Here is a 57671-nt window from a genome sequence, read left to right as displayed (position 1 = left end):
GCGAACCCCGCTCCACCTCGAGCCCGTAGTGCAGACCCGAACCGGGCTCGCCCGGCTCGAGCCGCAGCCCTACCGTGGCGAGGTGCGGCGTCTGCTGCCAAGGCCCCATCTCGTGCAGCGCCTCGACCGTGCGGAGCGGCCGCTCGACGTGGATCGCGCGCGTCTCCTCGAACTCGACGGCGATGCCGAACTCCTCATCGAGGAGCGAGGCCACGACCTCCTTCTGCACCTCGCCGTAGAGCCGCACCGCCATCTCCTCGGACAGCTCGTCCAAATGCGGGTCGACGAGCGGATCGCGCTCGGCCAGGCTCAGCAGCGCCCGGTTCAACGGGATCCGGTCGCCCGGCTCGGCCGGGCGCACCACCGTCTCCAGCGTCGGCGGCGTGAAGAACCCGCCGCTCGCCAGCGCCTCCTCCGAACCGATCGCGTCGCCGATGCGGACCTCGGTGAGGCCCTTGACCTTCGCGATGCTGCCCGGCTCGGCCACGGCCATCACCGTCTCGGTCCCGGTCGCGAACACCTCGACGCCGGTCACCTTGCCCTCGAACGACACCACGGCCCCGTCGACCCGCCGGTACGTCGTGAGCTGCTCACGCGGCGCGATCCGGCCGCTGTGCAACCGGACGTACGCGACCTTCTGGCCCGCCGCGCCGTGCTCGACCTTGAACACCGTCCCGACCGGTTCCCCCTCCGGATCCCGTTGCGGCACCGGCAGATACCGGCGGATCCCCTCGGTCAGCGCCGCCACCCCCGCGCCGGTCACGGCCGACCCGAAGAACACCGGATGCGCCTTGCCCGACCGCACCTGAGCCGCCAGCTCCGCTTCGCAGTCGAGCGCTTCGGGATCGTCGAGGTACGCGGCCAGGAACTCGTCAGAGCCCGCCGTGAGCATCTCGACCGCCAGCTCCGCGAACTCGGCATCGCCGAACGCGAACGGCACCACCGAGGCCCCGCCCGAGCCGATCTCGCGGACCGTCCCCATCGGCAGCAGCCTGGGGCTCAGCATCTCGGCCAGGTCCCGCAGCAGGTCCGCTTCGCGCGCACCCCGGCGGTCGACCTTGTTGACGAACAGGAGCGTCGGTACCCCGAGCCGTTCGAGGGTGCGGAACAGGACACGCGTCTGCGCCTGCACGCCCTCCACGGCCGAGACCACCAGCACCGCGCCGTCGAGCACGCGAAGGGCCCGCTCCACCTCGGCGATGAAGTCGGTGTGACCGGGGGTGTCGATGAGATTGACGGTGAGGCCGTCCAACTGGAACGCCACGACCGCCGACTGGATGGTGATCCCGCGCCGCCGCTCCAGGTCCATGGAGTCGGTCTGCGTACTGCCGGAGTCGACGCTGCCGACGCGGTCGATGATGCCCGCGTTGAACAGCAGCCGCTCGGTCAGGCTGGTCTTACCGGCGTCGACATGGGCGAGAATCCCCAGATTGAGATACGACAATGCAAGTCCTCGAGAGTGAGATCGACTGGAAGCTGATGAAGCACTCCGAGTTTTGGCGCATTGCGATCTCCTTCTGGCGGGGACGGACACGTCGAACCGACGATTGCCCGAGGGTAGAACCGCAGCAAGGCCCGTGCAAGCGAATTAGCGCGGGGGCCGCTAGCATTCCGGGGCATGGAGCAGACCACCCTTCAAGACGCGCTCAACGCCGAAGAGATCCGCGCCGCCAACGAACTGACCCGCCGCTGGCTCACCGGCCGCGCCGAGGTCCCGGCGGTCGCTTCCGGGCTCGGCATCTGGCCGCTGCTGGCCGTCCTCGCGACCGGCGCGGTCGAGGCCACCCTCGAAGAGCTGCTTGACGCGGCCGGCATCGACATCGGCCAGGCCGCCGACATCCCGACCGCCCTCCTGGACGCCGTCCGATCCGCCCCCGCCCTCAACCTCGCGCTGGCGGCCTGGGCCGGACCACGGGTCACCTTCGACCCCGAATGGGTCGAAGGCCTGCCGGTCGACGCCATCGGCACCCTGACCGGCGACCCGGACGTCGACCGGCCCGTCCTCGACGAATGGGCCTCCCGGAACACCGGCGGCCTCATCGAGCGGATGCCCATCGACGTCGACGAGTCGATCGAACTGCTCCTCGCCAGCGCCCTCTCGGTCCGCACCAAATGGCGCACGGCGTTCGACGAACGCGCGCCCTTCCACAGCGGCCCTTGGCAAGGCCGAGGCAAGATCCTCGCCGCCGCCTATTCCGAGGAGGTCCTGCGAGTCGGCAGCGACGCCGCCGTGCTCACCGTGCAAGGCGACGACGACATCGACGTCCTGCTCGCACTCGGACGCGAGGAGACGCCCGCGCAGGACGTCATGTCCACCCTCATCGACGCCGCCGCAGACTCAGGCTGGGGCCGCCCCGTCAGCGAACTCACCTCGGACATGCCGTCGATCGGCGTCACCTTCTTCGAATACGAAGGCCCCACCCCGCAGACCACGCCCGAGACGAGCGCGGTCGTGCCCGCCTTCAATCTCGCCAACGACCTCGACCTCCTCGAAGACGCCGCCTCCCTCGGCCTCGAACTGGCCTCCGACGACGAGTTCGCCCAGTTCGACCGCCTTGCGGCCCAACGCCTCTACGTCAGCCAGGCGAAGCAGTCCTGCATGGCGGTCTTCAGCGCCACCGGCTTCGAGGCCGCAGCCGTGACCGCGTTCGGCATCGACTGGATGGGCTCCGCCCCGCAGCCGCTCCACAAGCACCGCCGCGCGACGGTCACCTTCGACCGCCCCTTCGCCTACCTCGCCCGACACCGCCCCTCCGGCCTCATCCTCATCGCCGGATGGGTCAACGAACCGGGGGAGTAGCGCGCGGCCGAGCCGCCGATCCGATGAAGGGTGCGGCCCCGGCCCGCTAGCATGCGGGAGATGGGCACCGAGACGACACTGCAATCAGCGCTGACACCGGCCGAGGTCGCGGCGGCGAACGAACTCACCCGGCGGTGGTTCGCCTCGCGGCCTTCGCTTCCGGCCGTCGCCTCAGGGCTCGGCATCTGGCCGCTCCTGGCCGCGCTGGCGACCGGAGCCGTCGGCGAGACCCGCGACGAACTGCTCACCGCCGCAGGCATCGACGACGACCAGGCAGCCGTGATCCCGGCCGGACTGCTGCAAGCGGCCCGCTCGACTTCGGCGATCAGACTCGCCCTCGCCGTCTGGGCCGGCTCCCGAGTCACCCTCGACCCCGAATGGGCGGCGAACCTGCCCACCGACGCAGTCGGATCACTCACCGGCGACGCCGCCGCAGACAAAGCGGCCCTTGACGAGTGGGCCAGCCGGAACACCGACGGCCTCATCGACCACATGCCGCTCGACTTCGGCCAGCCGATCGACCTCGTCCTCGCCAGCGCACTCTCAGTACGCACCACCTGGGCCACCCCCTTCCAAGACTCCGGCCGCGTGTTCAAACAGGGCCCCTGGTCCAGCCTCGGCCGCTGCCGGGCCCTCACCGCGACCCTCCGGGACGATCTCCTCCGAATCAGCGACGACGCCTCGGTGCTCACCGTCCCGGGCGACGGCGACATCGACGTGCTCCTGGCCCTGGGCCGCGAAGACCTTGGGCCGCAAGCGGTCATGGACAGCCTGATCGGCGCCTCGACCGACCCTTCCTGGGGCCGCTCTTCCACCGAACTCGCAGTGGGGGAGCGGGCCGTCGGCGTCGAAGTCACCGAGACCAGATCCACGCAACCGCAGACCGGCCCCGAAATCGACGTCCAAACGGTCCGGTTCAACCTCGACAGCGACATCGACCTGAGCGAGGACGCACCCGCCCTCGGCCTTGTCATCGCCTCCGACGAGGATCGTGCCCAGTTCGATCGCCTTGCCGCCGAACCGGTCTACGTGAGCCAGGCAAAGCAGACCGCCACAGCGACCTTCAGTGCCACCGGCTTCGAAGCCGCCGCAGTAACCGCCATCGCCATGACCCGCGCCGCCGGCTTCGTGAAACCGCAGCACCGCCACGTACGAACCTCGGTCCGCTTCGACCGCCCCTTCGCCTACCTCGCCCGCCACCGCCCCTCCGGCCTGATCCTGATCGCCGGATGGGTCGACCGCCCCGAACTCGCATAGCCAACGGCAGCGAAGCGCTGGATCAACTGATGGAGTGAAGTCGGAGACCCGGCGGGGGCCGACCCGTGGTTCGACGGCCGTAGCCGTGCCCGTATCGCGGCCCGCTTCGCCCTGTCCGCGACGGGATCGGTGGGATCCGGCCAAGGTTGGACCGCCGTGTCCGGGTCCGCGTCAGGGCCGACTTCAACCGCTCAGCGACGGAGCGGCCGGGAGTCGACTTGTGGTCCGACGGCCGAGGCCGGGTCCGTATTGCGGTCAGCTTCAACCGCTCGGCGACGGAGTGGCGGGCGATGATCCCGGGCTTGCCGCCGAGGCCGGCCGGTCGTAAGTGCCAGGCGGGCCCTGGATCCGGCGCTGATCGCCGGGCGGGCTTTCGCGGTCCGTTCCACCAACGGGTCGGACTCCCAGGCGCAGTTACGATTTGAGCTGTAACTCCCAAACGCCGCGAGTACGGCTCGTCCAGGCCATCGTCAAGCCTCGTCATCTCCTGCCGCCTCCATCCTGAGTTTCGCGCTCTCGCTCCAGCGTCTGATGCCTGACTCGGGGAGGTCCTTCGACTTCCCTGTCCTACTCGCACCAGCCCCGGCACACTGTCGTTCCGTGCCTGCATCCGTGTCTGCCCTCGCAGGCATCCGATTCGCTCCCTGGGGCTTTCGCTCCTTTCGCTTCCTGCATGGGCATACTCCCGTCCTGCAGTTGCGGTTGCCCGTCTTGAAGGCCAGACCCTTTGGCTGCCTCCTGAACGCATAGCCGCGCCTGGACAGTGGTGGTGCCTCCCTTGCGCACCAAGCAGGTGCGCGTGCGGGAGATGTTCTTGCCGTGCGGGCGGCTGTGCCGAGTCGGGTCCTCTAATGCCCGATCTGGCATTGCCATTCGCAACAGCGGGTCTTACTCATGTGTGCCTCGTTCTGGACACTGCCGCGGTCGAGGTGATCCCGACCAACGATCTCCCACCCAGCACGCCCCCTTTGAAAGGGCCGTGGTCCGCTGTGGAACCCGATAGCACGAAGAGATTGAGCTGACGAGGCTCGGAATCGGTCTGGTTTGCGTTTCGGCCAGAGGCTTGGCGTAGTCTGCTTGCACCTACTCGACACCTGTACGTTTTCCGTATCCCTGTGCGTACATCAATCATCCCTCGAACAGCACCCGGCTGTCATCACCCACAGGGGTACAAGACCCTCACGTTCCGCCCCAGTCCACCTGCGCCCCAAGGGAAAAGCCGACGCCCGGCCCCCGCGGTCGGGTGTGTCGCCCGCCGCCCACACCAAACCCGCCACCCGGAATGGAACCCCCAACCCACCCCACCGTCGCTGATCGCTTGAAGCAGAACCGATCGACCACCCGCCGCCGCTGCTACTCAATCGGCGCGGCGTGCCAAGTCCAATCCGGTCCCCGCCTCCCGAACCCCTCGAGCTCACCGCGTCCCGTGGCCCAAAGCAGCGTCGGCCAAGGGTCAGTGTCCGCGGGCGCCTCGGGAAACAGCCGCGCCAGCGCCGGAGCCACCAGATCCGCCGGGGCCTCGAACTCGATCCGCAGCCCCTGCGTGAGGTCGAAGGCATGTGCCAAGGTCTCAACCACACCCATCGCCGCGAAGCCCTCCGGGTCGGCGGTGCCCCAGATGTGCCAGGATCGCGCCGTCGCCGGCTTACTGTCGACCACCGCCGCCACCAGGCCTCCGACCATGAGCAGCACCTCGATCGCCGCCTCCGGCCCGGCCTCCCGGTCCGTCACGAGCGGTCGCGCCAGCGCGCCCGGCCGGTCCCACAAGATCGTCGGCCGCCCCTCCAGGTACGGCACGGGCGGCGCGAGCCGCAGCGCGTACGAGAAGACGCCGTTGTTCAAGTGCTCCAAGGCGTCCCAGCACGAGCACTCCATCGGCCCGGCCTGCGCCTCCCAGGACTCAGCCGGTGCAGGACGCAACGCCTCGGCGGTGATCGCTACGGCGCGTTGGACATCGGCGCCGGTGACAAGGGTTCTCGACATCCTCGGACCCTAACGCCCGACATCGCCGCCGGGCAACCCGAATCAGTCGCCCTGCCAGGCGTGCCAGAGGCCCGCGTACACCCCGCCCGCCGCGAGGAGCGCGTCATGCGGGCCCTGCTCGACGATGCGACCGTCCTCGACCACCGCGATCCGGCGCCGAGGCCGCCGCCTGCAACTGGTGCGCGATGGCGATGACAGTGCGGCCCGCGAGGGCGGCCGCCAGCGCGACCTCCACATTGCCCGCGCTCGCCGGGTCGATCCCGGCCGTGGCCTCGTCGAGGATGACGATCGGCGGGTCGGCGATGACGACGCGCGCGAGCGCGATCTGCTGGGCCTCTGCCGTGGTGAGCTGGCGGTGCTCGGGTCCGAGCATGGCGTCGAGCCCGGCCGCGACGGCCCAGCCCGCGTCGACGCGCCGCAGCGCGTCGACCAGCCGCGCGTCGTCGGCGTCCGGGGCGGCGAGGATCAGGTTCTCTCGCAGCGTGGCGGTGAAGACGTAGTGCTCCTGGGTCACGAGCACGACCCGGCGCCGCAGGTTCTCGACGGCGATGTCGCACACCGGGACGCCGCCGAGTGTGGCCGTCCCGGTCCGCGGCCGGTCGATCCCGGCGAGCAGCCGCGCGATGGTCGACTTCCCGGCGCCCGAGGGCCCGACCACGACCAGTCGTTCGCTTTCGCGCGGGTGCAGACTCAGCCCGTGGAGCACGTCAGGTCCGTCGCCGTACCCGAAGGTGACGGCGTCGAGTCGCAGGTCGTTGCCGTCCGGGACGGCTTCGCGGGAGGGCGATTCGACGAGCCGCACGCCCGCGATGCGCGCCAGCGCGGCCGCTCCCTGCTGGAAGTCGCTGAGGTGGATCATGACCCCGTTGGTGGGGTTGGCGATGCGCACGACGACGGTGATCGCGGCGACGGCCGTGCCGATGCTCAGGGCGCCTTGGAAGTACCAGAACGCGGCGGCGACCACGGTGAGTAGCAACTGGATCCGGTTGAACCAGAGCAGGAAGAAGAAGAACTCGACCTGCAGCCGAATGAGCCGCTTGAAGCGTCCGAACAGGGTCTCGGCGCGCGCGTAGCCGAGTCCGCGCCGCTCCTCCTGCATGGCGAGCGCGGCGACGGTGCGTGCCCCGCTCCCGGAGGCGGCGAGCGTCTCGGCGGCTTCGCTCATGGCCGCGCGCTGCTGGGTGAACACCCGGTTCGCCTGCCGGAGGTACCGGCGCGCCGCGAGCAGCAGCGGCGGCAGGGTCAGGAGCGCGACGAGGCCCAGCAGCGGGTCGACCACGAACAGCGCGATGTACAGCACCAGCACCTCGATGAGGGAGGTGACGATCGTGGGTCCGTTGTCGCGCAGGAGGTCCGCGACGATGTTGACGTCGGCGGCCGTGCGGGTGCCGAGGTCGCCGCGGCCGGCCTGTTCGACGCGGTCGAGCGGCAGCCCGAGCACGCGGGCCACGACGTCCTCGCGCAGGCGTGCCGCGGCGCGTTCGCCGAAGCGGTATCCGGCGAGCCGGCCGAGGCGGCTGAGCACGAACTGGAGGGCCACGCACCCGAGGATGACGCCGCACACGAGGTTGACGTCGGCCGCGCCCCAGCCCGCGCCGATCCCGTCGACCACGCGTCCGAGCAGGACGGGGATGGCGACGCTGAATCCGGCCGCGAGCGTGTACATGACGAGGACCTGCGCGGCCGGTCCCTTGTCGGCGGCGAGCAGGTCGAGGAAGGCCCGCCGGACCTGCGCGGGGTTCGCGATCGGCAGGCGCGCGCGGGTGTCGGTGGCGCTCATGCGGACTCCTCGTGGGACGCGAGCTTGCGGTATGCGGGTTCGGCCAGGAGTTCGGCGTGCGTGCCGGTGGCGTGCACTTTGCCCTCGACCATCCACACGACGCGGTCGGCGTGGACGAGCCACAGCGGCGACGCGGTCACCACCAGCGTCGACTGCGACGCGCGGGCGGAGGCCACGCGGGTGGCGATGAGCGATTCGGTGTGGGAGTCCACGGCCGAGGTCGGTTCGACCGCGAGGAGGGTCTGCGGTTCGGCGGCGAGGGCGCGGGCGAGGCGGAGTCGCTGGCGCTGTCCGCCCGAGAGGTTGCGTCCGCCTTCGGCGATGCGCCCGTCGAAGGAGGCGCCGAGGCCCGTGTACACGTCTGCGGCGCAGGCGGTCTCGATCGCGGCCGAGGCCGCATCGGGCCCGACCCGCAGCGTCTCTCCGAGTGAGGCTTCGAAGAGGTAGTCCTCGTCGGTGAGGAGCATGATCCGTTCGCGGACCTCCGCGAGGGCGTACGCCTCCAGTGGTTTCGCGCCCCAGATCGCCTCGGAGTCCCGGTACCGGGCGAGGCGCTCGCAGGCTTCGGCCGCGGGGGCGGTCTCGGCGGTGACGAGGACGGTGAGCCCGGTGTCGGGCACCGTGAGGCCGGAGTCGGGGTCGGTGAGCTCGCCGCCGCCGCTTCGCAGCGTCCCCTGGTCGTCCACATCGGTCGAGACGGCGAGGAAGCGGGTGAGGCGTCCGGCCGCGACCCAGCTCGCCACCAGGTAGTTCGCGGAGATGATGAAGTTGCCGGAGATCGCGATGAAGATGGTCGCGAAGCTGAACGCGGAGGCGAGGCCGCCGATGCTGAGCGAGCCGTCCACGGCGAGGAGCGCGCCGGCCCAGGTGATGACGGCGACGAAGACGATGGGGATCGAGTTGCGCAGCGCGTGGATCCACGAGCTGGAGTTCGCCACCGCGTACCCGCGTTCGCGCAGTGCGGTCGACTGCTCCCGGTACCGCGCGGTGAACAGCAGGTCCCCGCCGATGCCGCGCAGGACCCGCAGCCCGCCGACGATGTCGGCCGCCTGCGCGGTGAGCCCGCCGACCATGTCCCGGTAGTCCGACTGGCGCCGTTGGAGGCTCTTGAGAAGCGGCCCGGCGACGAGGCCGGTGACGACGCTCCCGGCGATCACGATGCCGCCCAGGAGCGGATGGATCGTCCACACCAGGATCGCGCCGATGAGGAACATGGCGAGGTTGTTGACGAGGAACCCGAGCTCGGTGACCGTGTGCGCCGCCTTGCGCATGTCCTCGCTGGGCAGGTTCACCAGCTCGCCGGCGGAGACGCGGCCGCGCACGCCGGTCCCGGCCTCGTTGAGGTGGTCGGCGAGGCGCCGCACGATGATCCGCTGGCTCGAGGCGTCCGCGGTGTTGAACTGCCGGAAGCCGAGCACCCAGAACGAGGCCTGCGCCGTGACCGCGAGGGCCATGAGCCCCAACCAGAGTGCGAGGGCGCGGCCGTCGCGGGCGATGAGTCCGTCGTCGATGATCCGGCTGAGCATCCACAGTCCGCCCATCGAGGCGCTGCCCGCGATGAGGTAGAACAGCGATCCCAGCGCGATGCGGCCGGCGTGGCGGCGGGCGAGATCGGCGAGGAAGCGCAGCGGGGTGTGCGGCCGTGCCGTCTCCGGCGGCCTTGGTCTGGAGGGCATGGGTCCCAAGCTTACCGGCCGACCGGTTTTCCAGAAACCGCTTAAACTGTCGCATTCCCGGCTGTGCCAGTTCCGGACGGTCCCGTTTGCGCCGCTTGCGAGCGGGGAACCCGGGTGTCCAAGAACGACGGACAACTGAGTGAACGGAGCCGACATGGCACACGTCGTCACGCGCTACAACCCTCTCATCGTGCACGTCATCACCGCGGTGTTCGGCGCGATCGCGCTGATCATCCTGCTGCACTTGGGATTCGTCCTCCTCGAGGCCAACCCGCACAACCCGCTGGTGAACTTCATGGCCGATCTCGCCAACTGGTTCTCCTGGCTGTTCCGCGACATGTTCACCGGCATCGAGGACCCGAAGGTCCGCGCCGTCGTGAACTACGGCATCGCGGCCCTGGTCTACCTGGCGATCGGCGGGCTCTTCTCGGGCTTCGGCCGCCGCTGGCACGACTGACCCCGCATAACCCGGTTGACTTGAAATTTCAAGTTCCTGTGCGGAGGGACACGTTCCCCAGTAGTGCGCGCTAGCCATTAGGTATGCCTTACCTAATCTGCTCCCGTGCCCGACGCCCTCCCGACCACCGCCGCGACCCGCCGCCGCACCCCGGCGCGAGCCACGGCGGTGCTCGCCGTCGGCCTTGCGGCCCTTGCCGTCTGCGTCGCCCTCAGCCTCGCCCTCGGCACCCGCCCCGTGCCCCTCCCCACCGTCGTCGACGCCCTCCTCGGCCACGACACGAGCCGCGACGCCCTCGCCGTCACCGGCATCCGCCTGCCCCGCACCGTGATCGGCCTCGTCGTGGGCGCCGCCCTCGGCCTCGCAGGCGCCGTCTGCCAAGGCGTCACCCGCAACCCCCTCGCCTCGCCCACCACCCTCGGCGTCAACGCCGGCGCGGCACTGGCCGTCGTCACCGCCATCCACCTTCTCGGCCTCACCCGCCCCGCCGAGTTCCTGCCCTTCGCCCTCGCCGGAGCCGCGCTCGCGGCCGTCGCGGTCTTCGCCCTAGCCCGCGGCGCGGGGGACCTCGACCCGGTCCGCTTGGCGCTCAGCGGCACCGTCCTCGCCTCGGTCCTCGCCGCCTGGACCTCCGCGGTCCTCCTCACCTCTGAGCAGACCCTCGACGAGGCCCGCTTCTGGCTCGTCGGCTCGCTCGCGAGCCGCGGCCTCGACATGCTCGCCCCGGTCGCCGCCCCGCTCCTCGCCGGTGCGCTCCTCGCGTTCTTCGTCGCCCCCGCACTGAACGCCCTCAGCCTCGGGGACGAGACCGCCGCCGCCCTCGGCGTCCCCGTCGCCCGCACCCGGCTCCTCGGCGGCGTCGCCGTGGTCCTCCTCGCCGCCTCCGCCGTCGCCGTCGCCGGACCCATCGCCTTCATCGGCCTCGCCGCGCCCCACCTCGTGCGCGCCGTCATCGGCCCCGACCACCGCCTCCTCCTGCCCGGCTGCCTCATCGGCGGCCCGGTCCTCCTGCTCGCCGCCGACGTCCTCGGCCGGATGCTCCTGCGCCCCACCGAGATCGAAGTCGGCATCATCACCGCCTTCCTCGGCGCGCCCCTCCTCGCCGTCCTCGCCAGGAAGGCCGCCCGATGAGCGAGACCCGGCCCGAATCCGACGTCGAACCCGCTGACGCCGCCGCGGAGCGAACGAAGCCGCACCGACGGCCCTCGCCGATCGGATCGCGCCCGCTCGCCCGCCCTCGGACTTCGCCCGCCGCACTCGCGCCGAACACGGCAAGGTCCGGCCACGCAACCGCTCCCGTGCACCGCGTCAGCGCCATCGCCCGCCAGCGCCGCCGCGTCGCGCTCCTCGCCCTCGCCGGGCTCGCGCTCCTCGCCGCCGCGATGCTCGCCGGGATCTGCCTGGGCGAGAACGACCTCAGCCCCGCTCGCGCCCTCAACGCGCTGTTCTTCGGCACCGGCGATCGCGGCGACGTGCTCCTCGTGGGCCGCTTCCGCACCCCGCGCGTCCTCAGCGCGGTGATCGCCGGAGCCGGGCTCGCCGTCGCCGGCGCGGTCCTGCAGCGCGTGGCCCGCAACCCGCTCGCCAGCCCCGACGTCGTCGGCATCACCGGCGGCGCGTCCCTCGGCGCGACCGCCGCCGTGGCCCTCGGCCTCGCCGCGCCGCTCACCCCGGTCGCCGCTCTCGGCGGAGGCCTCTGCGCCGCAACCGTTCTCGGGCTCCTCGCAGTGCAAATTGACGGCTCGCAAGCAGCGCCGAGACTGAAAGGCGGCATCAGCCCGACCCGCCTCGTCCTCGTCGGCCTCGCCGTCCAGGCCGGCCTCACCGCCGCTGTGAACCTCTTCATCGTCCGCTTCCCCGCCGAGCTCGCCTCCTCCGCGCTGCACTGGACCACCGGCTCCCTCTACGGCCGCAACTGGAACGAGACGATCATCGGCGCGGTCACCATGACCGCCGCCCTCACAGCAGCGTTCGCGCTCCACCGCCGCGCCGCCGTCCTCGACCTCGGCGACGACGCCGCCGGCGCCCTCGGCGTCCGGCCCGGCCCCGCCCGCCTCCAACTCCTCGCGGTCGCCGTCGTCCTCGCCTCGCTCGCGGTCGCGCTCACCGGCCCCGTCGGCTTCGTCGCGCTCGCCGTCCCGCACCTCGTCCACCGCCTCGCCGGACCCCCGACCCCCGGCACCCTCGCCCTGAACGCCCTCGCCGGAGCACTCCTGCTCCTCACCGCCGACCTCGTCGCCCAGCACGCCCTGCCGCTCGACGGCCTGCCCGTCGGCGTCGTCACCGCCACTCTCGGCGCGCCGTTCCTGCTCGCGCTCATGGCCCGCCAGAACCGACCCGACCCGAGGACCGCCCGATGACGAACGCCCCCAACGCCATCACCGCCGAGAACCTCCGCATCGGCTACGGCCGCCACACCATCGTCGCGGACCTCGACCTCACCCTCCCCGGCGGCCGCGTCACCGCCATCGTCGGACCCAACGCCTGCGGCAAGTCCACCCTCCTGCGCGGCCTCGCCCGCCTCATCGCCCCCGCAGCCGGCACGGTGGCCATCGACGGCGACGACGTCCACCGCATGAGCGCCCGCGCCCTCGCCCGCCGCCTCGGCCTCCTCCCGCAGCAGCCCGTCGCGCCCGAAGGCATCAGCGTCGAAGCGCTCGTCCGCCTCGGCCGCTACCCCCACCAGCGCGCCCTGCGCCCCTGGTCCGCAGCCGACAGCGCCGCCGTCGAGACCGCCTTGGTGCGCACCGGCACCGCCGCACTCCGCGACCTCCCCGTCGACCACCTTTCCGGCGGCCAGCGCCAGCGCGCCTGGATCGCGCTCGCCCTCGCCCAGGACACGCCGCTGCTCCTGCTCGACGAACCGACGACCTTCCTCGACCTGCGCCACCAGCTCGACGTGCTCGACCTCGTCTCCGAACTCAACGCCACTGCGGACCGCACCGTCGTGATGGTCCTCCACGACCTCGGCCAGGCCGCCCGCTACGCCGACCACCTCGTGGTCATGCGCGACGGCGCCCCCGCCGCGGTCGGACCGCCCGCCGACGTGCTCACCGCCGAGCTCGTCGAAGACGTCTTCGGCGTCCCCTGCCGCGTCGTCCCCGATCCCGAGACCGGCACCCCGCTGGTGGTTCCGCGCGCGAGCGCCCGGCACCGCCGCCCCTGATCCTCGCAAGCCTGACACCCCCTGCACCCGAAAGGAACCCATTGATGAAGTCCACGAGGAGCGCCGTGCGCGCCGCCGCGGCCCTGCTGGCGACCGCCGCGCTGGCCGCTACGGCCGCCTGCGGCGCGGCGGGCACCACCGGTGACGCCGCCGAAGAGGCGACCGACGCGACCGGTGCGTTTCCGCGCACGATCACGCACGCCATGGGCGAGACCGAGATCCCGGCCCAGCCCGAGCGGGTCGTGGTCCTCGACTCCGGCGAGCTCGACGACGTGACGCTCCTCGGCATCGAGCCGGTGGGCGCGGTCGCGCCGCACTTCAAGAGCGGCGGCGGGTTCCCCGAGTACCTCGCGTCGATGACGGAGGACACGGTGGACGTCGGCCCGATGGAGGAGCCCGACCTCGAGAAGATCGCCGAGCTCGCGCCGGACCTGATCCTCTCCTCGAAGATCCGCCACGAGGCGATCTACGAGGACCTCGCCGCGATCGCCCCGACGGTGTTCACCGAGACCACCGGTGTCGCCTGGAAGGAGAACCTCGCGGTCCACGCCGAGGCGCTCGGCCTCGAGGACGAAGCGGCCGAGGCCCTCTCGTCCTACGAGGCGCAGGCCGCCGAGCTCGGCGCCGCGATCGAGACCGCCTACGGCGAGATGCCCACGGTCTCGATCGTCCGCTTCGTCGCCGGCCCGACCCGCCTCTACCAGAAGGCCACCTTCTCCGGCGTGATCCTCGAGGATGTCGGCGTCGCCCGCCCCGAGTCGCAGGACGTGGACGACTTCGCCCTCGAGGTCGGCCCCGAGCAGATCGACCTCGCCGACGCCGACCTCCTCTTCGTCACGGTCGCGGACGACCCGGAGAAGACCGAGCAGGAAGCGGCCATGGACAACCCGCTCTGGGCGCAGATGGAGGCCGTGAAGAACGGCAAGGTCTTCAACGTCGCCGACGAGATCTGGATGAGCGGCATCGGCATCCAGGCCGCCCGCCTCGTCCTCGCCGACCTCGCCGACGCCGCCGGCGTCGAGCTCCCCGCCGCCTAGCATGAGCCCCGGCCGCTCCCCACTCGAACGGGGGAGCGGCCGGCCCCTTCGCGAAACGGCGTTGCGGCGCCGGGAGCGGGACTGTCATGCTGCAGCGCATGGCCGACCCGATCGAATCGCTCCGAATCCGCTTCCGGACCCATACCTGGACCCCCGTCGGGCTCGGACACTCCGACGCCCACGTGTGGCGACTCGACGGCCCGACTTCGCTGTTCGTCAAGGCGGGCACCGATGTCGCCCGCGAGGCGAAGGCCCTCGCCTGGCTCGCGGGATACGACCTCGGCACCCCTGAAGTGGTCGACGCGGGTACGACCGCCGACGGCCGCGACTACCTCGTCACCACGGCCGTCCCCGGCCGCTCCGGCGCCGAGCCCTGGCCCGAGGCCGACCGGAAGCCCGTCGTGCAGGCGATCGGCCGCTATCTGGCCCGCTTCCACACCCTCCCGGTCGACCAGTGCCCCTTCGCAACCGAGGCCGACCCGGGGCCGGATCCCGTGGTGTGCCACGGCGACTTCATGCTCCCGAACGTGATCCTTGATCCGAAGACGCTCGAGGTCAACGGCGTGGTCGACGTCGGCACTCTCGGCGTCGCCGACCGGAGCCGCGACCTACATGACATGGTCTGGAGCCTTACCGCCGGCCTCAACCCGCAGTACGGCGCGGCCTACGCCGACGTGTTCAGAGCGGCCGCGCGTTCAGTCGCCGCGTGAGTCGTACTCCTCGCGGTTGGCGAGCACTTCGTCCATGTGCGACTCCGCCCAGTCCTTGATGCCGTGCATCAGATGATGGAGAGAGCGACCGAGGTCGGTCATCTCGTAGGTGACGGTGGTCGGCACGGTCGGGGTCACGGTGCGGGTGACCAGGCCGTCGCGTTCGAGTGAGCGCAGGGTCTGGGTGAGCATCTTCTGGCTGACCCCGGCGAGCCGCCGCGACAGCTCGGAGTACCGCAGCGCGTGCGGCTGCCCGCCGGTCCCGCCGTCCGGGCCGTCGCCGCCCAGCGCGGCCAGGACCAGCGCGACCCACTTGTCGGAGATCCGGGCCAGCAGGCGGCGGCTGGGGCAGGCGGCCAGGTACGCGTTGTACTTCGCCTGCGCCGCTTCACGCTGCTGCGCTGCGGTCATCGTGGGCATGCGTCGAACCTTCCTACTTCCGGGTGGCCTACGCACTTCGAAGTGCGTACTTCCCAATAGAGAGTTACCCATGCAAAGTAGAGCTGTCAAGTCCGAACCGCAACAGCAGGAGCACCACCATGAGCACCGCCACCTACCGCGCCGCCGTCGTCCGCACCCCGAACGGCCCTGACTCGATCGAGATCGTCGACGTCCCGCTCGCCGAGCCCAGGCCCGGCCAGGTCCGGGTCGCGGTCGCCGCCGCCCCGGTGAACCCCACCGACCTCGGGGTCGTGGGCGGTTTCTTCCATGCCATGGGCATGATCGACCAGCCCGAGCACACGGGCCTGGGCTGGGACTTCGCCGGCACGGTGGACGCGGTCGGCCCCGGTGTCAACCTGGCCGAGGGCACCCGGGTCGCCGGTGTCGTCACCGGCTTCGACCGTGACTTCGGCACCTTCGCCGAGCGGCTCATCGTGGACGCCGCCGACCTCGCCGCGGTGCCCGACGGCCTCGGACTGGACGCCGCTTCGACCGTGCCGCTCAGCGGCTTGAGCGCGGCGCAGATCGTCGACCTGCTCGGCGACGCGCCCGCCGAGGGCGCCCGGCTGCTCGTGACCGGCGCGGCTGGTGCGATCGGTGCGAACGTGGTCTCGCTTGCGCGCGACCGGAACTGGCGGGTGACGGGTCTGGCCCGAACCGGCGACGAGGCGTTCGTGCGGGGTCTGGGCGCCGAGTTCACCACTGTGGCGGAGCCGGGCTGGGACGCGGTCGTCGACACCTCGTCGCAGCAGGAGTGGGGCCTCGCCCCGGTCCGGGACGGCGGCGTCTTCGTCGGAGTCCGCCCCAACATCGTCCCCGAGGCCGAACGGGGGATCACCGTGAAGACGCTGATGGTGCAGTCCGACGGAGCACGCTTGGGCGAGCTGCTCGCGCGTGCCGCGGCCGGCCGCCTCGCGACCCGGGTGCACGCGGTCATGCCGCTGAGCCGGGCCGCGGAGGCCTACAAGGCCACGGCCGAAGGCGGCCTGCGCGGCCGCTACGTCCTCCAGCCCTGACCGCGGCGAGCGTCAGCTCTCGGTGCGCCAGCGCAGATCGGCCGCAGCGACGACCTCGCCGAAGCGCGGGAAGTTCAGGTTCACCGCCGCCTCGTGCTCGGCGAGGGTCAAGGCACTCATGGCGTCTTCGGCGAAGACCAGGTCGTAGCCCTGATCCGAGGCGGCCCTCGCCGTCGACTCGACGCCGAGATTGGTCATGATGCCGGCCATGACCAGCGTCTCGGCGCCGTGCGACCGGAGCGTCGCGTCGAGATCGGTGCCGTAGAAGCCGCCGATGCTGCGCTTGACCACCACCGCGTCGGCCAGGTCCGCGATCGGTTGCGACAGTTCGCTTCCCGGCGGCTGCTCGGCGACGTTCGGGCGTTCGACCCGGATCGCCACCACCGGGGCGCCCGCAATGCGGGCGCCCTCGGCGAGGGCGATCGAGGCTTCGAGCACCGCTTTACCCGTGCGGGGCTGCATGTCCAGCTCGAGGAGTCGCGGCATCAGGTCGACCAGGACCACGGCGGTCCGTTGGGGGTCAAGCACAGTCATGCGCCAACAGTAATTCAGCCGGCGTCGCGCATCCGGAGGAGCTTTCGCGCTTCGACGGTGGTGATCGCCGGCCGCTGCGCCAGCGCTGCCGCCTCCGCAGCACGCTCGACCAGCTGGTGGTTGCCTCTGACCGGCTGCCGCCGCGCGAACGAGACCGTGTCCTCCATGCCGACCCGCAGGTGCCCGCCGTGGGCCAGCGAGGCGAGCATGACAGGGAGGGTCGTGCGGCCGATGCCCGTGGCGGAGAACGTGGTCCCCTCCGGCAGGTACCGGCGCACGCCCTCCGCGAAGGCGGTCACCGTGGAGGCGTCGCCCGCCGCGCCGCCGGGCACCCCGAGCACGAAGTCGACGTGCACGTGGCCGCCGAACGGCAGGCCCTCCTTGTCGAGCAGCCGTTCCAATGCGGCCAGGTGGCCGAGGTCGAACAGCTCGTACTCCGGCACGACCGCCTTGTCCCGCATGCGGTGGTGCAGTTCGACGATGAACGCCCAGCGGTTCATGAAGACGTCGTCGCCGAAGTTCACGGTCCCCATCGTGCAGGAAGCCATGTCCGGTTCCGCGTCGAGCACCGCGAGCCGCGCCGCCTCGCCGTCACGGACCGAGCCGCCCGTCGAGAGCTGCACGATCAGGTCGGTCGTGTCCCGAAGGGCCGCAACGGCATCGCGCAACCGCACCGGGTCGAGGGTCGGCTTCGCCCGGTCGTCCCGCAAGTGCACGTGGATGATCGAGGCCCCGGCGTGCTCGCAGCGCTTCGCGGTGTCGACCAGCTCGTCCAAGGTCACCGGCAGCGCCGGGACCTCGTCCTTGTCGACCTCGGCCCCGGTGGGCGCCACGGTGATCAAGGTGCCGGTCACGCGACCTCCGCCGCACTGTCGTCGAGAGCGGCACTGCCCAGAACGTTGCTGTCCTGTCGCGCCACGGCCTGGCGTGACTTCGCGGCCGCCGCGTTCCCCGCGTCGCGGACCTGGACCGGCGGGTGCATGTGCCGCCACCATTCCTGCCCGGCCTTAGGAAGTGTGTCGATCGGGTCGTAGAACGGGTACCGGCGGGTGAGCGCGTCGGGGTCGTCGGCCTCGATGGAGGTCCGGTAGTTCTTGGTCCAGTACGAGATCCCGAGTTCCCGGTCGTACTCGGAGAGCTGGTGCACCCACCGCTTGCCGACCATCGGCACGTCGCAGATGATGCGCGGTGTCGCGTACCCGGGCAGGTACCCCATGATCGCGGTCTGCAGCTCCTGCGCCTGCGCGACGGAGGTCCGCCAGTGCTCGGCGTTCGGGATCATGTCGCACATGTAGAAGTAGTACGGCAGGATGTTCGCCTCGCCCTGCAGCGCGAAGCACAGGTCGAGGAGGTCGGCCTGGGTGTCGTTGACGCCGCGCATGAGCACGCCCTGGTTGCGCACGTCCCGCACGCCCGCGTCGAGCATCGCCGCCGCCGCCCGCGCCACGGCGGGGGTCACCGAGTTGGCGTGGTTGATGTGCGTGTGGATCGCGAGGTTGACTCCCTGCCCGGCGGCGCGCTTGGCGACGCGGGCCATGCCTTCGACGATCTCGTCCTGCAGCCAGTGCTGGGGGAGACCCATCAGCGCCTTGGTGGCCAGGCGGATGTCGCGGATCGTCTCCACATCGAGGAGGCGGTCGAGGAACCGTTCGAGCTGCTTCCACGGCAGGTTCGCCACGTCGCCGCCGGAGACGACCACATCCCGCACGCCGGGGTGCGCTTCGAGGTAGTCGAGGATCGCGGTCTGCCGGTCGACGGGTTTGAGCGCGAGCCGCCGCTTGTCCACGGTGGGGGTGGAGTTGCCGACGAGGTCCATGCGGGTGCAGTGCCCGCAGTACTGGGGGCAGGTCGAGAGGAGCTCGGCGAGCACCTTCGTCGGGTACCGGTGGGTGAGGCCTTCGACGGCCCACATGTCGTGCTCGTGCAGGGAGTCGCGGGTCGCGAAGGGGTGCGAGGGCCAGTCGGCGTGCCGGTCCGAGGCGACCGGGAGCATGTACCGGCGCACGGGGTCGGCGTAGAACGCATCCGTCCAGGAACCGGGGGCGGTCTCCTCGATCGCGGGCGCCATCGTGTTGAGCATCTGCGGGGGCAGCAGCATCGACATGGTCGCCGAGCGCTCCATGTCCGTCGCCAGGTCCTCGTAGAACGACTCGTGGAGCCGGTCGCCCACGACCACCCGGAGCTGCTTGACGTTCTTGACGCAGTGCACGCGCTGCCACTGCGCCGAGGCCCACTCGGCCTCGGTCACGTCCGCCCAGCCGGGGAACCGCGTCCAGTCCGGTTCCTCCAGCCTGCGACGCCGGTACTGGTAGGGCTGTTCGATCACGGGTGCTGTGTCTCCCGTCGGTCGATCCGACACCTTCTCACCTCCATGTCCGGGCTGTTGGCCCGGTGAAACCGCGCAGACGGGGATGACCGTCCTTGTGACGAGGATAACCTTCCGTTACTGTAGTGCGCTAGGTCCCGCATATTGAGACTCCATAAATTCCTCGCTACAAGAAGGGCGGCAACGATGTCGACAGGCTCACCGGTCGGATCGCACCGAGTCGTCAGTCCCGCCGGAGCGCTGCCACAAGCGGCCGACCGGCTCGACCCCGATCCCCGCATCGCCGACGACGAGGTCCGCATCCGCGTCGAACGCCTCAACCTCGACGCGGCCTCCTACCGGCAGCTCCATACCGCCCACGGGGGCGACGGCGATGCCATTCGCGCCGACGTCCGCGACATCATCGAGCGCCGCGGCAAGATGCACAACCCCGTCACCGGCTCCGGCGGCATGCTCATCGGTACCGTCGACGCCGTCGGGCCCCGCTCGCCGCTCGGCCTCAAAGTCGGCCAGAAGGTCGCCACCCTCGTCTCGCTCACTCTGACCCCGCTGCACATAGATGATCGATTGGAGCAGTGGGACGGCAGATCCGAGCAGGTTCCGACCAGCGGCCACGCGATCCTCTTCGCCCGCTCCATCGCCGCCGTCCTCCCCGACGACCTGCCCGAACACCTCGCGCTCGCCGTCCTCGACGTCTGCGGCGCGCCCGCGCTCGTGCGCAGAGTCGTCGCCCGCCGCGCCGACCCCGCCACAGTCGCCGTCATCGGCGCCGCCGGGAAGTCCGGCTCGCTCTCCCTCGCCGCCGCCCGCGACGCCGGCGCAGCGACAGTGGTCGCCGTCGTCCGCGACGAGATCGAGGACGCCCGGCTGCGCTGGGCCCACCTCGCCGACGACATCGTCATCGCCGACGCCACCGACCCGCTCCGACTCGCCCGCAAGGTCGACAAGGCCCTCGACGGGCGCGGCGCCGACGTCACCGTCGTCTGCGTCGACGTCCCCGGCTGCGAACACGGCGCGATCCTCTCGACCGCCACCGGAGGCACGATCATCTTCTTCTCCATGGCCACCTCGTTCTCCGCCGCCGCCCTCGGCGCCGAAGGCCTCGCCGCCGACGTCGAGATGCTCATCGGCAACGGCTACGTCCCCGGCCACGCCGAATACGCCCTCGACCTCATCAGAGGCAACGCGCACCTGAAGGACCTCTTCATCGACCGCGTGGGCGAGGAGTCCTGATGACCGCCGAACTCCCGCTCGACCCCGCCGTCGTCGCCGAGGCCCGCCGCCTCGCCGCCAAAGCCGCCCAACCCGTCGTCGACATCGCCCGCAGCCACACCACGGTCTCCGTCGAACGCGCCACCCTCCGCCTCGCCGGACTCACCGGCGCCGACCCCGACGGCATCCCCTGGGTCAACCGCCTCGCCGACGCCGTCCAGGAACAGGTCGGCATCGAGCACGGCATCGCCCTCCCGGTCTTCCACGCGCTCAAGGACTTCCCCGACCTGGAACGCCTCGCCCACGCCGCCGCGGCCGGCGGCGTCCGCTTCGCCCTCCCCACCGGCGGCGACAAGCAGACCGCCCGCGCACGCGCCCAAGCGGCCGTCCTCCACGGATTTGACCGCATCGACCAGTCCCGAAGCAGGCGAGACGCACTCGTCGCCGAGATCGGCGACCCGCCCCAGCGCCCCTGGATCTACCTCATCGTCGCCACCGGCGACATCTACGAGGACATCCCGCAGGCCCAGGCCGCCGCGAAGGCCGGAGCCGACGTCATCGCCGTCATCCGCTCCACCGGCCAGTCCCTCCTGGACTACGTCCCCGAAGGCGCCACCCGCGAAGGCTTCGCCGGCACGTACGCCACCGGCGAGAACTTCCGGCTCATGCGCGCCGCCCTCGACGAGACCTCCCGCGAGGTCGGCCGTTACATCCGCCTCACCAACTACGCGTCCGGCCTCTGCATGCCCGAGATCGCCGCGCTGGCGGGGATGCACCGGCTCGACATGATGCTCAACGACTCGATGTACGGCATCCTGTTCCGCGACATCAACCCGATCCGCACCTTCGTGGACCAGCGGTTCAGCCGCCAGGTGCACGCCCGCGCCGGGATCATCATCAACACCGGCGAGGACAACTACCTGACCACGGCGGACGCGGTGGACGCCGCGCACACGGTCACCGTCTCGCAGCTGCTCAACGAGCGGTTCGCGCACGAGGCCGGGCTCCCGGACCCGCTGCTCGGCCTCGGGCACGCGTTCGAGATCAACCCCGAAGTGCCCGAGTCGTTCCGGCTCGAGCTCGCGCACGCGCTCCTGGCCCGCCAGCTGTTCCCGGACGCCCCGCTCAAGTGGATGCCGCCGACCAAGCACATGACCGGCGACGTCTTCCGCGGGAACCTCCTCGACGGGTTCTTCAACCTCGCCGGTGTCATGACCGGGCAGTCGATCCTGTTGGTGGGCATGATGACCGAAGCGGTCGTCACCCCGTGGCTCTCGGACCGCGACATCGCGCTCCAGAACGTGCGGTACGTCCTCAGCGCGTGCGCCGGGCTCGCCGAGGACTTCTATCCGCCCAAGGACGGCTTCATCGCCAACCGCGCCAACCAGGTCCTCGGCGAGGCCGTGGACCTGCTCGGGAGGATCGTGGACGACGGCCTGCTCAACGCCATCGCCGACGGCACCTTCGGCATCATGAAGCGCCCCGCCGACGGCGGCCGGGGCCTCGACGGCGTCGCGAAGCGCGCCGAGGACTACTGGAATCCCGCAGCGGCGATCCTGGACGGTGACCACGCATGAGCCGCATCATCAGGCCCTACGGGGACACCACCGGCGACGGCATGGTGCAGCTCTCCTTCACCCTGCCCGTCCCGCACGACAAGCGCGCCGAGGGCGCGGCCCTCCAGCTCGCCGCCAAGATGGGCCTCGACGGCGCGATGCTCGTGCACGCCAAGCCCATCGGGGACGGCTACACGTTCTTCGTCGTCTACGGCGCCTCGACGCACCTCGTCAATCTCGACGAGGTCAAAGTGGTCGAGAAGGACTACCCGCACCTGAGTCCCAAGGAGGTCAACGACGCGATCCGCGAGAAGCTGGGCCGCAAGCTCTGCGTCGTGGGCGCCTGCATCGGGACCGACGCGCACACCGTCGGCATCGACGCGATCCTCAACATCAAGGGCGTCGCGGGGGAGAAGGGCCTGGAGTACTACCGGGAGCTGCGGGTCGTGAACCTGGGCGCGCAGGTCGCCGTGCCCGACCTCGTCAACCGCGCGGTCGACGAGGAGGCCGACGCGGTCCTGGTGAGCCAGGTCGTGACCCAGAAGGACGCCCATCTCCACAACACCCGCGAGATGGCCGCCGCGTTCCGCGAGGCCCTCCCGCCGGGGAAGCGCCCGCTGCTCGTCGTGGGCGGGCCCCGCTTCGACGAGGGCGCGGCGACCGAACTCGGCGTCGACCGCATTTTCACCCGCGGCACCACACCGTCCGATGTGGCCTCGTATCTCGTCCACCGTCTCGTGACTATGAAGGAGTCCGTATGAGCGCCAGTCATGACGGCGTCTCGGTGACCCACCGCCGCTACATCCCCTACGGCCACGCCCACTACGGCGGCAACCTCGTGGACGGCGCGTACGGGCTCGGCCTGTTCGGCGACGTCGCCACCGAGCTGTGCATCCTCACCGACGGGGACGAAGGCCTGTTCGCGTCCTACGCGGACGTCCAGTTCAAGGCGCCGGTGAAGGCCGGGGACGTCGTCGAGGCCACCGCCACGGTGACCCGCACGGGCCGCCGCAGCCGCACGATCGAGTTCACGCTCAAAGTGGTCTGCCGCGCCGACCCGGAGCGCGGCGACTCGGCCGCCACGGTGCTCGACGAGCCGATCATCGCGACCACCGCGACCGGGACGGTCGTGGTCCCATGAGGAGCGCCCCGTGACGAACGCCGTCGTCTGCGTCGACGTCGGATCGACCTACACCAAGGCCGCCGCCGTCGACGCGGACACCGGCGACCTCCTCGGCACCGCCTCCCGCCCGACCACGATCGGCACGGACGTCATGGACGGCCTCCGCTCCGCCGCCGGTGAGGCGGTCCCCAAGGGCGCCAACGTCGTCGACACCCTCGTCTGCTCCTCGGCGGGCGGGGGCCTGCGCCTCGCCGTCATCGGCAACGAGCCCCTGGTGACCGCCCGTGCGGCCTACCGGGCCGGGCTCAGCGCAGGAGCCCGCGTCGTGGACGTGCGCGCCGGGACCCTCGCGGCGGAAGATTTCGTGGAGCTCGCCGCCTCCCGGCCGGACGTGATCCTCCTGGCCGGAGGCACCGACGGCGGCGACGAGACCGCCCTGCGCGCCCACACCGCGCTCCTCGCCGAATCAGGGCTGCGCACCCCGGTCGTCCTGGCGGGCAACGCGAACGCCGCCGAGGACGTCACGACGATCCTCACCCGGGCCGGAATCGACACGACCCGGGTCGCGAACGTCCTGCCGCGCATCGGCGTCCTCAACCCAGTTCCGGCCCGGACCGCGCTCAGAGAGGTGTTCCTGCGCCACGTGATCGCCGGGAAGCACCTCTCCGCCAGCGCCGACTTCACCCGCATGGTCAAGGCCGCCACCCCCGACGCGGTCCTCACTGGCGTCGAGCTCCTGGCCGAGCGGACCAGGACGGATCTCCTCGTCATCGACGTGGGCGGCGCGACCACCGACGTCTACTCGGTGCTCACCCCCGACGCCGAGATGGAGGGCCCGCGCGCCGAAGTCGCCGGGACCGCTTGGCGCTCAAGGACCGTGGAGGGCGACCTCGGCGTCCGCCACACCGCCGTCGGCATCGTCGAGGCCGCCGACGAGGAGGACCTCCCCACCGGCTGGGGCCTGCCGGAGGCCGCCCGTCTCAGGGCCGCGAACCCCGCGTTCCGGGCCTCCGACCCGGCCGACGACGCGGAACTGAGTGCCCTCGCCGCCCGCATCGCGGTGCGGCGGCACGCCCGCGGCGAGCGGATCGGCGGCCCCACCGAGCCGCTGCGCGGCGGCAAGGACCTCGCGGCCGTGGGCCTGGTGGTCGGCTCCGGGGGGATCCTGCGCCGCGACCCCGAGGCGGCCGTGTGGCTGCGCGAGGCCGTCGGCGCGGACACTTCAGGCGGCGTGCGGCCTCCGAAGGACGCGCGAGTCGTCATCGACACCGACTACCGGCTCGCCCCGGCGGGTCTGCTCGCCGCGAACGGGTACCGCCATGCCGCTGAACGGCTTTTGAGCCGGGTCTTCGGCTAGTCCGAGGGGGCTTGTCCGCCTCGCGCTCCGGTGCGACGATGCCGCTGACCTCGGTCAACACCTGTCCTGTCATCGTGTTCAGCCTCCCGGGCCCACCCTAGCGGTCCTGCCGCCTTCAGGCCGACAGACGAGAGAGGACCGTTTGATCCGTCCACTTCGTTCTGATCCGGGGCAACCGCTCGCCGCTGCTCCGGCGTACTAGAGGTCGACATCCCTCACCACCTTGCAAGCCAACGAAGGGCGACCATGGAACGACGCGATGTAATCAAGCTCGGCGCCGCAGTGACCGCTGGTGGAGCCGTGCTCGGCTCCGGCTCTGCCGCGCAGGCGGAACGGTCGACCGCTCAGGCCGCCGTCACCACGGCGGCGCAGATCAAGGCGGTCTGGGACACCGAGACCGCGAAGGCCGGCGGCACCTGGCAGGGGTACGTGACCCTGCTCAGCGGCACCGCCGCGCCCGTCGTGGCCGTCGACAAGAGCTCCAAGAGCATTCAGACGGCCGCGAGCATGAACAAGCTCGGCATCGCGCTCGGCGTACTCGACAAGATCGACCGCAGCGAGCTCGCGCTGGACGACCGGATCACGCTCACCTCGGACATCATCCTCACCGGCTCGGGATTCTACTTCCACCAGACCGCGTACGGCGACGAGATCACCGTCGCGAACGTCCTGGTGGCGATGCTCCTGACCTCGGACAACACCTCGGTGCGGCTGTGCGGCCTGGTCTGCCCGCCCGCCGAGATCAACGAGACCCTGGCCGCGAAGGGCTTCACCGACACCCGCGTGATCCCCAACCCGGCCAACCCGAACCGCATGTGGCTCGGGAACACCACCACCTTCGAGGCCAACGACCTCCTCACCCGCCTCGCGAAGGGCGAGCTGCTCTCGGCCAAGGGCACGAGCTTCTTCCTCAACGTTCTGAAGGGGCTCAGCGGCTACCACGACGGCTTCCGCCGCAACATGTCCTCGGTCGAGCGCTCGCGCGTCGCCATGAAGTACGGCGCTGACGACGCCACCCGCAACGAGTCCGGCGTGGTCTACAGCGCCGCGGGCGCCCCGGCCCTCGTCTACTCGTTCATGGCCCAGTTCACCGACAACTGGGGCAACTACGGCGCGACCCACCCGGCCGTGCAGGCGCACGCCGCCATGGGCCGCAAGATGTTCGACATCGTGAACGCGGCGGGCCTCGCCGCCACCGACGCCGTGACCCTCGAGGTCGAGCAGGAAGCCCTCAACGGCGGCCTGACCCAGTAGTCCACTAACGCGAAGGCCCGGCTCCGGCCGGGCCTTCCGCGTTGCGGGCGCACCCGGCCGGGCAAAATCCCCACAAATTCAAGCCCGAACATTTGTACGATTGAATTACGACATTCAGGCTTAAATTTCCTTAGGCTTCATGGCACCTCCACCGAAAGGAACGCCATGAACGCCCACGACGCCCTCGCCTACTACACCCAGCCCGGCCCGCTCACCGACGCCGGCGCCCACCACGACGCCCTCCTCGCCCTCCCGAAGGACGTGCCCGCACTCCTCGCCGCAGTCCAAGGCACCCTCGTCCACCAGGCCCTCACCCACCTCTACGACTTCGAACTCACCGAGGCCCAGCGCGAGACCGCGCACCTCCGTCCCGCCGAACGCATCCTCGGGCAGATCCTCGACGACGACCAGCGGCCCCTCGCCGACCAGCGCGAACCGAAGCAGCGCTTCGCCTGCACCTGCCGCACCTTCACCCTCGTCACCGTCGCCGCCCTCCGCGCCCACGGCGTCGCCGCCCGCGCCCGCTGCGGCTTCATGCACTACGAGCCGAACTCCGACTGGCACATCGACCACTGGGTCGCCGAGCACTGGAACGGCGAACGCTGGATCCTCTCCGACGCCCAGATGGACCCCGTCCAGACCAAGGCGTTCAAGCTCGACTTCGACCCCGCCGACGTCCCCCGCGACCGGTTCATCGTCGCCGGGCAGGCCTGGACCGCCTACCGCGCCGGCGAACTCGACGCCGACAAATGCGGCCTCCCCGGCGTCCCCGGCGAGCAGGGCGCCTGGTGGATCGCCGCCAACCTCATCCGCGACACCGCCGCACTGGCCAACATGGAACTCCTGCCCTGGGACGTCTGGGGCCGCATGCCCGAACCCGAGGACACCATCGACGCCGACCTCACCGCCCTCCTCGACGACCTCGCCGCCGTCACCACCGACCCCGACACCGCCGCCGACGCCCGCACCCGCTACGAGACCGACGACCGCATCCGCGTCCCCGAAAAGGTCCTGAACGCGCTCCGCCAGACAGCCGAACCGGTCATCCCGGTCGACTGACCCACCGGTGCTGTACGGTTCGGTGCGTATCCCACACAAAAGGAGATGAACGACTGTGGACGTGGAGCGCACCGAGCTGCCCGGAATCGGAGTGCGGTTCGAATTCGAGACCAAACGCCATGTGCGCCTAGGCATCGTCGCCCACCGCGAGGGCCGCCGCGACTTCATCATCTACGACCCCGACGACCCCGACTCGATGCTCGACTGCATCGTCTTCTCCGCCGACGAATCCGCCGCCATCGGCGAACTCCTCGGCGGCGCCCGCATCGTCGAGAAGCTCAACCGCCTCCACCACGAGATCGACAACCTCGTCTCGCGCCAGCTCAAGGTCGACGCCACCAGCCCCTACGCCGAACGCCCCCTCGGGGACACGCGCGCCCGCACCCGCACCGGCGCCTCCATCGTCGCGATCGTCCGCTCCGAAGGCGTCGAGACCGGACCCGCCCCCTCCGCGATCCTCCATGTCGGCGACCGCCTCGTCACCATCGGCACCCAGGAGGCCGTCGACGGGGTCGACCGGATTCTGCGCGGATCCGCCTAATGCACGGGACCGTCGCGCTTCTCCTTGAGCTCGGCCTCCTCATCGGAGCCCTCGGTCTGCTCGGAGCCATCGCCGGCAAGTTCGGCATCTCCGCCATCCCGCTCTACCTCCTCGCCGGTCTCGCCTTCGGGCACGGCGGCATCTACGAGATGCACGCCATCACCGGCTTCCTCGACGTCGGCGCCGAAGTCGGCGTCGTCCTCCTTCTGTTCACCCTCGGCCTCGAGTACACGCCGCGCGAACTCCTCGGCACCATGCGGACCTCCTGGCTCGGCGCCGTCGTCGACCTCGTCCTCAACGCCACCCCGGGCGTCGCCTGCGCCCTCCTCCTCGGCTGGGGCCCCGTCGCCGCCGTCGTCTTCGGCGGCGTCACCTACGTGTCCTCCTCCGGCATCATCGCCAAGGTCCTCACCGACCTCGGCTGGCTCGGCAACCGCGAAACCCCCACGATCCTCGCCCTCCTCGTCGCCGAGGACATGATTATGGCGCTCTACCTGCCGATCCTCACCACGATCCTCGCCGGACTCGCCTTCGCCCAAGCCGCCGTCGGCCTCGGCGTCGCACTCCTCGCCGTCGCCGCCGCGTTCCTCGTCGCCTCCCGCTTCGGCGGCCTCCTCTCCCGATTCCTCGCCTCGCCGAACGAAGAGATCCTCATGCTCAAAGTCATGGGCATCGTCCTCGTCGTCGCCGGACTCGCCGAGAAGGTCCACGTCTCGGCCGCCGTCGGCGCGTTCATCGTCGGCATGGCCCTCTCCGGCGAGGTCTCGCGCCAAGCCGAAGAGACGCTCGAACCGCTCAAGAACCTGTTCGCGGCGGTCTTCTTCGTCAACTTCGGGCTCGAGACCGACCCCACCGCGCTGCCACCGGTCCTCCCGGTCGCGATCGCGCTGGCGGTCGTCACGATCGCGACGAAGTTCGCCACGGGCTGGTGGGCGGCGGGCCGCTCCGGCTCCGCGTTCACCGGCAAGCTCCGCGCCGGGCTCGTGCTCCTGCCGCGCGGCGAGTTCTCGATCGTCATCGCCGGCCTCGGCGTCACCGCGGGCCTGGACCCCGCGCTCGGCTCCGTCGCCGCAGCGTACGTGCTGATCCTGGCCGCCATCGGCCCGCTCGCACCGCGCCTCGCGGGCCCGATCGTCGCCAAGCGGCGCAAGAAGAACCGCGCGAGACGCCTCGCGCAAGCGGCCGTCTAGCGCAGCGGTGGCGGGAGTGCACAGTGCCGGCGAAGCCGGAGTGAAGAGTGCGACTCCCGCCACCGCACACGCCGAACCGTTATCTCGGCTTGATAGAACTCAGTGATGGCTGAAACCGCGAACCCGCCCCGCCCGCAAGACGAGGTCGTCGACATCGCCCGCGACCTCATCCGCATCGACACCACCAACACCGGCGACAACGCGACCGCGAAAGGCGAACGCGCCGCCGCCGAATACGTCGCGGAGAAGCTCGCCGAAGTCGGCCTCGAACCCAAGATCTACGAATCCGCCCCCGGCCGCGCCTCCGTCGCCTGCCGCTACCCCGGCGCCGACTCGACCCGCGGGGCCCTCCTGCTCCACGGCCACCTCGACGTCGTCCCCGCCGAACCCGACGAGTGGACCGTCCACCCCTTCTCCGGCGAGATCAAGGACGGCTACCTCTTCGGCCGCGGCGCCGTCGACATGAAGGACTTCGACGCGATGCTCCTCGCCCTCGTGCGCGACTGGAAGCGCCGCGGCAAGGTCCCCCCGCGCGACCTCGTGCTCCTCTTCACCGCCGACGAAGAGGCCGGCTCCGACTACGGCGCCCGCTTCATGGTCGAAGAGCACCCCGAGGTCTTCGAAGGCGTCACCGAAGCGGTCGGCGAAGTCGGCGGCTTCTCCGTGACCCTCCCCAACGACCTGCGCGTCTACGTGGTCCAGACCGCCGAGAAGGGCCTTGACTGGCTCCGCCTGCGCGCCACCGGCCGCCCCGGCCACGGCTCGATGCTCCACGACGACAACGCCGTCACCCGCCTCACCCGCGCGGTCGCCAACATCGGCCAGCACCGGTTCGAGGTCGAGATGACCCCGACGGTGCGCCAGTTCCTCGAATCCGTCTCCGAGCTCACCGGCATCGAGTTCGACCCGAACAACCCCGACGCGACGGTCGCCAAGCTCGGCCCGGTCGCCCGCCTCATCGGCGCGACCCTCCGCAACACGGCCAACCCGACCCGCCTCAACGCCGGTTACAAGACCAACGTCATCCCGTCCACCGCCGACGCCGTCATCGACTGCCGCTCGCTCCCGGGCCGCAACGACGAACTCGAGGCGATCCTCCGCGAACTCGCGGGCGACGGCATCGACTTCGAGTACGAGATCCGCCAGCCCGGCTACGAGACCTCCTTCGACGGCGTCCTCGTCGACGCCATGGCCGAGGCCATCCGCCAGGCCGACCCGGGCGCCCGCACGGTCCCGTACATGCTCTCGGGCGGCACGGACGCCAAGGCCTTCGCGACCCTCGGCATCCGCTGCTTCGGCTTCGCGCCCCTGAAGCTCCCGGCCGACCTCGACTTCACCGCCCTCTTCCACGGCATCGACGAGCGCGTCCCGCTCGACGGCCTCAAGTTCGGCGTCGACGTCATGGACCGGTTCATTACCCAGTCCTAGAACCCAACGGGCCCTAAGCCGGTGAGCGCACTCACCGGCTTAGGGCCCGCAAACCCATGGACACCCCGCCAAGGCCGCCACTAGACTAGTCGGCGATGTTGATTTTCCTCTAGAAGCAGCCAGGTCACCGCGTAGAGCCACGCTCCGCGAGGACCACCGGGGCATCGCAATCCAAGCCGTCAGCGCTCAGCGTGCCCTCCACCCATTCCGCGAACTGCTTTCTGGAGGCGCCCATGTTCCGCCATGCTCAACTCGCCCTTGTCGACGTCACCAAGCGCTACGCCGACAACCTCGTCCTCGACCGGGTCACCTTCACCGTCAAGCCGGGGGAGAAGCTCGGCATCATCGGCGACAACGGCTCCGGCAAGTCCACCCTGCTCAGGCTCATCGCCGGCACCGAGGCCCCCGACAACGGCGACCTCACCGTCGCCTCCCCGGGCGGCACCGGCTACCTGCCGCAGCAGCTCGACCTGCCTGAGCAGGACACGGTCGCCGATGCGATCGACCTGGCCCTCGCCGACCTGCGGGAGATCGAACAGGCCATGCGCGACACCGAAAAAGCGCTCACCGACGGCGACGAAGCCGCCGCCGAGCACTACGCCGAGCTCATGGCCCGCTTCGAAGCCCGCGAAGGCTGGGACGCCGACCTGCGAGTCGACCAAGCGCTGGCGGCCCTCGGACTCCCCGCCCTCGGCCGCGACCGTCCCCTGGGGACCCTTTCGGGCGGCGAACGCTCCCGACTCATGCTCGCTGCGACCCTCGCGGCCCGACCCGCCCTCCTCCTGCTCGACGAGCCCTCGAACGACCTGGACGACAACGCCGTCACCTGGCTCGAGGCGCAACTGCGCGACTGGAAGGGCACCGTCGTAGCGGTCACCCACGACCGCGCGTTCCTGGAGGCCATCACCACCACCATGCTCGAAGTCGGCGACCGCAAGGCCCGCCGCTACGGCAACGGCTACACCGGCTACCTCATCGCCAAAGCCACCGAACGTCAACAGGCCCAAGAGGCCTTCGACCGCTGGAACGCCGAGGTGGCCCGCCAGGAAGGCATCGTCGACCACAACGTCGACCGCATGTCCGCGATCCCCCGCAAGCTCCCCATGGCCAACACCGGCTCCGGAGCCTTCCGGTCCCGCAATCGCGACCACGGCGCGAGCAGCCGCATCAAGGTCGCCAAGCAGATGCTCGAACGCCTCAAGGCCAATCCGGCCCCCCAGCCACCCGAGCCCCTGCGCTTCAGCGCCGACCTCGCCGTCACCACCCAGGAAACCAACCAGCTCGCCCTCCAACTCAACGACATCCGCGTGGGCGACCGCCTGAAGGTCGACACCCTCTCGATCACCCCAGGCGAGCGCATCCTCATCACCGGCCCCAATGGAGCCGGAAAGACCACCCTGGTACGAGTCCTCGCCGGAGAACTCGAACCCGATGAAGGCCAAGCCGAACGCAATGGAGCGATCGGCCACCTGCGCCAACTCGCAGGCCCGGGATCAGCGCGCCAATCCGTCCTCCGAGCTTTCGCGGCAGGCCGGATCGGCACCCTGGAAGAGCACACCGAAGCCCTCGACCGCCTCGGCCTGTTCACCCACGACGAGTTCGGAAAGCCGGTCGCGACCCTCTCAGTGGGCCAACGCCGCCGCCTCGAACTCGCCCGACTGGTGAGCCGACCGGTGGATGTCCTCCTTCTCGACGAGCCGACCAACCATCTGTCCCCATTGCTCGCCGAGCAGCTCCAAGAAGCCCTCGTCGACTACAAGGGAACGGTGATCCTCGTCAGCCACGACCGTCGCCTCCGGGAAGCATTCAAGGGCCGCCACCTGCAAATGAATGCAGGAGGCATCGAGGCTATGTCGGCCTGAACGGAGCGAAGCGATCAGCGCTGTGTCCGCCGGCCGGGATACGGGTCGAGTCCGGTTGGGGTTCAACCGCTCAGCGACAGAGGTGGGGGTGGCCTCCGGTTGTGATGCCGGAGCCAGGTGAGAGCCGGTCGCGGTTCGAGCAGTCAGCGACGGACCGGTGAGCGCAGGGCTTTGGCCCGTTGCCGTCGCGCGGGCCGAGGAGGTAGAGGCCGAGAGGCCGGGCCCGCGCTTCGGCTTCCGCCCGGCGGTCGGGAACGGCGCAGGCGGGGTTGTCGAGTCGAGTCCGAGAGGATATCGGCGACCGTGATTCGTCCGGCACCGAGCAGGCGCACTGTGGCGCCGGATAGCGCCCGATTCGCTCGATGCGATCGTGTGTTTCGATCCGGTGGGCGCCGTGGCGGATCGAAGCGGCTTCGATGTTCGCCGCCGCGAGTCGAGCTGCGGTGCTCGCTGCTGCGGTCACCGCAGTGGCCTTCGCGTACCGACTCTGTTCGATCAGTGCTTGTTTGCGCGCCCATGGTTGAGCCGAGCTCTCATGCTGCATACGTATTCACCTCCAATCGCTCGCTCGTTCTCCGTCGATCGGCCCGCCCCTGATGCAGGCTCATGCTGGCGGTCGTGTCGCCACGATCCCGCCCTCGCTTACACGGCCAGCGTGGCCAGCATGACCGGTGTGGACGGGTCGCCTCTCGGTTCCCGCACACCCCAGGGGACCTTCGCAGTCCCGGCGCTGGTGGCCGATCCTTCCTCCCTCTCGGGAGTCCAACCTCCTGTCCTGCTCTCTTGGCCGCCTTCCTGTGTGTCCTCTCTCGGAAGGCTTCTCTTCCGGAAGGCACCCCAGTTACCGGGCCGTGGTGATGGTTTCCCTGCGCGCCATGTCTGCTGGTGCGGGGTCGTGCTTCCCGGAGGCACAGTGGTGCGCTGCCCGGGAGTGTCCTTCCATTGCGCACCATCAAGGTGCGTGTCGGGAAGGGCTTGGTTTCGCCGTGCCTGTGACGTTGCCGAGTCGGGTCCTCTAATGCCCAATCTGGCATTGCCGCTCACAACAGCGGGTCTTACTCGAATGTGCCTCGTTCAGAGCACTGCCGCGGCCAAGGTGATCCCGACCAACGATCTCCCACCCAGCACGCCCCCTTTCGCAGAGGCCGTGGTCCGCTGTGGAACCCGATAGCACGAAGAGACTGAGCTGACGAGGCTCGGGAAAATCATCCGGTTTGGGTTTCGGCCAGAGGCTTGGCGTAGTCTGCTTGCACCTACTTGCCACCTGTACGTTTTCCGTATCCCTGTGCGTACATCAATCATCCCTCGTGCAGTGCCCGGTTGTCATCACCCACAGGGGTATAGGACCCTCACGTTTGCCCCAACCCCACTGCGCCCCAAGGCAAAAGCACGCCCCCGGCCCCCGCGGTCGGGAGTGTCGCCGCCCGCACGAACCCCGACCACCACCACGCCCGCCACTCGAAATAGGACCCCGATCCCATCCCTCCGTCGCTGCCAGGGCTAACCGCAACTCACCAACCCACCCGGCCTCGAAAACGGCAAGGGAACAATGCTAAGCGAATCCCCAAGTCCCCATTCACAATGGCGAAGTAAGACTCATTGATCGCCTCCGCCAGCGCCGCAGAGACCACCTCATACTCCGCCTGCAGCCCCTTATCCTCGATCCAAAGGTCGTTCCACGAGCCCATGCCCCCGAAGACCGAGGCATGCTCGCAGGCCGCGAACAAGCGAAGCGCCTCAAGGCTCAACGCACCGGCCGGAAACAACCCGCGCTGCAAGTCGAGCTCCTCATCGCCCGAATGAAGGCAAGCACCCGCATCAGCGAACCGCCGCCGCCAACCGTCAAGATCCGCGATCGTCGCAGCGAACGCCTCAATCCGTTGCAACGCAGCCGAAAGCAACTCAGCTGCGTCAGCCACTGTCACGACCGAGGGCACTTCCTCAGACGCAGCAAATGAACTGAACACCAGCTGCCACCGTCGAGGATCCGTGAACGAGGACCCAGCCGGCCCCTGGAACCCGTTCCCGGCCGTCACCGATGGCAGACCGCCGATCAGCTCCATCTGCGAAACCCAGACTTCCGCAGCCATCGCCGCCCCAGTGGTCAACAGCCCGACCCGCACGTTCGCGGCGAACGCCTCCGCCACCTCCGCCGGAAGCCGGTCCAGCACGTCCCGTCCCGCCGGCCGATGCAGCCAAACACGCTCGACCCCTCGCTCCCGCTCGCCTTCGAGCCAGTCGAAGAACGTCAGACCCTCCCCGAACTCGATCGCGCGGTAGAACTCGAACGCAGGGTGGCGTTCGTGGAAATCAGGGCCGACGGCCTCAAGATTGCCGGAGAGCCAGGCATTCGCATGCACGGCCAGAATCGCTGAGGTGAAGGGCATCGTGGCAGCTTTCGCAAAAGGAGCAGGACAGGCGGTCACCGGTGGGCGATGACGAGTTCCCGGGCGGCCGAGGCACATTGGGCAGCGTACTCCGATGGCGGGAAGCCGATGAGGTCCTTGAAGTCGTGGGTGAAGTGGGCGTGGTCGGACCAGCCGAGTTCGGCCGCGAGGCGGGCCAGGTCGGTCTGCGGGTCCTCGGCGAGGCGGTCGGCGGCGTCGTGGAGGCGGTACCGCTGGATCAGGGTCTTCGGGCCGAGGCCCACGTAGTCCTGGAAGAGGCGCTGCAAGGTCTTGGGGGACATGGCGAAGCGGGCCGCGACCTGGTCCACCCTCGTGATCGACCGGTTCTCCAGCATCGCCCGCACCACCGCGAGCACCCGCCCGTAGCGCGGATCAGGCTTCTCGGGCACACGGTCCGCCAAGAACCGCGAGACGATCTCGATCGCATCGATGTCATTGCCGCTCATCGCGATCGAGTTCAGCTCGTCGATCTCGCGGCCGAAGACCGTCGCCGCGCCCGCCGACCAGTCCGCCAGCGCCGCCGCCTCCACGCCACTGAAAGCGGTGAACCCGCCGGGCCGGAACTTCACCCCGAACACGCGTCCGCGACCGGTCAGCGGATGCCGCGAGACCGCGACCCCCGGCCCGTGCAGCTCCGCGCCGATCACCGGCATGAAGCTCAGGTTCACGCACGGATGGGGGATCACCACCGATTCGTACGAGGCGCCCTCGGGCAGGTCCCAATGCACCGACCAGTACCGCTCCACGTACTGCCCGAGCAGCCCGGTCTCGCGGTATCGCCGCAGGTCGATGAAGTTCACGGCCTCCTGCGGTCGCAGCAGGCCCTTGTCGCTCGCGGTGGCTCCGTTCACGCCCCGAAACTACCTCCGGGGTCTGACGCTTTTTTACAAGCGCGCCCGCCCCGGCCGGGCGAGACTGGCCTCATGAGTGAGAACAAGGTGAACCCGATCCCGGACGGCTACCACTCGATCACGCCGTTCATCGTCGTCAACGACGGCGCCAAAGCCGTCGAGTTCTACAAAGCGGTCTTCGGGGCTGAGGTCCTGACCCGCAACGACATGCCCGACGGCACGGTCGCGCACTGCGAGCTCCAGATCGGCGACTCGATCCTGCAGCTCGGCGACGCCAACCCCGCGTGGGGCATGGCCTCGCCCGACCCGGAGCTGATCACCGAGAGCCTCGTCCTCTACGTGAAGGACTGCGACGCGGTGGTCGCCAAGGCCGTCGAGGCCGGCGCCCGGGTCCGTGAGGAGCCGAGCCTCTTCCTAACTGGCGACCGGTACGCCTCCATCGCGGACCCGTTCGGCCGCCGCTGGTCGATCATGACCCGCGTCGAGGACGTCCCCCGCAAGGAGGCCGAGCGCCGCATCGACGAATGGCTCGCCTCCATGGGCGAACAGCAATAGCGAGGACACGGGGCGGGCCGCGAGGCCCGCCCTTCAGTAACTCTCCGGGTACCCCACGGTCGGCGCGGACACGTCGTCGAGCGCCAGGCGGATCTCCGGGGGCAGGAACAACTGCTCGGTCGCGAGCGAGGCCCGCAACTGGGTGGCGTTCCGTGCGCCCACGATCGCCGAGGCGACGCCCGGCTGGTCGCGCACCCACGCCAGCGCCACCTCCAACGGGCTCACCCCGAGCCCCTCGGCGGCCGTCGCGCACGCCTCGACGATCCCGGCCGAGCGCTCGTCCAGGTACACGCCGGCGAACCGCGCCCACTGCGCCGAGACCGCCCGCGAGTCGGCGGGCCGCCCGAACCGGTACTTGCCCGTCAGCACCCCGCGGCCGAGGGGCGACCATGCGAGCACGCCCATCTCCAGAGCCAGGCACGCAGGCAGCACTTCGCGCTCCACGCCGCGCTGCAGCAGCGAGTACTCGACCTGGCTGGCCACGATCGGCGTCCGCCCCGGCCACGCCGACTGCCATGCGAACGCGCGCGCGGTCTGCCAACCGGTGTGGTTCGAGAGCCCGACGTAGCGGACCTTCCCGCTCGACACCGCCGCGTCCAGGACCGACATGGTCTCCTCGAGCGGCGTGTCCGGGTCGTACACGTGCAGGATCCACAGGTCGATGTAATCGGTCCCGAGCCGCCGCAGCGAGCCCTCCAGCGACCGCATCAGCCACCCGCGCGACGTGTCGCGCTTGCGCGGCGCCCCGTCCGTGCGCACCCCGGCCTTCGTCGCGATGTGCAGCTCCGAGCGGGCCACGACCTTGCCGATGAGCTGCCCGATCACCGCCTCCGCCGCGCCCTGCCCGAACACGTCGGCGGTGTCCACGAGCGTGCCGCCGGCCTCCACGAACGTCTGCAACTGCGCCGCGGCGTCCTCGAGGCCGGCCTCGTCGGTGGTCCACGTCATCGTCCCCAGGCCGAGCGAGGAGACTTCGATGCCGCTGCGTCCAAGTGGTCGGCGTTCCATGAGCACACAAGTTACATCGAGTGATCTTCGCATGAAAGCCTCAGGTGCGCTTGGAAGGACGATGCGGCCGTATCGTCCGTGATGTCGCGCCACTGGCCGGTCGGCCGGTATTCGAAATATGATCGCGGGCATGGATTCCTGGACCGCGCCGCATCTGCCCGCCCTCCCCGGCCAAGGCCCCGCCCTGCGCCTGCACGACACTGCCTCGGCGGGACTGCGCGAGACGGTCAAACCGGGCGCCGAGCGCGCCACGATGTACGTCTGCGGCATCACCCCCTACGACGCCACCCACCTCGGCCACGCCGCGACGATGCTCGCCTTCGACCTCGTGCACCGCTACTGGCTCGACCAGGGCATCGACGTCCACTACGCGCAGAACGTCACGGACGTCGACGAGCCCCTCTTCGAGCGCGCCGAGCGCGACGGCACCGACTGGCAGGTCCTCGGACTGCGCGAGACCGCGCTCTACCGCGAGGACATGGAGGCCCTCCAGGTCCTCCCGCCCCGCCACTTCATCGGCGCCGTCGAGTCCATCCCCTCCGTCGGCCGCGCGGTCGCCCGCCTCCTCGAGTCCGGAGCCGCCTACCGCCACGAGTCGGGTGACGTCTACTACGCCGTCGAAGCCCACCCGGCGTTCGGCGGCGAGTCGAACTACGACCGCGAGACGATGCTCCGCTACGCCCGCGAGCGCGGCGGCGACCCCGAGCGGGGCGGCAAGCGCGACCCGCTCGACGCGATCCTGTGGAACGCCCCCCGCGACGGCGAACCGTCCTGGGACTCGCCCGTGGGCCCCGGCCGCCCCGGCTGGCACATCGAATGCGCCTGCATCGCCCTCGACCACCTCGGCGAGGCCATCGACGTGCAGGGCGGCGGCAACGACCTCATCTACCCCCACCACGAGTTCTCGGCGGCGCACGCCGAGTCCCTCACGGGCGCGAGTCCGTTCGCGCGCACGTACGTCCACACGGGCATGATCGGCCTCGACGGCGAGAAGATGTCGAAGTCCCTCGGCAACCTCGTGTTCGTCTCCAAGCTCCGCGCCGAGGGCGTCGACCCCGCCGCAGTCCGCCTCGCGCTCCTCGCCGACCACTACCGGTCCGACCGGCAGTGGGGCGCCGCGAAACTCGCCGAAGCCGAACTTCGCCTGGGGCGGTGGCGCGAGGCCGTCGCGCGCGAACTGGCCGTCCCGGCCGGCGCGATGCTCAAGGCCGTGCGCGAGCGCCTGGCCGACGACCTGGACACCGCCGGGGCGCTCGCCGCGGTCGATGCCTGGGCGAATGAAACCCTCACGAACGGGGGCGAAGACCCTTCGGCGCCGGACCTTGCCCGCGACACGTTGCGAGGACTGCTCGGAATAGACTGCACGCGCTGATTGTGCGAAATGCCGAGTATCGGTACGCTCACAGTTGAGCGTGGCCGACTCCCCGTCCTCCTGGAGTCGAATTGAAGATCCTGCTGCTGGCGTCCGCATTCAACGGGCTCACCCAGCGCGTCTGGTGCACCCTGCGCGAGCAGGGGCACGAGGTCGGCGTGGAACTCGCCCCGGCCCACGACGCCCCCGAGTCGCTCACCCGCGCAGTCGAGCGGATCGACCCGGACCTGATCCTGTGCCCGTTCCTCAAGCACCGTGTGCCCGAAGAGGTCTGGCGCCGCTGGACCACCGTGATCGTCCACCCCGGACCGGTCGGCGACCGCGGGCCGTCCTCGCTCGACCACACCCTGCTCGGCCAGGGCCCCCGCTGGGGCGTCACCGCGCTCTCGGCGGTCGAGGAGATGGACGCCGGACCGGTCTGGGCCTGCTCCACATTCGACGTCCCTGAAGGGATCACCAAGTCGGCGCTGTACAACAGCCGGGTCGCGGATGCCGCCATGGAGTGCGTCGCCACCGTGGTCCGCAAGGTGCAGAACGGGGAGCGCCCCGTCCCCGCCGAGGAGCTCCCGCAGCCCGTCCCCGGTACGGGTGAACTGCCGCTCCTGCGCCGCAGCGCCTTCGAACTCGACTGGCGCGCCTCGGCGACCGAGCTGGCCCGCCGCATCGCCGCCGCCGACGGCGCCCCGGGCGCGCCCGCCGTGCTCGACGGCCGCACCTACTGCCTCTTCGACGCCGCCGCCACCGCGGAGGAGACCGGCGCCGAGCCGGGCACCATCGTCGGCCGCGACTGCGAGGCCGTCGCCTTCGCCACCGGCCGCGGCACCCTCTGGGTCGGCTACGCCGCCCTCCTGCAGAAGAAGCGCGGCCCGAAGCTCCCCGCGGCCATGGTCATCGACGCCACCAGCGCGCCCTTCAAACCCGCGCCCGAGGCCGTCGCCGAGTCCGTGTACCGCCGCGAAGGAGACGTCGGGTACCTCGCGATCCGCTCCTACAACGGCGCCATGCACACCGAGCAGTGCCGCCGCCTCACTGGAGCGGTCGAGAAGGCCCTCACCGAGGACACCCGCATCCTCGTCATCACCGGCACCGAGCACGCCTTCTCCAACGGCATCCACCTCGGCGTCATCGACGCCGCCGCCGACCCGGCCGCCGAGGCCTGGGACAACATCAACGCGATCGACGAGCTGTGCCTCGCCATCGCCCAGGCCGACCAGCTCACCGTCGCCGCGTTCTCCGCGAACGCCGGCGCCGGCGGGGTCATGGCCGCGCTCTGCGCCGACGTCACCGTCGCCCGCGACGGCATCGTCCTCAACCCGTACTACGACATGGGCATCTTCGGCTCCGAGCTGCACACCTGGTCGGTCGCCAACCGCGTCGGCGAGCCGACCGCCGACCGGCTCCTGGGGGAGAAGCTGCCGATCTCCGCGGCCGAGGCCAAGCAGATCGGCCTCATCGGCGCCGTCGGGCCCCGCGACTGGGACGAGTTCCAGAACTGGCTGCGGGCCGTCGCGATCGGCTACAACGAGCCGGTCACGCGCGGGCGCATGTTCGCCGCGAAGGCCCGCCGCCGCGCCGAGTCGAAGCCGCTGTCGTACTACCAGACGATCGAGCTGGCCGAGATGGCCCGCGACATGTTCGACGACCGCCACGGCTTCGACGCCAAGCGCCGCGCGTTCCTGGGCAAGGCCGCGCCGACCGAGACCCCCGAGAAGCTGCGGTTCCGCTAGAAGAGCGAGGACAGGGCTTGCCGATCCGCCCACCGCGTTGACAGGTGCCGTCCCACCTGATGGACTGTTCTTATGTTCGAAGAAGGACAGTACTTCGCGCCGGTCAACACCGGCGCCGACGGCACGGTCAGCGTGGAACTGGGTGAGAACCACCCCGGCTTCGCCGACCCCGAGTACCGCGAGCGGCGCAACGCCATCGCGGCCCTCGCCCTGGACTGGGAACCCGGCCAACCTATGCCGGCGGTCTCCTACACCGACACCGAGCACGAGATATGGCGGCTGGTCAGCGCCGAACTCGCCGTGAAACACCAAGCCCTGGCCGCACACGAGTACCTGGAGGGCGCCGAGCGCCTCAAACTCCCCGCCGACCACATCCCGCAGCTCCACGAGGTCTCCGAGTCCCTGGAGCCGCTCACCGGCTTCAGCTACCTGCCCGCCGCGGGGCTCGTGCCCCTGCGCGAGTTCTACGGGGTGCTCGCGGACGGGAAGTTCCACGCGACCCAGTACATCCGCCACCACTCGGTCCCGCTCTACACGCCTGAACCGGACGTCATCCACGAGGTCATCGGGCACGCCAACGCGCTCGCCTCGCCGCGGTTCGCCGCGCTGTACCGGGTCGCGGGCGAGGCGGCCCGCCGCGTCCACTCCGAGGACGCGCTCGAGTTCGTCTCCCGCGTCTTCTGGTTCACCCTCGAGTTCGGGGTCATGAGCGAGAAGGACGGCCTCAAGGCGTACGGCGCGGGCATCCTCTCCTCGTACGGGGAGATCGACGAGTTCCGGGGCATGGAGATCATGCCGCTCGACCTGGTCACGATGGGCACCATCGACTACGACATCACGAAGTACCAGGACCACCTGTTCGACGCGGGCTCGATGGAGCGGCTCGAGGACGTGGTGGGGGAGTTCTGGGCGACCTGCGACGACGACTCGATCGCGCGGCTGAAGGCCGACACCCGCTAGCGGCACGGCGAAGCGGCCGGGCAGAGGAGCCCGGCCGCGTGAACCCCTGCGTCAGCCGCCGCTCTTGAGCGCGGCCATCCGGGCCTCGATCTCGGCGTCGTCCTCCAGCCCGTCGAGGCTCTCGAACTGCTTGTCCAGCGAGGACATCGAGAGCTCGGCCTGGCCGCGGACCCTGGCCTCCTCGCGGCGGACCTTCTCCTCGAAGCGGTTGACCTCGCTGAGCGGGTCCATGATGTCGACGCTGCCGATGGCCTCGTTCACCTGCTTCTGCGCCTGCGCGGTCTTCGCGCGGGCGACCAGGCTGCTGCGCTTGGACTGCAGTTCGGTGAGCTTCGTCTTCATCTGGTTGAGCGCGTTCTTGAGTTTGTCCACGACCTCCTGCTGAGCCCGGATCGTCGGCTCGGCGGCCTTGATCTCCTTCTCGAGCTCGAGCTGCTTGCCCAGGGCCACCTTGACGAGGTTGTCGAACTTGTCGGCCTCGGCGGCGTTGCCGGCGGCGCGCAGTTCGTCGGCCTTGCGGCTGGCGTTGCGGGCCTTGTTCTCCCACTCCTGCGCGGCCTCCTTGTCGGCGGCGGCGTCCTCCTCCATGAGCCGGAGGTTGCCGATGGTCTCGGCGATGGAGCTCTCGGCGTCGGCGATGCTGTTCTTGTAGTCGCGCTCCATCTGGGTCAGCATCTTCTCCGGGTCCTCCGCGGAGTCGATGGCGTCGTTGATGTTCGCTTTGAGCAGTTGGCCGATGCGGCCGAAGATCGACTGCTTCTTGGTCATTGGTCCACACACCTTTCGGATCGGTTGGTCGCTGGTCCTCGCGGTCGTCAGAATCGGCCACCACCGCCCCTGCGGGTGCCCGCGCCGCCGAACGAGCCCGGCGAGGGGCCGCGCCGGCGCGACGAACCGGGCGAGCCGAACCCGCCGCCGCGGCCGCCGGAGCCGTTGAGGATCCCGCCGAGCAGGATGCCGCCGAGCATCGCCCCGGCGTTCCCGCCGCCGCCCATGCCGCCCGAGAAGCCGCCGGGCAAGCCGGGATCGCGGTACGCGTTCACGTCCTGCTGCGCGAGCCGCGAGGCGGCCGCGGCGAGCTGGTCGGCCCGCTGCGCCCTCGCGAGGGCCTGCACAGGATCGGACGGTTCGAGCGCGCGGGCGGCGTCGAGCTGCTGGTTCGCCTCGTTGAGGCGGGTGCGGGCCTCGGTGCCGACGCCGCCGCGGTTGGTGTTGATGTAGTCCTCCACGGCGGCGGCCGTGGCGGCGGCGTTCGCGATGGTATGCGCCAGTTGGGCTTTCGCGCTCTCGCGCTGCTCCTGTTCGTCGCGCACGGCCCGGAGCTCGCCGCCGATGGCGGCCTGCGTCTGCTCGAGTCGGCGGACGGCGTCGAGCGGGTCCACCGGCCCGGCGGCCCGCGCGGCCTCGATCGAGGCGGTGACGGCGCGCGCGTCGGCGGCGGCGCGGCGGAGCCGTTCCCAGGAGAGGGAGCCGTCGCCCTTCCGTTCGGCCTCGGCGATGTCCTGGCCCAGCGAGGCGACGAGTCCGGGCAGGTTCCGTTCGGCCTCGGCGAGCTCGGTCCGGCGGCCGGTCACGGCGTCGAGGAGCTGCTTCGCCTGGGCGAGACCGCCTTCGGCGGCGCGCACCCCGACGGCGGCCCGCCCGTTCTCGCCTGCGGTGAGGGCCTCGCGGGCCTCGGTGAGGCTCCGGTCGGCGAACGCGAGCCGGTCCTCGGCGTCCTCGGCGTTGGCGGCAACCGTGGCGAACGCCGACGCCGGGTAGGCGGCCGCGAGCGCGGCCAGCGCCTCCTTCGCCGGGCCGGTGCGCCCGGCGAGCGCCGCCGCGTCGGCCGTGAGCTTCTCGATCGCCTCGGGTGCGCGGCGGCCGAGGTCGCGCAACTCCTCGAACTCGGCCGCCGCGCCGTCGAGTTCCTTGTCGGCCTTCGTGAGCCGGTCGACGATCTCGGTCAGGACCGCCCTGTGCTGCTCCTCGGTGTCGGGCACCTCGTCGTCGAGGGTCTGGCGCAGTCGGAAGGCCTCGGCGAGCTCGCTCTTGGCGGTGTCGAGGGCGGCCGCGAACTTGGCGGTGCTCTCCTGCCCGAACTCGGCGACGGCGAAGCCGAGGTCCTGATCGCTGGTGCGGACGGCGTCGTCCCCTTCGACGAGGAGCCGGCTCGCCTCCCGGTCGAGGTCCTCGGTCGACATCCGCGGGACCGGGTCGCCCGGGGGCGCACCGGTCTTGGCGCGGCGCCGCCGCCAGACGAGGAACACGACGAGCGCGATCGCCGCAAGGACGACCAGGAGGATGACCCAGCCCGCGCCGCCGCTCGACTCGCCGGTGGCCTGCTCGCGGTAGCCGTCGGCGGCGGCGATCGCGGCCCCCGCCCAGTCGTCGTCGGCGAGCGCGGGTTCGATCGCGGTCGTGGCGACCTCGTTCAACTGCTCGTCGGAGAGGGGGAACGCGGACTCCACAGACCACGAGAATCGCCGGTCGCCGGTGGCGACGGCGAGCAGGATGTCGTTGGTGCCCAGGTCGCTGCGCATGGCGGTCTGGTTCGCCCAGTCCTGCGGGTCGTAGCCGGAGAATGAGTCGACGTACGCCACGTACAGCCCGATCGCGGCCTCGGACCGCAGCTCGTCGATGGCGGCGTCGACCTCCGCGCCACGGTCGGCGATCGCGCCCACCTGGTCGGTGACCGCGCCGGAGTCGAGCTCGGGGGGCGCGACAGCATAAGCGGCGGAGCCTGCCAGGGCGAACCAGAGGGCGGCCAGTACGGCCGCCGCGTACCTCACTGATGCCGACATCGGCGCCCCCGGCTTCCCCGCGTGCTGAGCTGCGAATATCGCGAATTCAGATTAGGGAAGAAACCTCAGGTGATGCTCGATTCGGTGAAACAGCCCGCCCCGACCGGATCGGCCGCTAGTAGAGGCCCGCCTCGTACCTCGGGCCGTACTTGTCGATGAGCTCCTCGAGCGTGGCGTCGACGACCTGGGTCTCCTTGACGAGCTGCGCGTGCTGCGGCAGCGAGTCGGGCGCCCACGTCTCGGGCTTCCAGATCCCCGAGCGCATCGCGGACTTGCCGCAGTGAAAGTAGATCGTGTCGATCTCGACCACGAGCGCCAGGATCGGCTTGTGGCCCTTGACGACCATGTCGTCGAAGAACGGCGCGTCGGCGACGACGCGGGCGCGCCCGTTGATCCGCAGCGTCTCGCGCCGCCCGGGGATGAGCGACAGCAGGCCGACGTGCGGGTTGGCGAGCACGTTGTGGTACCCGTCGACGCGGTGGTTGCCCGGCCGCTCGGGGATGGCGACCGTGCCGTCGTCGAGGACGTGCACGAGCTTCCCGGCCGGGTCGCCCTTGGGGGAGGCGTCGCAGTTGCCGTCGGCGTCTGACGTGGCGATGACGCAGTAGGGGGAGGCGGCGAGCCATTCGCGGTCGCGCGCGTGGAGCCGGTCGCGCTCCTTCGTGGCCGCCTGCTGGGCCACCTCGCCCACGATCTCCTGGAGCTTCACGGGGTCGGTGACTTCGGTCCACAGGTGACGGTCGGGCGAGTCCATATGGGTCCCTTCGGCGGTGGCGGCCGTTACGACCCGATGCTACGCCGTCAGTCCGGCTCCGGTCCAGACTCGCCGCGGCGCTCGTCCGCGTCCGCGATGCCGTCGCGCACCCCCATCCGCACGACCCAGTACAGGACGTAGGCGCCGATGAAGGCGAACATGACGGGGAGGAGTATCTCCATGCCGCCCATCCTATTCGTCCGAGTGTGATCTTCCCCCGACACGGTGCCCATTCTGTGAAACCGAGTTCCCACTCAGCGGCACTCCCCAGTACCCTTGACCCCGTGTCTGAGAAGAGTCTGTTCCTCGAAACCTTGAACCGTCGCGTCGTCATCGCCGACGGGGGCATGGGCACGATGCTGCAGACCTTCGACCCCACCATGGAGGACTACGACGGCCACGAGGGCCTCTCCGACATCCTCTGCCTCACCCGCCCGGACATCGTCCTGGGCATCCACGACGCCTACCTGGCCGCCGGGGCCGACTGCGTCGAGACCAACAGCTTCAACGCCAACTACGGCGGCCTCGTCGAGTACGACATCGTCGACCGCGCCCGCGAGCTCGCCCGCGCCGCCGCCGCCCTCGCCCGCCAGAAATGCGACGAGTACGCCACCCCCGAGTGGCCCCGCTTCGTCCTCGGCTCGATGGGCGGCGGCACCCGCCTGCCCACCCTCGGCCACGCGCCCATGGCGCTCCTGCGCGACCACTACCAGGAATGCTCGGCCGGCCTCATCGAAGGCGGCGCGGACGCGCTCCTCGTCGAGACCGCCCAAGACCTCCTCCAGGCCAAAGCGGCCGTCATCGGCGCCAAGCGCGCCAACGCCGCCCTCGGCACGAACGTGCCTATCATCGCCCAGGTCACCGTCGAGACCACCGGCACCATGCTCGTCGGCGGCGAGATCGGCGCAGCCCTCACCAGCCTCGCCGCCCTCGGCATCGACCTCATCGGCCTCAACTGCGCCACCGGCCCGGACGAGATGAGCGAATCGATTCGCTACCTCTCCCGCCACTCGCCCGTCCCGATCTCGGTCATGCCGAACGCCGGCCTGCCCACGCTCGGCCCCAACGGCGCGGTCTACCCGCTCACCCCTGAAGAGCTCGCGGACGCCCACGAGGAGTTCGTCAAGAACTTCGGCGTCAGCCTCGTCGGCGGCTGCTGCGGCACCACCCCCGACCACATCCGCGCCGTGCGCGCCCGCCTCGGCGGCGCCCCCGGCACCGGGAGCCCGGTCGCCGCCAGAGAGCGCACCCCCGTCCTCGAACCGGGCGTCTCCTCCTCCTACCACCACGTCCCGTTCCGCCAGGACGCCTCGATCCTCAACGTCGGCGAGCGCACGAACGCCAACGGCTCCAAGGCCTTCCGCGACGCCATGCTCGCCGCCGACTACGACCGCTGCGTCGAGATCGCCCGCGAGCAGGCCGGCGGCGGCTCCCACCTCCTCGACCTCTGCGTCGACTACGTGGGCCGCGACGGCGCCGAGGACATGCGGGTCCTCGCCTCCCGCTTCGCCACCGCCTCCACGCTCCCGATCATGCTCGACTCCACCGAGCCGAACGTCGTCGAAGCCGGCCTCGAGGCCCTCGGCGGGAAATGCGTCGTCAACTCCGTCAACTTCGAGGACGGCGACGGCCCCAACTCCCGCTACCAGCGGATGATGCCGCTCGTCGCCGAGCACGGCGCCGGCGTCGTCGCCCTCTGCATCGACGAGGAGGGCCAGGCCCGCGACCGCGACTGGAAGGTCCGCGTCGCCGCCCGCCTCATCGACGACCTCACCGGCACCTGGGGCATGAAGATCGAGGACATCTTCGTCGACGCCCTCACCTTCCCCATCTCCACCGGCCAGGAGGAGACCCGCAAGGACGGCATCGAGACCATCGCCGCCATCCGCGAGATCGCCCGCCTCTACCCGGGCGTCAACTTCACCCTCGGCGTCTCCAACATCTCCTTCGGCCTCAACCCCGCCGCCCGCCAGGTCCTCAACTCCGTGTTCCTCAACGAATGCGTCGAAGCGGGCCTCACCAGCGCGATCGTCCACGCCTCCAAGATCCTGCCCATGGCCTCGATCCCCGAGGAGCAGAAGCAGGTCGCCCTCGACATGGTCTACGACCGCCGCGCCGAGGACTACGACCCGCTCCAGAAGCTCATCGAGATCTTCGACGGCGTCAGCCTCGCCGGCACCAAGGAGGCCCGCGCCGAAGCCCTCGCCGCCCTCCCGCTCGGCGAACGCCTCGCCCAGCGCATCATCGACGGCGACAAGAACGGCCTCGACACCGACCTCGACGACGCCATGGCCGAAGGCAAGCGGCCCCTCGACATCATCAATGACCACCTCCTCGAAGGCATGAAAGTCGTCGGCGACCGCTTCGGCTCCGGCCAGATGCAGCTGCCGTTCGTCCTCCAGTCCGCCGAGGCCATGAAGTTCGCCGTCGCCCACCTCGAACCCCACATGGACAAGGCCGACTCCACCGACAAGGGCACCATCGTCCTCGCCACCGTCCGCGGCGACGTGCACGACATCGGCAAGAACCTTGTCGACATCATCCTGTCCAACAACGGCTACACCGTCGTCAACCTCGGCATCAAGCAGCCCATCAACGCCATCCTCGACGCCGCCGAAGAGCACCAGGCCGACGTCATCGGCATGAGCGGCCTGCTCGTCAAGTCGACGGTCATCATGAAGGACAACCTCGCCGAGATGATGGCCCGCTCGATGCACACGCGCTGGCCGGTCCTCCTCGGCGGCGCCGCGCTCACCCGCGCGTACGTCGAGGACGACCTCCGCGAGATGTTCGAAGGCGGCCAGGTCCACTACGCGCGCGACGCGTTCGAAGGCCTCGACCTCATGAACAAGGTCATGACCGCCCGCCGCACCGGCACGCCGATCGTCGACCCCGAGAAGGAGGCGAAGATCGCGCTGCGCCGCGAACGCCGCGCCAAGCAGGCCACGATGGTCGCGGACACCCTCCCGGACCTGAACGACACCTCGGTGCGCTCCAACGTCGCCACCGACGTCGAGGTACCCGTCCCGCCGTTCTACGGCTCCCGCGTCATCAAGGGCATCGCCCTCGCCGAGTACGCGGCGCTGCTCGACGAGCGCGCCACCTTCCTCGGCCAGTGGGGCCTCAAGCCCGCCCGCGGCGACGGGCCCTCCTACGAGGAACTGGTCGAGACCGAGGGCCGCCCGCGCCTGCGCTACTGGCTCGACCGGCTCATGACCGACAACGTCCTCGACGCCAAGGTCGCCTACGCGTACTTCCCGGCCTACTCCGAGGGCAACTCGCTCGTCGTCCTCGACGAGAACGGCCACTCCGAGCGCGCCCGCTTCACCTTCCCGCGCCAGCGGCAGGGCCGGCGGCTGTGCCTCGCGGACTTCTTCCGCGCCAAGGACGGCGAACGCCTCGACGTCCTCGGCATGCAACTGGTCACCCTGGGCGCCAAGGTCTCCGAGTACACCAACGAGCTGTTCCAGGCCAACGCCTACCGCGACTACCTGGAGGTGCACGGCCTCACCGTGCAGCTCACCGAGTCGCTCGCCGAGTACTGGCACCGGCGCATGCGCCGCGAATGGGTCCTGCCCTCGGGCGGCACCGTCGCGGACGCGGACCCCGGGGACCTCAAGGGCTACTTCGACGTCGACTTCCGCGGCTGCCGCTACTCGTTCGGCTACCCGGCCTGCCCCGAGCTCGCCGACCGCGCCACCCTCGTCGAACTCCTCGGCGCCGACCGCATCGGCGTCGAACTGTCCGAAGGGGACCAGCTCCACCCGGAGCAGTCCACCGACGCGATCGTCCTCCACCACCCCGAGGCGAGCTACTTCAACGCCAAGTGACGCGCGCGCGTGCCCGACGCCATTGGGGTGCCGGGCACCGCGTGCCGAGCCACTGCCGAAGCCCCGCCGCGGGTTCGGCACCATAGAACCATGTCGCACGAACTCGTCGCCTATCTCGGAGTCATGGACGCAGGCAAGTCCACCCTCGCGCTCCAGTACCACCACTCCCTCGGCGGCCAAGGCGTCGTCTACACCTCCATGGACCGCGGCGGCGAAGGCGTCGTCTCCAGCCGCATCGGCCTCAGCCACGAAGCCCGCGAGGTCAAACCCGGCTTCGACATCTACGACGACCTCGCCGCCATCAAGCCGCCGTACGTGATCGTCGACGAGGTCCAGTTCCTCGAAGCGCCCCGCCAGATCAACCACCTCGCCGACGCCGTCGACGGCCTCGGGCTCGACGTCTACGCCTTCGGCCTCAAGACCGACTTCCTCGGCCGCCTCTTCCCGGCCGCCCAGCGGCTCATCGAACTCGCCGACCGCGTCGAAGAACTCCCCGTCCGCGTCAACTGCTGGTGCGGCGAACGCGGCACCCACAACGCCCGCGTCCGCGACGGCGTCATGACCTTCGCCGGCGACCTCGTCGAAGTCGGCGACATGGACTCCTACACCGTCCTGTGCCGCCGCCACCACCGCGCCGGCCTCGCCTGACGACCCGGTGTGAGCCCGCTCGCGGCCCCGCCTCGACACGGGCCGGCCCAGCCGCCCCGCCCGTACTGTTGACACCGTGACTGACCAAGCGGAAGCCGCGTTCCCGCAAGCCGTGCTCTTCGACATGGACGGCACCCTCGTGGACAGCGAACGCGTCTGGGACACCGGCATCGAAGAACTCGCAGGCCTCCTCGGCGGCGCCCTCGACCCCGAGGTCCGCTCCCGCATGGTCGGCACCAACGAGGACGCCTCAGTTGTCATGCTCCTCGAAAGCCTCGGCATCCCCCTCACCGAAACCCCCCACCACCAGACCTGGCTGCGCTCCCGCATGAAAGCGCTCTTCGCCCAAGGCGTCGACTGGAAGCCCGGCGCCCGCGAACTCCTCCTCGAATGCCGCGCCGCCGGCGTCCCCACCGCCCTGGTCACCTCGACCCCGCGCGAACTCGCCGACATCATCATCGGCCTCGTCGGCCCCGAGAACTTCGACCTCACCCTCTGCGGCGACGAGGTCGACCAGCGCAAACCCCACCCCGAGCCCTACCTCACCGCCGCCGCGAAACTCGGCGTCGACATCGAACGCTGCGTCGTCCTCGAGGACTCCGTCTCCGGCGTCGGCTCCGGGCTCGCCTCCGGCGCGGTCACCCTCGCCATCCCCAGCGAAGTCGACCTCCCCGCCGAACTCCACGTACGCCGCCTCGACACCCTCGCCGGAGTCGACCTCGCCTACCTCCGCGGCCTCGCCTGAGCCGCACCGGCGCGATAACCCTTTGACGACCCGGGCGGTACCTACCAGTCTGTCCCGATGGAGCCAAGCCATCTCATCGTCAAAGCACTCGCCGACCCCGAACGCCTCCGCGTCTTCGCCGACCTCGTCCTCCACGACCCCGGCACCAGCGTCGCCGACCTGAAGACCCGGCACCCCCGCGCCGAGAAGGCCCTCACCCGCCTCTTCGAAGCCGGCCTCGCCGTCCGCGAAGACGGCAAGGTCCGCGCCGCCCCCGACGCCTTCAAAGCCGCCGCCGCGGCAGCCCGCGAAGCCGCCCCCGACGCACCGCCCGGCGTGAGCCCCGACGTCGCCCACCTCTACTCGAACGGCCGCATCCCCACCCTGCCCGTCAACCGCCGCACCCGCGTCAAACTCCTCCGCGACCTCGCGAACCGCCACTTCGCCTTCGACCGCACCTACACCGAACGGGAAGTCAACGAGACGCTCGCCGCCGAATTCGACGACCCGCTGCAACTGCGCCGCGACCTCATCGACGAACTCCTCCTCGAACGGGACCTCGGCGGCACCGAATACCGCCGCCGCGAAGCCCCGCCGATCTAGCACGACACGAGAATCCCCGACCGACCGGGGATTCCCGCACCCTCAGCAGGGGCGAGACTCCACCAACCGGGGCGCCAGCGCCTCCCGGTTCGCGTCACCCCAGACCTCCAGCGGTTGCAGCGCCTGATTCAACTGCTCGCCCAGCGGCGTCAGCGAATACTCCACCCGCGGCGGCACCTCCGCGTACAGCTCCCGGTGCACGACCCCGTGCGCCTCCATCTGCCGCAGATTCTCGGCGAGCACCTTCTCGCTCACCCCGTCGAGCTTGCGCCGGATCTGCCCGAACCGCACCGGCCCCTCCGCCAGCACCCACATCAGATGCATCTTCCACTTGCCGCCGACCACATCGATCGCGATCGACATCCCGCAGGTTTGATCTGCGTCACCCATCGTCTGCATCGCGGCCCTCCCGACCATATTGCGAACGTCCCGGTAAGTAACCCCACCCGGAAGTGCGGTCTTGCGAAGCCTACCCGCCGCGACCGACGATGGATCCCGTCAAGACACACAGGAATCCACCACTTCCCAAGGGGCACAACATGTCTGCCAAGCAATCCGTCACCGTGGTCGGCCTCGGACCGATGGGCCGCGCCACCGCGCGGATCCTCCTCGCCGCCGGACTCGACGTCACCGTCTGGAACCGCACCCCCGGCAAGACCGAAGCCCTCGTCGAACTCGGCGCCACACCCGCCGCCACCGCCGCCGAGGCCGTCGCCGCCAACGACACCGTCCTGCTCTCCCTCATCCACTACGACGCCATGTACGGCACCCTCGCCGACGCCGACCTCACCGGCAAGACGATCGTCAACCTCTCCTCCGACTCCCCGGCCAACACCGGCAAAGGCGCGAGCTGGGTCCTCGAACGCGGCGCCCGCTTCCTCACCGGCGCCTACATGACCCAGAGCGACGACATCCAGCACCCCGCCTCCCACCTCTACGTCAGCGGCCCCAAAGACCTCCACGAGGAACTGCGCCCCCTGCTCGAACTGCTCTGCGCCAACGAATACCTCGGCGCCGACTACGGCCTCGCCCAGCTCTACTACCAGGCCGGCCTCGCCCAGTTCCACTCCTACCTCATCGCGCTCCAGCAGGCGCTGGCGATGATCGAGCGCTCCGGCGGCAGCGTCGACCGGTACCTCGAGCTCACCAAGGACGACGCCCAGAGCCAGCGCGACTTCACGCTCTTCTTCGCCGAGGCCGCCAAGCAGGGCGGCTGGGGCGACCCGGCGGCCCTCAAGATGATGCACGCCGGGGCCCAGCACGTCATCGACGCGAGCGAGGACGCCGGGGTCGACGCCTCGCTCACCAGGACCGTCCAGGACTACTACCGGCGGGCCATCGACGCCACCGAGGAGTCCGGCGAATTCGTCTCCGTGTACCGGCTCATCCGCGGCGCCACCGCTTAGGAAGGGACGCAAGCCATGTCAGCGAACACCGTGAGCGTGCTCGGCCTCGGCGCGATGGGCTCGGCCGTCGCCGCGCGCCTGCGCGAGACTGGGCACGCCACCACGGTCTGGAACCGCACCGCGGCCAAGAGCGAGCCGCACGTCCAGGCGGGTGCGCAAGCCGCGGCCACCGTGGCCGAAGCTGTGCGGGCGAGCGACACCGTCATCGTCGTCCTGCTCGACCACGCGAGCGTCCGTGAACACCTCGACCAGGTCGCCGCCGACCTCAAGGGCAGGACGGTCGTCAACCTCGTCACGACCACGCCGAACCAGGCCCGCGAGACCGCTGCCTGGGCCGCCGAGCACGGCATCGCCTACGTCGACGGCGCGATCATGGCGGTCCCGGCGATGATCGGCGGCCCGGCCGCCCGCCTGCTCTACTCCGGCGACCGGCCCGCGTTCGACGCGGTCCGGCCGGTCCTCGAGACGCTCGGCGCCGCCGAGTACACGGGGGAGGACCCCGGCCTCGCCTCGCTCAAGGACATGGCCCTGCTCTCGGCCATGGACCTCATGTTCCTCGGCTACGTGCAGGCCATCGCCATGATGCGCACCGTCGGCGTCCCGGCCGCCGACACCGCGAAGGAGACCGAGGCCTGGCTCGCGGCCATGCTGCCCAGCGGCAGGCACCTCGCCGCGATCGTCGACGGCGGCACCTACGACACCGGCGGCCAGAGCGTCGACTTCGACCGCTTCGGCATCAGGTCGCTCATCGCCGCCAGCCGCGAGCAGGGCGTCCGCGCCGACCTCCTCGAACCGCACCAGAAGCTCCTCGAGGAACTCGCCGCGACCGGCCACGGCGACAGCGACTGGCCCCGCGTCATCGAACGCCTCACCATCCACTGAACACCAAGCACACCAAGGGAAACCGCATGTCCAAGGGAACCGTCAGCATCCTCGGCCTCGGCGCGATGGGCTCGGCCGTCGCCGCGCGCCTGCGCGAGACCGGCTACGCCACCACGGTCTGGAACCGCACCGCGGCCAAGACCGAACCGCACGTCCAGGCCGGCGCGCAAGCCGCCGCGACCATCACCGAGGCGATCGAGGCCGGCGACATCGTCATCGCCGTCCTCCTCGACCACGCGAGCATCCACCAGAACCTCGAGCCGGTCGCGGCCGAGCTCAAGGGCAAGGTCCTCGTCAACGTCACCACCACCACGCCCAACGAGTCCCGGGCGACCGCGGCCTGGGCCGCCGAGCACGGCATCACCTACCTCGACGGCGCGATCATGGCCGTCCCCGGGATGATCGGGCAGCCGGGCGCCCGCCTCCTCTACTCCGGGGACGAGAACGCCTTCGGCATCGCCAGGCCCGCCCTCGAGACCCTCGGCACCGCCGAATACGAAGGCGCGGACGCCGGCCTCGCCTCGCTCAAGGACATGGCGCTCCTGGCGTCGATGTACCAGATGTTCGGCGGTTTCCTCCACGCCGTTGCCATGATGCGCACCGTCGGCGTCCCCGCCGCCGACACCGCGAACGAGGTCACCGGTTGGCTCGCCGCGATCCTGCCGGCCATGCAGGGCTACGCCCCGCTCGTCGACTCCGGTGCGTACGACCCGGCCCCGGGCCAGGACGTCGCCTTCACCCGGCCCGCCCTCGCCTCGATCATCGCCGCGAGCCGCGAGCAGGGCGTCGGCGCCGACTTCCTCGAACCGCTCAAGAAGCGCCTCGACGAACTCGCCGCCACCGGCCGCGACACCGCCGACTGGGTGAGCGTCATCGAGCAGCTCACCATCCGCTAACGCCCCGGGGGCGGGCCGGGACTACCGTTCCGCCCCCAGCAGCGCCAGCTTGTCGTAGTCGTCGGTCCCCGGCGCGGCCGTCAGCGCCACGAGCATCTGCCCCGACCCGTCCGCCACCCGGAACTGGTCCTTGTACAGCTCGAGCGCCCCCACCATCGGATGTTCGAACCGCACGAACCCGATGTTGCAGTCGCGCACCTCGGCCCGCGCCCACAACTCCGCGAAGAACCGGTGCCGCACGGACAACTCGCCGATCAGCGACGTCATCGCCGCGTCGTCCGGGAACAGCGCCGCCATCTTCCGCAACTGCGCCACCGTCTCCAGCGCGCACACCGAGTCCCAGTCCGGGAAGTACTCGCGCGAGTCGTCGTCGAACAGCAGCCGCACGAAGTTCGGATTCGCCTCCAAGTCCCACCCGAACCCTCCGTACAGCAAGCGCGCCAAGCGATTCGACGCCAGCACGTCCTGCCGGTGGTTCATGATCAGCGCCGGGAACGCGTCGATCGCCGCCAGCATCGTCTGCAGCGACGGCCGCACCCCCGTCCGCGCCTGCAACGGACTCAACCGCGAGTTCCCCGCCAACCGGTGCAGATGCGCCCGCGTCGTCTCGTCCAACCGCAGCGCCCGCGCCACCGCGTCCAGCACCTGATCCGACGGGTGCTTCGCCCGCCCCTGCTCCAGCCGCGTGTAGTAGTCCACGCTCACCCCGGCGAGCAGCGCCAGCTCCTCCCGCCGCAGCCCCGGCACGCGCCGCCGCGCGTCCTCCCGCAGCCCCACGTCCCCCGGGTTCACGCGCGCGCGCCGCGCCTGCAGGAACTTCCCGAGGTCGACCACGTCCTCGAGTCGGTGGATCTCGGCCTCTGTCGCATCAGGTGTCATCACGCAAACCTCCGCGGCAAGTATCGCCGCGAATCCGCGCGAGTGCCTAGGTCTGTCAGTCCTAGGGTCGAACGACCCCAGGTCGAACAGACGTCTGGCAGCCTTCCTCCGATCGCAGCAGCATGGTCCGCATGAGAACCCACATCGTCTACGCCCACCCCGACAACGGCTCCCTGAACGCGGCCCTCCGCGACGAAGCCGTCCTGACCCTCGAAGGCCTCGGGCACACCGTCACCGTCGCCGACCTCTACGCGATGAACTGGAAGGCCGTCGCCGACTACGACGACTTCGGCCCCACCGACAGCGAACGGTTCATCGCCGCCGCCGGCGAAGCCTGGACCAACGCATCCCTCGCCCCGGACATCAAGGCCGAGCACGAGCACCTGCTCGCCGCGGACAACGTCATCTTCCAGTTCCCCCTCTGGTGGTACACCGTCCCCGCGATCCTCAAGGGCTGGTTCGACCGCGTCTTCACCAGCGGCTTCGGCTACGGCCCCACCCACGACTGGCCCCGCTTCGGCGACGGCGTCCTGAAAGGCAAGCGCGCCATGGTCATCGTGACCACCGGCGCCGCCGAAGACCACCTGTCCGAACGCGGCGTCAACGGCCACATCGACGACCTGCTCTTCCCGCTTCAGCACGGCGTCCTCTTCTACCCCGGCATGGCGGTCCTGCCGCCCGTCGTCGTCACCTCCGCCCTCGGCATGGACGCCGCCCGCTACACCGACACCGTGAAGCACCTGCGCGAACGCCTCGAAACCCTCACCGAGACCGAACCGATCGCCTACCGCAAGCAGTCCGAGGACTACGACGAGCACCGCCGCCTCCTGCCCGGCCGCGAAGCCCCCGGCACCACCGGATTCGCCCTGCACATCGCCCGATAGACCACGAACACAGAAGGGCCGGAGCGGCATCGCCGCTCCGGCCCTCACACTCGCTTCCTACCGCACTACTCGAACGGGAACTTGTCCGCGAAGGCCGGCTTCAGGTCGTCGACCCACACCGCGTTCTCGTCGAACTTCGCGAAGAACGGCCGCCCCACGAGATCGGGGTCCCTGGCCTGCAGCATCCGCAGCGCGAACACCTTCTCCTCGCCGATCTCCACGACCCCGTCCACCGCGACCTTCCCCGGCGTCGCCGACATCGACGGACCCCGCACGGTCCGGCACAACCCCGACACCTGGCTGAACGCGTCGCGGAAGATCTCCCACGCCCGCACCAGCGGCACCGAGAAGTAGTCCTGCGGCCCCGTGTCGCGCTCGACGAACATGTAGTACGGGATCATCCCCAGCTTGTGCTGGGTCCGCCACATCCCCGCCCACTGCTCCGCGTCGTCGTTGATCGTCCTGATCAGCGGCGCCTGCGTCCTGATCACCGCACCCGTGCCGCGGATCCGGCGCACCGCCTCCCGCACGATCTCGGAGTCCAGCTCCTTCTGGTGCGAGAAGTGGGCCATGAACGCCAGGTTCTTCCCCGACGCCACCACTCGCTCGAACAACCGCAGCGTGTCGTCCGCGTCGGGATCCGACACGAACCGCTGCGGCCAGTACGCCAGCGCCTTCGACCCGATCCGGATCGACTCCACGTGGTCCATCTCGAGCAGCGGCTCGATGTACCGCCGCAGCACCGGCTCGCCCATGATCATCGGGTCCCCGCCGGTCAGCAGCACGCTGCTCACCTCCGGGTGATCCCGCACGTAGCCGGTCAACTGCTCGACGTCGTTGTTCGCCATCTTCAGATCGGCGATCCCCACGAACTGCGCCCACCTGAAGCAGTAGGTGCAGTAGGCGTGGCAGGTCTGCCCCTGCTGCGGGAAGAAGAGCACCGTCTCCCGGTACTTGTGCTGCAACCCCGGGATCGGCTCCTCGCCGGCCTTCGGGATGTTCAGCGCGAGCTGCCCGGCCGGGTGCGGATTCAGCCGGAACCGGATCTCGTTCGCGGCCGCGGTCACCTCCTGCTTGGAGGCGTCGTTCTGGAGCAGGGCCGCGATGCGGTCGACGTCCTCGGACGGCAGCATGTCCTCCTGCGGGAACACGAGCCGGAACATCGGATCCTCGAACGGATCGGCCCAGTCGATCAGCTCATCGACGACGTAGGCGTTCGTTCGGAACGGCAGTACTGACGCCACCGCCCTTGTCCGGAGCCGCTGCTCCTCGGTCAGCGGCGCTCGCTGGAGCAACTCGTCCAGGTGGCGGATGGTGTAGGCCTGGAACCGCCTACCGGTGTCTTCAGGAGCAGTCACGAGAACCCCCTCCTCTGCAGTATCGGTTTGCAACTGGGCAGGCAGGCCTGGTTACAAACAAGTGCGCGAAACCAACGACCACCTCGCCGCCCCGAGGGCGATACCGCCCGCGTCCGGCTCCGTGACATAACGGTCACGGATGGTGCACCCGATGCTTTCGCGCACACTGTGCGTGAATATGAAATTTTCAGGCGTTTGTGACGACCCTAACCCAACGTCGCCTCAAGTGAAATCGGGACCGCCTTCAGCGCCTGGCTCACCGGGCAGTTCTCCTTGGCGCCGTGCGCGATCTTCTGGAACTCGTCGTTGTCGAGCCCGGGGATCTTGGCGTTGACGGTCAAGGCGATGTCGGTGATCCCCGTGCCGGGCTTGAAGGTGACGGCGGCTTCAGTGACGATCTCCTCCGCGGTGTGCCCGGCCTTCGCCAGTGCGGCCGAGAACGCCATCGAGAAGCACGAGGTGTGCGCCGCCGCGATGAGCTCCTCCGGGCTGGTCTTGCCCTCCGGGTTGTTCGTGCGCGCGGCCCAGGTGACCGGAGTGTCCGGCAGTCCGGAAGACAGGAAGCTGGTGACGCCGTTGCCTTCCTGGAGGTCGCCGGTCCAGCGGGTGCTTGCATTGCGAGTGGCTGTCATGCCTTCTCCTCTGATCGGAGTTCCTTCGCTCGCAGGCTAACAGCCGAAGCTGCGGTGAAGAGACCGTCTGCGTGGGCGGCCCTGGTGCACCGTGCTGCCGCGGACTTCTCGCAAGACCTTGATGTCTCCGCTGGTCAAGCGTATCGTTGAACGGGAGGCGACCCCCCTGGTTTCGGCCCCTTCGAGGGTGTGTATATTTGTCTTTGCCCGCGGGGGAACGGAACAGCCGAGGAAAACGAGGCCGGTCCGGAGATCACGGAGGCACGCGACGGACTCAAGGAGTCATGGCGCGGTCCGGATCGAGGCGCGGGATCCTGAGACTCCATAGAGGCTCAATCGCATGTGACGAGGGTCAATGACCCCCAGTTAGACAGCGCGGTTCGAGACTAGTAATGTTGTTCGGGTTGCTCCGGCTGAGGCCGAATCCAATTTGATGGATCGACTTGAGTTGGCGTGTTGTTTGAGAACTCAACAGGGTGTTTGGATGGTCAGCGTGCGGGCTGATCGAGGTCGCTGGACAAGGTTTCGGCGGTTCTTGGTTGGTACTGTTTTTGACTGTCTTTTCCTTGGGACACTTGCTTGGTGTCCCGTTGAAAATCGGTCAGGACATGCTTCGACACATACCAAAGTCGCTGGGTCCGTAAGGGTTCAGTGCGCAACAGGTTTTTGTTGGAGAGTTTGATCCTGGCTCAGGACGAACGCTGGCGGCGTGCTTCACACATGCAAGTCGAACGGAAAGGCCCGCT

General features: G+C 70.1%; 51 protein-coding genes and 1 rRNA gene (1 of these 52 running past the window's edge). 33 read left to right on the top strand and 19 right to left on the bottom strand.

Features of this window, described 5'->3' with window-relative positions:
• On the bottom strand, positions 1-1444 hold the 5' portion of the coding sequence (locus O2L01_RS00260; RefSeq protein WP_270119353.1) for a GTP-binding protein. The gene continues 461 nt to the left of window position 1, outside the view; 1444 of the gene's 1905 nt are visible here — the first part of the coding sequence; it begins with the start codon at positions 1442-1444; its stop codon lies beyond the left edge, outside the window.
• A 174-nt stretch (positions 1445-1618) separates the two neighbouring features.
• Between O2L01_RS00260 and O2L01_RS00255 the strand changes: the two genes are divergently transcribed.
• Together O2L01_RS00255 and O2L01_RS00250 are read left to right on the top strand one after the other, a co-directional pair.
• Positions 1619-2800: a serpin family protein gene (locus O2L01_RS00255; protein ID WP_270119351.1), complete on the top strand. Its 1182-nt coding sequence runs from the start codon at positions 1619-1621 to the stop codon at positions 2798-2800.
• Between the two features lie 60 nt (positions 2801-2860).
• Positions 2861-4057, top strand: a complete 1197-nt coding sequence (locus tag O2L01_RS00250; RefSeq protein ID WP_270119349.1) for a serpin family protein — start codon at positions 2861-2863, stop codon at positions 4055-4057.
• A gap of 1353 nt (positions 4058-5410) precedes the next feature.
• Here the strand turns inward: O2L01_RS00250 and O2L01_RS00245 are convergent.
• From O2L01_RS00245 to O2L01_RS00235, 3 genes are all read right to left on the bottom strand, one after another.
• Positions 5411-6040, bottom strand: coding sequence for a hypothetical protein (locus O2L01_RS00245; RefSeq protein ID WP_270119348.1), 630 nt, complete (start codon positions 6038-6040; stop codon positions 5411-5413).
• Between the two features lie 103 nt (positions 6041-6143).
• A complete protein-coding gene (locus O2L01_RS00240; RefSeq protein ID WP_270119347.1) occupies positions 6144-7820 on the bottom strand; it encodes an ABC transporter ATP-binding protein in 1677 nt (558 codons plus the stop codon).
• A complete protein-coding gene (locus O2L01_RS00235; RefSeq protein WP_270119346.1) occupies positions 7817-9496 on the bottom strand; it encodes an ABC transporter transmembrane domain-containing protein in 1680 nt (559 codons plus the stop codon). The genes O2L01_RS00240 and O2L01_RS00235 overlap by 4 nt, the downstream gene beginning before the upstream one ends.
• 154 nt (positions 9497-9650) lie before the next feature.
• On the opposite strand from O2L01_RS00235, the gene O2L01_RS00230 reads away from it, so the two are divergent.
• The 6 genes from O2L01_RS00230 to O2L01_RS00205 all read left to right on the top strand — a co-directional run bounded on the left by O2L01_RS00230 (position 9651) and on the right by O2L01_RS00205 (position 14866).
• Positions 9651-9953 (top strand): hypothetical protein, encoded by a 303-nt coding sequence (locus O2L01_RS00230; protein ID WP_270119345.1) that lies wholly within the window; start codon positions 9651-9653, stop codon positions 9951-9953.
• A 105-nt stretch (positions 9954-10058) separates the two neighbouring features.
• Positions 10059-11084, top strand: a complete 1026-nt coding sequence (locus O2L01_RS00225) for a FecCD family ABC transporter permease (protein WP_270119344.1) — start codon at positions 10059-10061, stop codon at positions 11082-11084.
• Entirely contained in the window at positions 11081-12313 is a 1233-nt protein-coding gene (locus O2L01_RS00220; RefSeq protein ID WP_270119342.1) for a FecCD family ABC transporter permease, read from the top strand. The genes O2L01_RS00225 and O2L01_RS00220 overlap by 4 nt, the downstream gene beginning before the upstream one ends.
• Positions 12310-13119 (top strand): ABC transporter ATP-binding protein, encoded by an 810-nt coding sequence (locus O2L01_RS00215; protein ID WP_270119341.1) that lies wholly within the window; start codon positions 12310-12312, stop codon positions 13117-13119. Before O2L01_RS00220 ends, O2L01_RS00215 begins: the two co-directional genes overlap by 4 nt.
• Before the next feature lie 44 nt (positions 13120-13163).
• Positions 13164-14156 (top strand): ABC transporter substrate-binding protein, encoded by a 993-nt coding sequence (locus O2L01_RS00210; RefSeq protein ID WP_270119340.1) that lies wholly within the window; start codon positions 13164-13166, stop codon positions 14154-14156.
• 98 nt (positions 14157-14254) lie between these two features.
• Positions 14255-14866 (top strand): phosphotransferase, encoded by a 612-nt coding sequence (locus O2L01_RS00205; RefSeq protein WP_270119339.1) that lies wholly within the window; start codon positions 14255-14257, stop codon positions 14864-14866.
• Here the strand turns inward: O2L01_RS00205 and O2L01_RS00200 are convergent.
• A complete protein-coding gene (locus O2L01_RS00200; protein WP_270119338.1) occupies positions 14852-15286 on the bottom strand; it encodes a winged helix-turn-helix transcriptional regulator in 435 nt (144 codons plus the stop codon). The genes O2L01_RS00205 and O2L01_RS00200 overlap by 15 nt on opposite strands.
• A 119-nt stretch (positions 15287-15405) precedes the next feature.
• Between O2L01_RS00200 and O2L01_RS00195 the strand changes: the two genes are divergently transcribed.
• A complete protein-coding gene (locus O2L01_RS00195) occupies positions 15406-16323 on the top strand; it encodes an alcohol dehydrogenase catalytic domain-containing protein (RefSeq protein ID WP_270119336.1) in 918 nt (305 codons plus the stop codon).
• Positions 16324-16335: 12 nt separating this feature from the next.
• Here O2L01_RS00195 and O2L01_RS00190 read toward each other — a convergent pair whose 3' ends face one another.
• From O2L01_RS00190 to O2L01_RS00180, 3 genes are read right to left on the bottom strand one after another with little or no spacing between them, the layout of a single operon-like run.
• On the bottom strand, positions 16336-16857 hold the full coding sequence (locus O2L01_RS00190) for an isochorismatase family protein (protein ID WP_270119334.1): 522 nt from the start codon (positions 16855-16857) through the stop codon (positions 16336-16338).
• A gap of 14 nt (positions 16858-16871) precedes the next feature.
• Entirely contained in the window at positions 16872-17711 is an 840-nt protein-coding gene (locus O2L01_RS00185; protein ID WP_270119333.1) for a beta-keto acid cleavage family enzyme, read from the bottom strand.
• Complete coding sequence (locus O2L01_RS00180) at positions 17708-19183, bottom strand: KamA family radical SAM protein (RefSeq protein ID WP_270119331.1); 1476 nt, start codon at positions 19181-19183, stop codon at positions 17708-17710. The genes O2L01_RS00185 and O2L01_RS00180 overlap by 4 nt, the downstream gene beginning before the upstream one ends.
• Before the next feature lie 186 nt (positions 19184-19369).
• On the opposite strand from O2L01_RS00180, the gene kdd reads away from it, so the two are divergent.
• The 11 genes from kdd to abc-f all read left to right on the top strand — a co-directional run bounded on the left by kdd (position 19370) and on the right by abc-f (position 31765).
• A complete protein-coding gene (kdd, locus tag O2L01_RS00175) occupies positions 19370-20416 on the top strand; it encodes an L-erythro-3,5-diaminohexanoate dehydrogenase (protein WP_270119330.1) in 1047 nt (348 codons plus the stop codon).
• A complete protein-coding gene (gene kamD, locus O2L01_RS00170) occupies positions 20416-21972 on the top strand; it encodes a lysine 5,6-aminomutase subunit alpha (RefSeq protein WP_270119329.1) in 1557 nt (518 codons plus the stop codon). Before kdd ends, kamD begins: the two co-directional genes overlap by 1 nt.
• Positions 21969-22712 carry a lysine 5,6-aminomutase subunit beta gene (kamE, locus tag O2L01_RS00165; protein ID WP_270119328.1) on the top strand — a complete coding sequence of 248 codons (744 nt, stop codon included), beginning with the start codon at positions 21969-21971 and terminating at the stop codon, positions 22710-22712. Before kamD ends, kamE begins: the two co-directional genes overlap by 4 nt.
• Complete coding sequence (gene kal / locus O2L01_RS00160) at positions 22709-23092, top strand: 3-aminobutyryl-CoA ammonia lyase (protein WP_270119326.1); 384 nt, start codon at positions 22709-22711, stop codon at positions 23090-23092. The genes kamE and kal overlap by 4 nt, the downstream gene beginning before the upstream one ends.
• A 10-nt stretch (positions 23093-23102) precedes the next feature.
• Entirely contained in the window at positions 23103-24431 is a 1329-nt protein-coding gene (locus O2L01_RS00155) for a glutamate mutase L (protein WP_270119325.1), read from the top strand.
• 246 nt (positions 24432-24677) lie between these two features.
• Positions 24678-25685 carry a serine hydrolase gene (locus O2L01_RS00150; RefSeq protein ID WP_270119324.1) on the top strand — a complete coding sequence of 336 codons (1008 nt, stop codon included), beginning with the start codon at positions 24678-24680 and terminating at the stop codon, positions 25683-25685.
• Between the two features lie 165 nt (positions 25686-25850).
• On the top strand, positions 25851-26744 hold the full coding sequence (locus O2L01_RS00145) for a transglutaminase domain-containing protein (RefSeq protein ID WP_270119322.1): 894 nt from the start codon (positions 25851-25853) through the stop codon (positions 26742-26744).
• Positions 26745-26799: 55 nt separating this feature from the next.
• Entirely contained in the window at positions 26800-27285 is a 486-nt protein-coding gene (locus O2L01_RS00140) for a cation:proton antiporter regulatory subunit (protein WP_270119320.1), read from the top strand.
• The gene (locus O2L01_RS00135; protein WP_270119318.1) at positions 27285-28475 is read left to right on the top strand and encodes a cation:proton antiporter; all 1191 of its coding nucleotides are present in this window, start codon (positions 27285-27287) and stop codon (positions 28473-28475) included. The genes O2L01_RS00140 and O2L01_RS00135 overlap by 1 nt, the downstream gene beginning before the upstream one ends.
• Positions 28476-28580: 105 nt before the next feature.
• Positions 28581-29903 (top strand): M20/M25/M40 family metallo-hydrolase, encoded by a 1323-nt coding sequence (locus tag O2L01_RS00130; RefSeq protein WP_270119316.1) that lies wholly within the window; start codon positions 28581-28583, stop codon positions 29901-29903.
• A gap of 233 nt (positions 29904-30136) precedes the next feature.
• The gene (gene abc-f, locus O2L01_RS00125) at positions 30137-31765 is read left to right on the top strand and encodes a ribosomal protection-like ABC-F family protein (protein ID WP_270119315.1); all 1629 of its coding nucleotides are present in this window, start codon (positions 30137-30139) and stop codon (positions 31763-31765) included.
• 1511 nt (positions 31766-33276) lie between these two features.
• On the opposite strand, the gene O2L01_RS00120 is transcribed toward abc-f, so the two are convergent.
• Positions 33277-34152, bottom strand: coding sequence for a hypothetical protein (locus O2L01_RS00120; RefSeq protein WP_270119313.1), 876 nt, complete (start codon positions 34150-34152; stop codon positions 33277-33279).
• A 35-nt stretch (positions 34153-34187) separates the two neighbouring features.
• The gene (locus tag O2L01_RS00115) at positions 34188-35024 is read right to left on the bottom strand and encodes an AraC family transcriptional regulator (protein WP_270119312.1); all 837 of its coding nucleotides are present in this window, start codon (positions 35022-35024) and stop codon (positions 34188-34190) included.
• 72 nt (positions 35025-35096) lie between these two features.
• On the opposite strand from O2L01_RS00115, the gene O2L01_RS00110 reads away from it, so the two are divergent.
• On the top strand, positions 35097-35579 hold the full coding sequence (locus tag O2L01_RS00110) for a VOC family protein (protein ID WP_270119311.1): 483 nt from the start codon (positions 35097-35099) through the stop codon (positions 35577-35579).
• A 33-nt stretch (positions 35580-35612) separates the two neighbouring features.
• On the opposite strand, the gene O2L01_RS00105 is transcribed toward O2L01_RS00110, so the two are convergent.
• Positions 35613-36587, bottom strand: a complete 975-nt coding sequence (locus O2L01_RS00105) for an aldo/keto reductase (protein WP_270119310.1) — start codon at positions 36585-36587, stop codon at positions 35613-35615.
• A 130-nt stretch (positions 36588-36717) separates the two neighbouring features.
• On the opposite strand from O2L01_RS00105, the gene mshC reads away from it, so the two are divergent.
• From mshC to O2L01_RS00090, 3 genes are all read left to right on the top strand, one after another.
• Positions 36718-37959, top strand: coding sequence for a cysteine--1-D-myo-inosityl 2-amino-2-deoxy-alpha-D-glucopyranoside ligase (gene mshC / locus O2L01_RS00100; protein ID WP_270119309.1), 1242 nt, complete (start codon positions 36718-36720; stop codon positions 37957-37959).
• Positions 37960-38030: 71 nt separating this feature from the next.
• Positions 38031-39686, top strand: coding sequence for an enoyl-CoA hydratase-related protein (locus O2L01_RS00095; protein WP_270119308.1), 1656 nt, complete (start codon positions 38031-38033; stop codon positions 39684-39686).
• Positions 39687-39758: 72 nt separating this feature from the next.
• Positions 39759-40646, top strand: a complete 888-nt coding sequence (locus tag O2L01_RS00090) for a phenylalanine 4-monooxygenase (RefSeq protein ID WP_270119306.1) — start codon at positions 39759-39761, stop codon at positions 40644-40646.
• A 51-nt stretch (positions 40647-40697) separates the two neighbouring features.
• On the opposite strand, the gene O2L01_RS00085 is transcribed toward O2L01_RS00090, so the two are convergent.
• The 4 genes from O2L01_RS00085 to O2L01_RS00070 all read right to left on the bottom strand — a co-directional run bounded on the left by O2L01_RS00085 (position 40698) and on the right by O2L01_RS00070 (position 44365).
• A complete protein-coding gene (locus O2L01_RS00085) occupies positions 40698-41414 on the bottom strand; it encodes a PspA/IM30 family protein (RefSeq protein WP_270119305.1) in 717 nt (238 codons plus the stop codon).
• A 47-nt stretch (positions 41415-41461) separates the two neighbouring features.
• Positions 41462-43429 (bottom strand): TPM domain-containing protein, encoded by a 1968-nt coding sequence (locus O2L01_RS00080; protein ID WP_270119304.1) that lies wholly within the window; start codon positions 43427-43429, stop codon positions 41462-41464.
• A 115-nt stretch (positions 43430-43544) separates the two neighbouring features.
• Complete coding sequence (locus O2L01_RS00075; RefSeq protein WP_270119302.1) at positions 43545-44183, bottom strand: MSMEG_1061 family FMN-dependent PPOX-type flavoprotein; 639 nt, start codon at positions 44181-44183, stop codon at positions 43545-43547.
• Between the two features lie 47 nt (positions 44184-44230).
• Complete coding sequence (locus O2L01_RS00070; protein ID WP_270119300.1) at positions 44231-44365, bottom strand: hypothetical protein; 135 nt, start codon at positions 44363-44365, stop codon at positions 44231-44233.
• A 102-nt stretch (positions 44366-44467) separates the two neighbouring features.
• On the opposite strand from O2L01_RS00070, the gene metH reads away from it, so the two are divergent.
• The 4 genes from metH to O2L01_RS00050 all read left to right on the top strand — a co-directional run bounded on the left by metH (position 44468) and on the right by O2L01_RS00050 (position 49988).
• A complete protein-coding gene (metH, locus tag O2L01_RS00065) occupies positions 44468-48013 on the top strand; it encodes a methionine synthase (RefSeq protein ID WP_270119298.1) in 3546 nt (1181 codons plus the stop codon).
• A 90-nt stretch (positions 48014-48103) separates the two neighbouring features.
• Complete coding sequence (locus tag O2L01_RS00060; protein ID WP_270119295.1) at positions 48104-48661, top strand: thymidine kinase; 558 nt, start codon at positions 48104-48106, stop codon at positions 48659-48661.
• A 76-nt stretch (positions 48662-48737) separates the two neighbouring features.
• On the top strand, positions 48738-49406 hold the full coding sequence (locus tag O2L01_RS00055) for an HAD family hydrolase (protein WP_270119293.1): 669 nt from the start codon (positions 48738-48740) through the stop codon (positions 49404-49406).
• A 57-nt stretch (positions 49407-49463) separates the two neighbouring features.
• On the top strand, positions 49464-49988 hold the full coding sequence (locus O2L01_RS00050; protein ID WP_270119290.1) for a DUF2087 domain-containing protein: 525 nt from the start codon (positions 49464-49466) through the stop codon (positions 49986-49988).
• 42 nt (positions 49989-50030) lie between these two features.
• On the opposite strand, the gene O2L01_RS00045 is transcribed toward O2L01_RS00050, so the two are convergent.
• Positions 50031-50387, bottom strand: a complete 357-nt coding sequence (locus tag O2L01_RS00045; protein WP_344469027.1) for a winged helix-turn-helix transcriptional regulator — start codon at positions 50385-50387, stop codon at positions 50031-50033.
• A 140-nt stretch (positions 50388-50527) separates the two neighbouring features.
• On the opposite strand from O2L01_RS00045, the gene O2L01_RS00040 reads away from it, so the two are divergent.
• Genes O2L01_RS00040 through O2L01_RS00030 form a run of 3 tightly spaced genes read left to right on the top strand, consistent with a single transcriptional unit; the run spans position 50528 to position 53172 of the window.
• Entirely contained in the window at positions 50528-51394 is an 867-nt protein-coding gene (locus O2L01_RS00040; protein WP_270119287.1) for an imine reductase family protein, read from the top strand.
• 15 nt (positions 51395-51409) lie between these two features.
• Positions 51410-52276 carry an NAD(P)-dependent oxidoreductase gene (locus O2L01_RS00035; protein WP_270119285.1) on the top strand — a complete coding sequence of 289 codons (867 nt, stop codon included), beginning with the start codon at positions 51410-51412 and terminating at the stop codon, positions 52274-52276.
• The gene (locus O2L01_RS00030) at positions 52240-53172 is read left to right on the top strand and encodes an NAD(P)-dependent oxidoreductase (RefSeq protein WP_310286592.1); all 933 of its coding nucleotides are present in this window, start codon (positions 52240-52242) and stop codon (positions 53170-53172) included. Before O2L01_RS00035 ends, O2L01_RS00030 begins: the two co-directional genes overlap by 37 nt.
• Before the next feature lie 21 nt (positions 53173-53193).
• Here the strand turns inward: O2L01_RS00030 and O2L01_RS00025 are convergent, their stop codons facing one another.
• A complete protein-coding gene (locus O2L01_RS00025; RefSeq protein WP_270119283.1) occupies positions 53194-54051 on the bottom strand; it encodes a helix-turn-helix transcriptional regulator in 858 nt (285 codons plus the stop codon).
• 131 nt (positions 54052-54182) lie between these two features.
• Here O2L01_RS00025 and O2L01_RS00020 point away from each other — a divergent pair, with 131 nt between their 5' ends.
• Entirely contained in the window at positions 54183-54935 is a 753-nt protein-coding gene (locus tag O2L01_RS00020; protein ID WP_270119282.1) for an NAD(P)H-dependent oxidoreductase, read from the top strand.
• 65 nt (positions 54936-55000) lie between these two features.
• Here O2L01_RS00020 and O2L01_RS00015 read toward each other — a convergent pair whose 3' ends face one another.
• The gene (locus O2L01_RS00015) at positions 55001-56293 is read right to left on the bottom strand and encodes a KamA family radical SAM protein (protein ID WP_270119281.1); all 1293 of its coding nucleotides are present in this window, start codon (positions 56291-56293) and stop codon (positions 55001-55003) included.
• Positions 56294-56499: 206 nt separating this feature from the next.
• Positions 56500-56925 carry an OsmC family protein gene (locus O2L01_RS00010; RefSeq protein ID WP_270119280.1) on the bottom strand — a complete coding sequence of 142 codons (426 nt, stop codon included), beginning with the start codon at positions 56923-56925 and terminating at the stop codon, positions 56500-56502.
• A gap of 666 nt (positions 56926-57591) precedes the next feature.
• Here O2L01_RS00010 and O2L01_RS00005 point away from each other — a divergent pair.
• Positions 57592-57671 (top strand): 16S ribosomal RNA (locus O2L01_RS00005); the annotation flags it as partial.

This window comes from Glycomyces lechevalierae (assembly GCF_027622945.1).
Classification (GTDB): domain Bacteria; phylum Actinomycetota; class Actinomycetes; order Mycobacteriales; family Micromonosporaceae; genus Glycomyces; species Glycomyces rutgersensis.
Note: the sequence above shows the minus strand (reverse complement) of the source record. Positions and strands in the feature narration are given on the sequence as shown.

Bases quoted from the DNA above. Each gene is read 5' to 3' on its own strand.
- O2L01_RS00255 (WP_270119351.1), top strand. From the start codon at position 1,619: ATGGAGCAGACCACCCTTCAAGACGCGCTCAACGCCGAAGAGATCCGC.
- O2L01_RS00250 (WP_270119349.1), top strand. From the start codon at position 2,861: ATGGGCACCGAGACGACACTGCAATCAGCGCTGACACCGGCCGAGGTC.
- O2L01_RS00245 (WP_270119348.1), bottom strand. From the start codon at position 6,040: ATGTCGAGAACCCTTGTCACCGGCGCCGATGTCCAACGCGCCGTAGCG.
- O2L01_RS00240 (WP_270119347.1), bottom strand. From the start codon at position 7,820: ATGAGCGCCACCGACACCCGCGCGCGCCTGCCGATCGCGAACCCCGCG.
- O2L01_RS00235 (WP_270119346.1), bottom strand. From the start codon at position 9,496: ATGCCCTCCAGACCAAGGCCGCCGGAGACGGCACGGCCGCACACCCCG.
- O2L01_RS00230 (WP_270119345.1), top strand. From the start codon at position 9,651: ATGGCACACGTCGTCACGCGCTACAACCCTCTCATCGTGCACGTCATC.
- O2L01_RS00220 (WP_270119342.1), top strand. From the start codon at position 11,081: ATGAGCGAGACCCGGCCCGAATCCGACGTCGAACCCGCTGACGCCGCC.
- O2L01_RS00215 (WP_270119341.1), top strand. From the start codon at position 12,310: ATGACGAACGCCCCCAACGCCATCACCGCCGAGAACCTCCGCATCGGC.
- O2L01_RS00210 (WP_270119340.1), top strand. From the start codon at position 13,164: ATGAAGTCCACGAGGAGCGCCGTGCGCGCCGCCGCGGCCCTGCTGGCG.
- O2L01_RS00205 (WP_270119339.1), top strand. From the start codon at position 14,255: ATGGCCGACCCGATCGAATCGCTCCGAATCCGCTTCCGGACCCATACC.
- O2L01_RS00200 (WP_270119338.1), bottom strand. From the start codon at position 15,286: ATGCCCACGATGACCGCAGCGCAGCAGCGTGAAGCGGCGCAGGCGAAG.
- O2L01_RS00195 (WP_270119336.1), top strand. From the start codon at position 15,406: ATGAGCACCGCCACCTACCGCGCCGCCGTCGTCCGCACCCCGAACGGC.
- O2L01_RS00190 (WP_270119334.1), bottom strand. From the start codon at position 16,857: ATGACTGTGCTTGACCCCCAACGGACCGCCGTGGTCCTGGTCGACCTG.
- kdd (WP_270119330.1), top strand. From the start codon at position 19,370: ATGTCGACAGGCTCACCGGTCGGATCGCACCGAGTCGTCAGTCCCGCC.
- kamD (WP_270119329.1), top strand. From the start codon at position 20,416: ATGACCGCCGAACTCCCGCTCGACCCCGCCGTCGTCGCCGAGGCCCGC.
- kamE (WP_270119328.1), top strand. From the start codon at position 21,969: ATGAGCCGCATCATCAGGCCCTACGGGGACACCACCGGCGACGGCATG.
- kal (WP_270119326.1), top strand. From the start codon at position 22,709: ATGAGCGCCAGTCATGACGGCGTCTCGGTGACCCACCGCCGCTACATC.
- O2L01_RS00150 (WP_270119324.1), top strand. From the start codon at position 24,678: ATGGAACGACGCGATGTAATCAAGCTCGGCGCCGCAGTGACCGCTGGT.
- O2L01_RS00145 (WP_270119322.1), top strand. From the start codon at position 25,851: ATGAACGCCCACGACGCCCTCGCCTACTACACCCAGCCCGGCCCGCTC.
- O2L01_RS00135 (WP_270119318.1), top strand. From the start codon at position 27,285: ATGCACGGGACCGTCGCGCTTCTCCTTGAGCTCGGCCTCCTCATCGGA.
- O2L01_RS00130 (WP_270119316.1), top strand. From the start codon at position 28,581: ATGGCTGAAACCGCGAACCCGCCCCGCCCGCAAGACGAGGTCGTCGAC.
- abc-f (WP_270119315.1), top strand. From the start codon at position 30,137: ATGTTCCGCCATGCTCAACTCGCCCTTGTCGACGTCACCAAGCGCTAC.
- O2L01_RS00120 (WP_270119313.1), bottom strand. From the start codon at position 34,152: ATGCCCTTCACCTCAGCGATTCTGGCCGTGCATGCGAATGCCTGGCTC.
- O2L01_RS00110 (WP_270119311.1), top strand. From the start codon at position 35,097: ATGAGTGAGAACAAGGTGAACCCGATCCCGGACGGCTACCACTCGATC.
- O2L01_RS00105 (WP_270119310.1), bottom strand. From the start codon at position 36,587: ATGGAACGCCGACCACTTGGACGCAGCGGCATCGAAGTCTCCTCGCTC.
- mshC (WP_270119309.1), top strand. From the start codon at position 36,718: ATGGATTCCTGGACCGCGCCGCATCTGCCCGCCCTCCCCGGCCAAGGC.
- O2L01_RS00090 (WP_270119306.1), top strand. From the start codon at position 39,759: ATGTTCGAAGAAGGACAGTACTTCGCGCCGGTCAACACCGGCGCCGAC.
- O2L01_RS00085 (WP_270119305.1), bottom strand. From the start codon at position 41,414: ATGACCAAGAAGCAGTCGATCTTCGGCCGCATCGGCCAACTGCTCAAA.
- O2L01_RS00080 (WP_270119304.1), bottom strand. From the start codon at position 43,429: ATGTCGGCATCAGTGAGGTACGCGGCGGCCGTACTGGCCGCCCTCTGG.
- O2L01_RS00075 (WP_270119302.1), bottom strand. From the start codon at position 44,183: ATGGACTCGCCCGACCGTCACCTGTGGACCGAAGTCACCGACCCCGTG.
- O2L01_RS00070 (WP_270119300.1), bottom strand. From the start codon at position 44,365: ATGGAGATACTCCTCCCCGTCATGTTCGCCTTCATCGGCGCCTACGTC.
- O2L01_RS00060 (WP_270119295.1), top strand. From the start codon at position 48,104: ATGTCGCACGAACTCGTCGCCTATCTCGGAGTCATGGACGCAGGCAAG.
- O2L01_RS00050 (WP_270119290.1), top strand. From the start codon at position 49,464: ATGGAGCCAAGCCATCTCATCGTCAAAGCACTCGCCGACCCCGAACGC.
- O2L01_RS00045 (WP_344469027.1), bottom strand. From the start codon at position 50,387: ATGCAGACGATGGGTGACGCAGATCAAACCTGCGGGATGTCGATCGCG.
- O2L01_RS00040 (WP_270119287.1), top strand. From the start codon at position 50,528: ATGTCTGCCAAGCAATCCGTCACCGTGGTCGGCCTCGGACCGATGGGC.
- O2L01_RS00035 (WP_270119285.1), top strand. From the start codon at position 51,410: ATGTCAGCGAACACCGTGAGCGTGCTCGGCCTCGGCGCGATGGGCTCG.
- O2L01_RS00025 (WP_270119283.1), bottom strand. From the start codon at position 54,051: ATGACACCTGATGCGACAGAGGCCGAGATCCACCGACTCGAGGACGTG.
- O2L01_RS00020 (WP_270119282.1), top strand. From the start codon at position 54,183: ATGAGAACCCACATCGTCTACGCCCACCCCGACAACGGCTCCCTGAAC.
- O2L01_RS00010 (WP_270119280.1), bottom strand. From the start codon at position 56,925: ATGACAGCCACTCGCAATGCAAGCACCCGCTGGACCGGCGACCTCCAG.